At 58.7% G+C, this 54,814-nt stretch carries 57 protein-coding genes and 2 pseudogenes (1 of these 59 cut by a window edge); 33 read left to right on the top strand and 26 right to left on the bottom strand.

The window, feature by feature from the left end:
• Positions 1-494: 494 nt before the first annotated feature.
• Entirely contained in the window at positions 495-620 is a 126-nt protein-coding gene (locus tag J4E42_RS29510; RefSeq protein ID WP_259331697.1) for a hypothetical protein, read from the bottom strand.
• Between the two features lie 175 nt (positions 621-795).
• On the opposite strand from J4E42_RS29510, the gene J4E42_RS19045 reads away from it, so the two are divergent.
• The 3 genes from J4E42_RS19045 to J4E42_RS19055 are packed head-to-tail and all read left to right on the top strand — an operon-like array spanning position 796 to position 2,709.
• Complete coding sequence (locus J4E42_RS19045) at positions 796-1,866, top strand: sterol desaturase family protein (protein ID WP_207285871.1); 1,071 nt, start codon at positions 796-798, stop codon at positions 1,864-1,866.
• Positions 1,856-2,230, top strand: coding sequence for a nuclear transport factor 2 family protein (locus J4E42_RS19050; protein ID WP_207285872.1), 375 nt, complete (start codon positions 1,856-1,858; stop codon positions 2,228-2,230). Before J4E42_RS19045 ends, J4E42_RS19050 begins: the two co-directional genes overlap by 11 nt.
• A gap of 20 nt (positions 2,231-2,250) precedes the next feature.
• Positions 2,251-2,709: a GNAT family N-acetyltransferase gene (locus J4E42_RS19055; protein WP_207285873.1), complete on the top strand. Its 459-nt coding sequence runs from the start codon at positions 2,251-2,253 to the stop codon at positions 2,707-2,709.
• A gap of 4 nt (positions 2,710-2,713) precedes the next feature.
• On the opposite strand, the gene J4E42_RS19060 is transcribed toward J4E42_RS19055, so the two are convergent.
• On the bottom strand, positions 2,714-4,150 hold the full coding sequence (locus tag J4E42_RS19060) for a M15 family metallopeptidase (protein ID WP_207285874.1): 1,437 nt from the start codon (positions 4,148-4,150) through the stop codon (positions 2,714-2,716).
• A gap of 135 nt (positions 4,151-4,285) precedes the next feature.
• On the opposite strand from J4E42_RS19060, the gene J4E42_RS19065 reads away from it, so the two are divergent.
• The 3 genes from J4E42_RS19065 to J4E42_RS19075 all read left to right on the top strand — a co-directional run bounded on the left by J4E42_RS19065 (position 4,286) and on the right by J4E42_RS19075 (position 10,063).
• On the top strand, positions 4,286-7,108 hold the full coding sequence (locus J4E42_RS19065) for an amino acid adenylation domain-containing protein (protein ID WP_207285875.1): 2,823 nt from the start codon (positions 4,286-4,288) through the stop codon (positions 7,106-7,108).
• A gap of 920 nt (positions 7,109-8,028) precedes the next feature.
• Entirely contained in the window at positions 8,029-8,778 is a 750-nt protein-coding gene (locus J4E42_RS19070; RefSeq protein ID WP_207285876.1) for a tetratricopeptide repeat protein, read from the top strand.
• Positions 8,779-9,058: 280 nt separating this feature from the next.
• On the top strand, positions 9,059-10,063 hold the full coding sequence (locus J4E42_RS19075) for an acetoacetate decarboxylase (ADC) (RefSeq protein ID WP_207285877.1): 1,005 nt from the start codon (positions 9,059-9,061) through the stop codon (positions 10,061-10,063).
• Positions 10,064-10,116: 53 nt separating this feature from the next.
• Here J4E42_RS19075 and J4E42_RS19080 read toward each other — a convergent pair whose 3' ends face one another.
• On the bottom strand, positions 10,117-10,566 hold the full coding sequence (locus J4E42_RS19080; RefSeq protein WP_008029448.1) for a MerR family transcriptional regulator: 450 nt from the start codon (positions 10,564-10,566) through the stop codon (positions 10,117-10,119).
• Between the two features lie 234 nt (positions 10,567-10,800).
• On the opposite strand from J4E42_RS19080, the gene J4E42_RS19085 reads away from it, so the two are divergent.
• Positions 10,801-11,631: an alpha/beta fold hydrolase gene (locus J4E42_RS19085; protein WP_207285878.1), complete on the top strand. Its 831-nt coding sequence runs from the start codon at positions 10,801-10,803 to the stop codon at positions 11,629-11,631.
• Between the two features lie 108 nt (positions 11,632-11,739).
• Here the strand turns inward: J4E42_RS19085 and J4E42_RS19090 are convergent, their stop codons facing one another.
• The 6 genes and pseudogenes from J4E42_RS19090 to J4E42_RS29515 all read right to left on the bottom strand — a co-directional run.
• Positions 11,740-11,865 carry a helix-turn-helix domain-containing protein gene (locus J4E42_RS19090; RefSeq protein WP_207285957.1) on the bottom strand — a complete coding sequence of 42 codons (126 nt, stop codon included), beginning with the start codon at positions 11,863-11,865 and terminating at the stop codon, positions 11,740-11,742.
• Positions 11,866-11,999: 134 nt separating this feature from the next.
• The gene (locus J4E42_RS19095) at positions 12,000-13,196 is read right to left on the bottom strand and encodes an ABC transporter permease (RefSeq protein WP_207285879.1); all 1,197 of its coding nucleotides are present in this window, start codon (positions 13,194-13,196) and stop codon (positions 12,000-12,002) included.
• Positions 13,196-14,407 (bottom strand): ABC transporter permease, encoded by a 1,212-nt coding sequence (locus J4E42_RS19100; protein WP_207285880.1) that lies wholly within the window; start codon positions 14,405-14,407, stop codon positions 13,196-13,198. The genes J4E42_RS19095 and J4E42_RS19100 overlap by 1 nt, the downstream gene beginning before the upstream one ends.
• On the bottom strand, positions 14,407-15,093 hold the full coding sequence (locus J4E42_RS19105; RefSeq protein WP_008033381.1) for an ABC transporter ATP-binding protein: 687 nt from the start codon (positions 15,091-15,093) through the stop codon (positions 14,407-14,409). The genes J4E42_RS19100 and J4E42_RS19105 overlap by 1 nt, the downstream gene beginning before the upstream one ends.
• Positions 15,090-16,241 carry an efflux RND transporter periplasmic adaptor subunit gene (locus J4E42_RS19110; RefSeq protein WP_207285881.1) on the bottom strand — a complete coding sequence of 384 codons (1,152 nt, stop codon included), beginning with the start codon at positions 16,239-16,241 and terminating at the stop codon, positions 15,090-15,092. The genes J4E42_RS19105 and J4E42_RS19110 overlap by 4 nt, the downstream gene beginning before the upstream one ends.
• A 637-nt stretch (positions 16,242-16,878) precedes the next feature.
• A pseudogene (locus J4E42_RS29515) lies at positions 16,879-17,055 on the bottom strand (ubiquinol oxidase subunit II); the annotation flags it as partial.
• 816 nt (positions 17,056-17,871) lie between these two features.
• Between J4E42_RS29515 and J4E42_RS19120 the strand changes: the two are divergent.
• Both J4E42_RS19120 and J4E42_RS19125 read left to right on the top strand, forming a co-directional pair.
• A complete protein-coding gene (locus tag J4E42_RS19120; protein WP_207285954.1) occupies positions 17,872-18,846 on the top strand; it encodes a quinone oxidoreductase in 975 nt (324 codons plus the stop codon).
• Positions 18,843-19,769 (top strand): LysR family transcriptional regulator, encoded by a 927-nt coding sequence (locus J4E42_RS19125; RefSeq protein ID WP_207285882.1) that lies wholly within the window; start codon positions 18,843-18,845, stop codon positions 19,767-19,769. Before J4E42_RS19120 ends, J4E42_RS19125 begins: the two co-directional genes overlap by 4 nt.
• Before the next feature lie 115 nt (positions 19,770-19,884).
• Here J4E42_RS19125 and J4E42_RS19130 read toward each other — a convergent pair whose 3' ends face one another.
• Positions 19,885-20,421, bottom strand: a complete 537-nt coding sequence (locus J4E42_RS19130) for a DUF2867 domain-containing protein (RefSeq protein ID WP_207285883.1) — start codon at positions 20,419-20,421, stop codon at positions 19,885-19,887.
• A gap of 23 nt (positions 20,422-20,444) precedes the next feature.
• Complete coding sequence (locus J4E42_RS19135; protein WP_207285884.1) at positions 20,445-21,095, bottom strand: DJ-1/PfpI family protein; 651 nt, start codon at positions 21,093-21,095, stop codon at positions 20,445-20,447.
• Positions 21,096-21,221: 126 nt separating this feature from the next.
• Between J4E42_RS19135 and J4E42_RS19140 the strand changes: the two genes are divergently transcribed.
• Positions 21,222-21,782, top strand: coding sequence for a TetR/AcrR family transcriptional regulator (locus tag J4E42_RS19140; protein ID WP_207285885.1), 561 nt, complete (start codon positions 21,222-21,224; stop codon positions 21,780-21,782).
• A 108-nt stretch (positions 21,783-21,890) separates the two neighbouring features.
• Here the strand turns inward: J4E42_RS19140 and J4E42_RS19145 are convergent, their stop codons facing one another.
• Positions 21,891-23,024: an aminotransferase class V-fold PLP-dependent enzyme gene (locus J4E42_RS19145; RefSeq protein ID WP_207285886.1), complete on the bottom strand. Its 1,134-nt coding sequence runs from the start codon at positions 23,022-23,024 to the stop codon at positions 21,891-21,893.
• A gap of 267 nt (positions 23,025-23,291) precedes the next feature.
• The gene (locus J4E42_RS19150; protein ID WP_008039739.1) at positions 23,292-23,744 is read right to left on the bottom strand and encodes a hypothetical protein; all 453 of its coding nucleotides are present in this window, start codon (positions 23,742-23,744) and stop codon (positions 23,292-23,294) included.
• A gap of 367 nt (positions 23,745-24,111) precedes the next feature.
• Here J4E42_RS19150 and J4E42_RS29740 point away from each other — a divergent pair, with 367 nt between their 5' ends.
• Positions 24,112-24,312 (top strand): MerR family DNA-binding transcriptional regulator, encoded by a 201-nt coding sequence (locus J4E42_RS29740; RefSeq protein WP_207285887.1) that lies wholly within the window; start codon positions 24,112-24,114, stop codon positions 24,310-24,312.
• Here J4E42_RS29740 and J4E42_RS19160 read toward each other — a convergent pair.
• From J4E42_RS19160 to J4E42_RS19175, 4 genes are all read right to left on the bottom strand, one after another.
• The gene (locus J4E42_RS19160) at positions 24,293-24,670 is read right to left on the bottom strand and encodes a c-type cytochrome (RefSeq protein WP_081501768.1); all 378 of its coding nucleotides are present in this window, start codon (positions 24,668-24,670) and stop codon (positions 24,293-24,295) included. The genes J4E42_RS29740 and J4E42_RS19160 overlap by 20 nt on opposite strands.
• A gap of 274 nt (positions 24,671-24,944) precedes the next feature.
• Positions 24,945-25,373 carry a hypothetical protein gene (locus J4E42_RS19165; protein WP_008029431.1) on the bottom strand — a complete coding sequence of 143 codons (429 nt, stop codon included), beginning with the start codon at positions 25,371-25,373 and terminating at the stop codon, positions 24,945-24,947.
• Between the two features lie 251 nt (positions 25,374-25,624).
• On the bottom strand, positions 25,625-25,996 hold the full coding sequence (locus J4E42_RS19170) for a hypothetical protein (RefSeq protein WP_259331699.1): 372 nt from the start codon (positions 25,994-25,996) through the stop codon (positions 25,625-25,627).
• A gap of 129 nt (positions 25,997-26,125) precedes the next feature.
• On the bottom strand, positions 26,126-26,581 hold the full coding sequence (locus J4E42_RS19175) for a hypothetical protein (RefSeq protein ID WP_207285888.1): 456 nt from the start codon (positions 26,579-26,581) through the stop codon (positions 26,126-26,128).
• A 243-nt stretch (positions 26,582-26,824) separates the two neighbouring features.
• On the opposite strand from J4E42_RS19175, the gene J4E42_RS19180 reads away from it, so the two are divergent.
• Positions 26,825-27,121, top strand: coding sequence for a DUF3144 domain-containing protein (locus J4E42_RS19180; RefSeq protein WP_207285889.1), 297 nt, complete (start codon positions 26,825-26,827; stop codon positions 27,119-27,121).
• Positions 27,122-27,250: 129 nt separating this feature from the next.
• Positions 27,251-27,568, top strand: coding sequence for a hypothetical protein (locus J4E42_RS19185; protein WP_207285890.1), 318 nt, complete (start codon positions 27,251-27,253; stop codon positions 27,566-27,568).
• 108 nt (positions 27,569-27,676) lie between these two features.
• On the opposite strand, the gene J4E42_RS19190 is transcribed toward J4E42_RS19185, so the two are convergent.
• Together J4E42_RS19190 and J4E42_RS19195 are read right to left on the bottom strand one after the other, a co-directional pair.
• Complete coding sequence (locus J4E42_RS19190; protein ID WP_207285891.1) at positions 27,677-28,348, bottom strand: bifunctional 2-polyprenyl-6-hydroxyphenol methylase/3-demethylubiquinol 3-O-methyltransferase UbiG; 672 nt, start codon at positions 28,346-28,348, stop codon at positions 27,677-27,679.
• A 77-nt stretch (positions 28,349-28,425) separates the two neighbouring features.
• Positions 28,426-28,725 carry a hypothetical protein gene (locus J4E42_RS19195; protein WP_207285892.1) on the bottom strand — a complete coding sequence of 100 codons (300 nt, stop codon included), beginning with the start codon at positions 28,723-28,725 and terminating at the stop codon, positions 28,426-28,428.
• 346 nt (positions 28,726-29,071) lie between these two features.
• Here J4E42_RS19195 and J4E42_RS19200 point away from each other — a divergent pair, with 346 nt between their 5' ends.
• Entirely contained in the window at positions 29,072-30,226 is a 1,155-nt protein-coding gene (locus tag J4E42_RS19200) for a hypothetical protein (protein ID WP_207285893.1), read from the top strand.
• Between the two features lie 71 nt (positions 30,227-30,297).
• Positions 30,298-31,416: a glycosyltransferase 61 family protein gene (locus tag J4E42_RS19205; protein ID WP_192418656.1), complete on the top strand. Its 1,119-nt coding sequence runs from the start codon at positions 30,298-30,300 to the stop codon at positions 31,414-31,416.
• 40 nt (positions 31,417-31,456) lie between these two features.
• On the opposite strand, the gene J4E42_RS19210 is transcribed toward J4E42_RS19205, so the two are convergent.
• The gene (locus J4E42_RS19210) at positions 31,457-31,771 is read right to left on the bottom strand and encodes an NIPSNAP family protein (protein ID WP_207285894.1); all 315 of its coding nucleotides are present in this window, start codon (positions 31,769-31,771) and stop codon (positions 31,457-31,459) included.
• Positions 31,772-31,962: 191 nt separating this feature from the next.
• Between J4E42_RS19210 and J4E42_RS19215 the strand changes: the two genes are divergently transcribed.
• From J4E42_RS19215 to J4E42_RS19225, 3 genes and pseudogenes are all read left to right on the top strand, one after another.
• On the top strand, positions 31,963-32,292 hold the full coding sequence (locus J4E42_RS19215) for a DHCW motif cupin fold protein (protein WP_008029418.1): 330 nt from the start codon (positions 31,963-31,965) through the stop codon (positions 32,290-32,292).
• Between the two features lie 134 nt (positions 32,293-32,426).
• Positions 32,427-32,603, top strand: a pseudogene (locus tag J4E42_RS19220) (MFS transporter); the annotation flags it as partial.
• Between the two features lie 43 nt (positions 32,604-32,646).
• Positions 32,647-33,894, top strand: coding sequence for an MFS transporter (locus J4E42_RS19225; protein ID WP_207285895.1), 1,248 nt, complete (start codon positions 32,647-32,649; stop codon positions 33,892-33,894).
• Here the strand turns inward: J4E42_RS19225 and J4E42_RS19230 are convergent.
• On the bottom strand, positions 33,811-34,722 hold the full coding sequence (locus J4E42_RS19230) for a LysR family transcriptional regulator (RefSeq protein ID WP_207285896.1): 912 nt from the start codon (positions 34,720-34,722) through the stop codon (positions 33,811-33,813). The two genes, J4E42_RS19225 and J4E42_RS19230, sit on opposite strands and share 84 nt — an antisense overlap.
• 271 nt (positions 34,723-34,993) lie before the next feature.
• On the opposite strand from J4E42_RS19230, the gene J4E42_RS19235 reads away from it, so the two are divergent.
• The 4 genes from J4E42_RS19235 to J4E42_RS19250 all read left to right on the top strand — a co-directional run bounded on the left by J4E42_RS19235 (position 34,994) and on the right by J4E42_RS19250 (position 38,545).
• Positions 34,994-35,308, top strand: a complete 315-nt coding sequence (locus tag J4E42_RS19235; RefSeq protein ID WP_207285897.1) for a DUF485 domain-containing protein — start codon at positions 34,994-34,996, stop codon at positions 35,306-35,308.
• Positions 35,305-36,975 (top strand): cation acetate symporter, encoded by a 1,671-nt coding sequence (locus tag J4E42_RS19240; RefSeq protein ID WP_207285898.1) that lies wholly within the window; start codon positions 35,305-35,307, stop codon positions 36,973-36,975. Before J4E42_RS19235 ends, J4E42_RS19240 begins: the two co-directional genes overlap by 4 nt.
• A gap of 82 nt (positions 36,976-37,057) precedes the next feature.
• On the top strand, positions 37,058-37,612 hold the full coding sequence (locus J4E42_RS19245; protein ID WP_207285899.1) for a cytochrome b: 555 nt from the start codon (positions 37,058-37,060) through the stop codon (positions 37,610-37,612).
• Positions 37,613-37,615: 3 nt separating this feature from the next.
• A complete protein-coding gene (locus tag J4E42_RS19250; protein WP_207285900.1) occupies positions 37,616-38,545 on the top strand; it encodes a nitronate monooxygenase family protein in 930 nt (309 codons plus the stop codon).
• Positions 38,546-38,690: 145 nt separating this feature from the next.
• Here the strand turns inward: J4E42_RS19250 and J4E42_RS19255 are convergent, their stop codons facing one another.
• Complete coding sequence (locus J4E42_RS19255) at positions 38,691-39,575, bottom strand: LysR family transcriptional regulator (protein WP_207285901.1); 885 nt, start codon at positions 39,573-39,575, stop codon at positions 38,691-38,693.
• A gap of 114 nt (positions 39,576-39,689) precedes the next feature.
• Between J4E42_RS19255 and J4E42_RS19260 the strand changes: the two genes are divergently transcribed.
• Positions 39,690-40,361: an MOSC domain-containing protein gene (locus tag J4E42_RS19260; RefSeq protein WP_207285902.1), complete on the top strand. Its 672-nt coding sequence runs from the start codon at positions 39,690-39,692 to the stop codon at positions 40,359-40,361.
• 142 nt (positions 40,362-40,503) lie between these two features.
• On the opposite strand, the gene J4E42_RS19265 is transcribed toward J4E42_RS19260, so the two are convergent.
• Positions 40,504-40,863: a DUF6124 family protein gene (locus tag J4E42_RS19265; protein ID WP_207285903.1), complete on the bottom strand. Its 360-nt coding sequence runs from the start codon at positions 40,861-40,863 to the stop codon at positions 40,504-40,506.
• 526 nt (positions 40,864-41,389) lie between these two features.
• Here J4E42_RS19265 and J4E42_RS19270 point away from each other — a divergent pair.
• The 3 genes from J4E42_RS19270 (at position 41,390) to J4E42_RS19280 (ending at position 44,532) form a co-directional block, all read left to right on the top strand.
• Positions 41,390-42,907 (top strand): CoA-acylating methylmalonate-semialdehyde dehydrogenase, encoded by a 1,518-nt coding sequence (locus J4E42_RS19270; RefSeq protein ID WP_008029395.1) that lies wholly within the window; start codon positions 41,390-41,392, stop codon positions 42,905-42,907.
• A gap of 122 nt (positions 42,908-43,029) precedes the next feature.
• On the top strand, positions 43,030-43,419 hold the full coding sequence (locus J4E42_RS19275; protein WP_207285904.1) for a tautomerase family protein: 390 nt from the start codon (positions 43,030-43,032) through the stop codon (positions 43,417-43,419).
• Positions 43,420-43,482: 63 nt separating this feature from the next.
• The gene (locus J4E42_RS19280; protein ID WP_207285905.1) at positions 43,483-44,532 is read left to right on the top strand and encodes a nitronate monooxygenase family protein; all 1,050 of its coding nucleotides are present in this window, start codon (positions 43,483-43,485) and stop codon (positions 44,530-44,532) included.
• A gap of 9 nt (positions 44,533-44,541) precedes the next feature.
• Here J4E42_RS19280 and J4E42_RS19285 read toward each other — a convergent pair whose 3' ends face one another.
• Entirely contained in the window at positions 44,542-45,300 is a 759-nt protein-coding gene (locus J4E42_RS19285; RefSeq protein WP_207285906.1) for a hypothetical protein, read from the bottom strand.
• 281 nt (positions 45,301-45,581) lie between these two features.
• On the opposite strand from J4E42_RS19285, the gene J4E42_RS19290 reads away from it, so the two are divergent.
• The 4 genes from J4E42_RS19290 to J4E42_RS19305 all read left to right on the top strand — a co-directional run bounded on the left by J4E42_RS19290 (position 45,582) and on the right by J4E42_RS19305 (position 49,439).
• Positions 45,582-46,058 (top strand): hypothetical protein, encoded by a 477-nt coding sequence (locus tag J4E42_RS19290; RefSeq protein ID WP_207285907.1) that lies wholly within the window; start codon positions 45,582-45,584, stop codon positions 46,056-46,058.
• A 58-nt stretch (positions 46,059-46,116) separates the two neighbouring features.
• Positions 46,117-46,362, top strand: coding sequence for a hypothetical protein (locus tag J4E42_RS19295; protein ID WP_207285908.1), 246 nt, complete (start codon positions 46,117-46,119; stop codon positions 46,360-46,362).
• Between the two features lie 259 nt (positions 46,363-46,621).
• Positions 46,622-47,971, top strand: coding sequence for a gluconate:H+ symporter (locus J4E42_RS19300; RefSeq protein WP_207285909.1), 1,350 nt, complete (start codon positions 46,622-46,624; stop codon positions 47,969-47,971).
• A 142-nt stretch (positions 47,972-48,113) separates the two neighbouring features.
• The gene (locus tag J4E42_RS19305) at positions 48,114-49,439 is read left to right on the top strand and encodes an OprD family porin (protein ID WP_207285910.1); all 1,326 of its coding nucleotides are present in this window, start codon (positions 48,114-48,116) and stop codon (positions 49,437-49,439) included.
• A gap of 468 nt (positions 49,440-49,907) precedes the next feature.
• On the opposite strand, the gene J4E42_RS19310 is transcribed toward J4E42_RS19305, so the two are convergent.
• Both J4E42_RS19310 and J4E42_RS19315 read right to left on the bottom strand, forming a co-directional pair.
• The gene (locus tag J4E42_RS19310; RefSeq protein WP_207285911.1) at positions 49,908-50,750 is read right to left on the bottom strand and encodes an NAD-dependent protein deacetylase; all 843 of its coding nucleotides are present in this window, start codon (positions 50,748-50,750) and stop codon (positions 49,908-49,910) included.
• A gap of 139 nt (positions 50,751-50,889) precedes the next feature.
• A complete protein-coding gene (locus J4E42_RS19315; protein WP_207285912.1) occupies positions 50,890-51,936 on the bottom strand; it encodes a class I SAM-dependent methyltransferase in 1,047 nt (348 codons plus the stop codon).
• A 426-nt stretch (positions 51,937-52,362) separates the two neighbouring features.
• Between J4E42_RS19315 and J4E42_RS19320 the strand changes: the two genes are divergently transcribed.
• The 3 genes from J4E42_RS19320 to J4E42_RS19330 form a co-directional block, all read left to right on the top strand.
• A complete protein-coding gene (locus J4E42_RS19320; protein WP_207285913.1) occupies positions 52,363-53,697 on the top strand; it encodes an acetamidase/formamidase family protein in 1,335 nt (444 codons plus the stop codon).
• Positions 53,698-53,841: 144 nt separating this feature from the next.
• Positions 53,842-54,681: a DUF692 domain-containing protein gene (locus J4E42_RS19325; RefSeq protein ID WP_207285914.1), complete on the top strand. Its 840-nt coding sequence runs from the start codon at positions 53,842-53,844 to the stop codon at positions 54,679-54,681.
• A protein-coding gene (locus J4E42_RS19330; protein WP_207285915.1) for a DUF2063 domain-containing protein crosses the window boundary here: on the top strand, positions 54,674-54,814 show its 5' end (the start). Its footprint extends 615 nt past the window's final position; only the first 141 of its 756 coding nucleotides appear in the window; the start codon lies at positions 54,674-54,676; its stop codon lies beyond the right edge, outside the window. Before J4E42_RS19325 ends, J4E42_RS19330 begins: the two co-directional genes overlap by 8 nt.

Raw genomic sequence — 54,814 nt, forward strand, 5'->3', positions numbered from 1 at the left:
AACCTGTAGGAGCCGGCTTGCTGGCGATGGCGATTTCACGGACGCCATCGCCAGCAAGCCGGCTCCTACAAATCGCGAGGGTGTTGGAGATTTAGGGTTCACGCAAACCCTGTAGGAGCCCGGCTTGCCGGCGATGGCGATTTCACGGACGCCATCGCCAGCAAGCCCGGCTCCTACGGATCGCGGGATGTCAGGGATGGCGGGTTCACCCAAAACCTGTAGGAGCCGGCTTGCCGGCGATGGCGATTTCACGGATGCCATCGCCGGCAAGCCTGGCTCCTACAAATCGCGAGGGTGTTGGAGATTGAGGGTTCACGCAAAACCTGTAGGAGTCCGGCTTGCCGGCGATGGCGATTTCATGGGCGCCTTCGCCGGCAAGCCTGGCTTCTACGGATTCGGGGGTGTTGGGGATTGTAGGTTCACGCCACACCTGTAGGAGCCCGGCTTGCCGGCGATGGTGATTTCACGGACGCCTTCGCCGGCAAGCCTGGCTCCTACGGGTTGGGGTGCATACCCATCGATTTTTCCTGATCGAAAACCTGCAATTCATCGGCGATCCGGTCGAACAGCGCCCGGTCGGATGTATCGGACAGGTAGATCGTGGGGGTGGGTTCGGTCATGTTGGCCTCCGGAAAGTCCCGCGACTTTACGTCAGCCGCAAACCCTGTGGTGAGGAAGCAGATCCAATCTCTGAGTAGGGGGATGTGCAGAGGCTTGAACTCAATCTACACTTAAGAACCGTTCTCTGTTGCGGTTAAATTCCAATACCTTTTCTTTGAGGGAGGCAAGCTCCTGGTGGATGCCCTTGTGCTGCTTTTTAACGGCCTGACCGAGTGGGTGATCGAGCCCGTCACTCGCCAGTTCCTGGGCCTTTTCGATCTGAACGGGCGCATGGGTGTACTGTTTCTGTTCTCGTCTTACAGCATCGCTTACGCCCTGTTCCGGTTCAGGAAACATCGAGGTCTCACCGACGCGCAGTCGTTCGGGCAGTTCATCGGCGGGCGTCGGGTGTATTTCCATCGTTCGGCGTTGCTCGATTACCGCTACTACTTCGTGCGGGCGATTCTGAAAGTGGCGTTAGTGTTGCCGATTGTCGGTCTGGTGGACCCGCTTGTCCTGCGCTCCGGAGACTACATCGCCTTTTTCACCAACCTCTGGGGCGCGCGGGTGCAAGTGGAGCAGAATCTTTCACTGTCCTTGCTCTACGGGCTGGGCGTTTTCCTGGTGAAAGACTTCATGGCCTACTGGGCGCACCGCGCCTTTCATTCCCGATGGCTGTGGGCATTCCACAAGGTCCATCATTCGGCGCCGGTGCTGGTTCCAGCGACCGCCAGCCGGGTTCATTTCGTGGAAAAGATTGTCGAAAAGCTCTCGACGATCATCGGCATCGGCGCCTATGCCGGCGTCTTCTGGTACGCCTGCGGCGGCGAGATCAGCCGCTATACTTTGTTCGGCGTGACCTGGCTGGTGTTCATCCTCAACGGGCTGGTGGGAAACCTGCGTCACAGTCATGTCTGGCTGTCGTTCGGCCCGGTGTTCGAACATGTGCTGAACAGCCCGGCCCAGCACCAGATTCATCACAGCGACGCACCGCACCATTTCAACAAGAACTTCAGCATCAACCTGTCATTGTGGGACTGGATGTTTGGCACGCTCTACGTCACCACGTCGAAACCCGAAGCCCTGCGGTTCGGCACCGGTGATCAGGATTCTGAGCGTTACCTGACGGTTTACAGCCTGATCGTCACGCCGTTTGTGGACATTGCCCGCAAGATCCGTTCGACCAAACGACCTGATCGTTCGCGGGCGCCCTTGCGAACAATCCAGAATGCGTTAGCAGAAGTGGAGGTGAGACATGACAACTGATTCCGCGGAAAAAGAGTCTGTCAAAGAAGCCGTCAAACACTATGTCGAGGGTATGGTCTTCGCTGACGAAGCCTCGTTGCGAAAAGCATTTCATCCGTCTTGTCGCATCATCGGTCACTTCCAAAAAGCGCTTGAATGGCTGTCCCTTGATGAGTTTGTCGACGCGATCAAAACCGAAGGCCCGGCGGCAAAAGAGGTGAAGCCTTTTTGGGAAGTGATTGACCTGGACATAACAGGCGACGCCGCCGCCGTAAAAATCATCGATGATTATGCGGGGATGAGGTTTACCGATTACCTGTCGTTACTGAAGATCGATGATCGCTGGGTCATCATCAACAAGCGGTACTACTACCCTGAGACGTGAACCGCACGGAGACCATTGAGATGGATGTTCAGGTACATCGCGCCGACGCAACGCACATCGATCAAGTCGCCAGCCTCTTCGATGCCTATCGGGGGTTCTATGGCCAGCCCTCGAACCTGAATCAGTCCCGCCACTTTATCGCCGAGCGCATTGCCCGGGATGAATCCGTGATCTTCTTCGCCCGGGACGCCGACGGCGGAGCACTGGGTTTCGTCCAGTTGTTCCCGACTTTTTCGTCTATCGACGCGCATCGCACCTGGCTGCTCGGCGACCTGTTCACCGCGCCTGCCGCCCGAGGACGCGGGGTCGCAACGCGGCTGATGAACACCGCGCGCGACTTCGCGGTGTTGAGCGGCGCCAAAGGCCTGGTGCTGGAAACCGCCACGGACAATCACGGTGCGCAGCGGTTGTATGAAGCCTTGGGCTATGTGCGCGATACGGGTTACTACACGTATTGCCTGGATTTGAAGCAGGGCTGATCGATCACCGCGCCGGCAGGTTCCAGCGCTCGCGAACGTGCTCGTATTGCGCCTCGGGCATTTGCACCAGCAGGGGAGACTGCTGCGGATCGAGCCAGTCGAACAATCGGCTGATGTCCGCCTGATCCATGGCTGTGCAACCCGCCGTCGGCGATGTCGGGCTACGCCAGATGTGGAAAAAGATGCACGAGCCCGAGGCGGGGGACGCGGGTGTGTTGTGCTCGATGACAATGCCTTTTCGATAGCCTTCTTCGCTGCGCATGCGTTCTGAGCTGTTCCAGTCCTTGGGCATCGCGGCGCCGTCGACCAGGGTGTTGTAGTGTCCGGAATGGCTGTCGTCCACGCATTCGGTGGTCGCTGTCAGGGCGAGGTAGGGCAGTTTCGTGTCGGCGCTGGTCTCGTAACCGAACGCTGTTCCCAGCGTGAAAATCCCGGCCGGGGCTTTTCCATCGCCTTCGTGTTTGACGGGTTCTGCGCCTGGCCCAACGTTGTCCAACCCTTTGCCCCAGGCCATGCCGTTTTTGCCGACCACCACCGCAAACGCCTCGCCATATTTGCGGAAGGTGTTCCCGTCGCGTTCATAGCGCTGGGCGCTGCCTTGCAGGTCATCCCAGTTTTTTGTGGTGACCACAATCAGTTGATGGCTGGCGTCGAGTGCGGCATTGGCGTCGAGCGGCGTGATGGGGAAATCCATCACGTTGTTCGGTGCCTGTGCGCTGCCATAAGTGAAGTGCCACCATTCTTTCGAGTACCCGGAGAAACCCTCTTTTGCCATGGCGCTGCCGAGCCGCTGGCGATTGTCCTGCGCGGTCGCATTGATCGTCGGGTTGGCGGTATGCGCCCGCTCATCGAAGCAATCGAAGCCGGTGCCCATGTCGAGTGCGCCGTCATGCCAGCGCTGATCGTAGGGGGCGGTGCAATCGACCTGCGTGGCCGAGGGCGTCCAGGCGCTGGCGGGCAACGCCTTGGGCCCGGTGAGTGTCAGGTCCACGGTCGAGCCTCTGGAGTGATTCGACACCCGCGCCACATACCCCAGACGCCAGAAGTCCTGCTTGTCCACGCGCGGGTAGAACTCGGCCTTGCGAGGGTCGCCCGGTTCGGTGGCAAAGCGGCCCATATCGGCCACCGCCCGATTCGGTCGATAACAATCAAACACCTTCAAACCGTAGCCTTGCGCACGCAACGACGCTTGTACCCGGGCGAGCGCCCTGGCAGCGTCCAGCGTCAACAGGCATTCGGCGGCGGCATAACCGTCGAGTGGGTGACCGGTGAAGTTGTGGGGGCTGGCGTAGCGAATGTCTTGCTCGATGCTCGGATCAATCGCGCGCAGATAGACCATGTGCCCCGGCCGCGGCTCGGCACTGGACATGCCCGCCAGGACGCTGCCCAGCAACAGCAGCGATTGCAGCCAGGGGCGGGCGATGGTGCGAAGAGGGCGCATGCGATGTCTCCAGGATGCCGGGTACGCAATGAACGGGGGAAAGGTAGCAGACTGAGGTGAGGGGGACTAACCTCAGTCTGCATTTCCGGATCACGACGTTAACCTCGTACAGATCATGCGGAGCATAAATCCAAGATGCAGGATCATCGCCCAAATCCGACGCTTAATCTGGAGTATTGTGCCGATCGCCCGATATTCATGGACTTCTTGCAACAGGCACAGCGCTCGCCTGACGCCATTGCGGTCGTCTCTCACGACGCGACGTGCAGTTATCGTCAGCTTGAACAGATAAGCCATGGCATTGCGTCCTTCCTGAAGGTCAATGGCGCGACCGAATCCGACCGGGTGGTTATTGTTTCCAATCGCTGTGCGGGGTTGGTCTATGCAATGCTCGGCGCCTTGCGTGCCGGGTCGACGTTCACCGTTGCCGACGTTGCGTATCCACCTGCGCGCATCGGGCAAATCATCCGAATGCTAAAGCCTTCCTTTGTCCTGCTTTGCGGTGGGGCCACCGTCGATCTCGATTCCGAACACCTGGAGGCCGGGCGTCCGGCTCCACGGATCGTCAGCATTGCGGAAAACCCCGCCGATTCATTGCGTGAGTTCGCCTTTCACCAACATGCCTTGCCGCAAGTCGACCCTGCGCAGCCGGCCTATATCACCTTCACTTCGGGCAGCACTGGCGAACCGAAGGGCATCGTGGCCACTCATGCGCCGTTGGTGCATTTCATTGAGTGGCATACCCAGCGCCATTCCTTGTCAAAAGACGATTGCTTTTCGCTGCTGTCCGGGCTGGGGCATGACCCTGTGTACCGGGATGTATTTACCCCGCTGTCGATTGGCGCAAAAGTTATCGTTCCCGCACAGTCGACCGTCATAGACCCTGTGGCATTGGCGGCGTGGATACAAAAAAATGCCATTTCGATTATTCATCTGACGCCGCCGTTGGGAAGGCTGATAGGAACCGGCGCAACACTTCAGGGTGCAAGATTCAACGCGCTTCGATACTTGTTCTGGGGTGGCGATGCATTAGGCATTTCGCTGTTCGAGCAAATGTGCGTGATCGCCCCCAATGCCGTCAGTGTCAATTTTTACGGTACGACGGAAACGCCTCAGGCAATGGCGTACCACCACGTCGACCCTGAAGCCGACAATTCCAGGATTCCACTGGGTAGAGGCATTAAAAACGCGCAATTGCTGGTCGTGAATGACACCCGTCAATTGGTGCATGAAGGTGAGGTCGGAGAAATCCTGATACGCAGCCCTTACTTGGCGCAGGGTTACTGGGAGGACATCGCGCAAACCCGGGAAAAGTTTGTGGTGAATCCGTTTACCAATGTCGAGAACGACATTTGTTATAGAACCGGCGACCTTGGGACTTATCTTTCAGATGGCAGAGTCAGCTTTCTGGGGCGGGGCGATAGTCAGGTCAAGATTCGCGGACATCGCATTGAGCTGGCTGAAATCGAAGGCGCACTTTCGAAACATCCGCTGATCAAGCAGTGCGTTGTGCTTGCCGTCAATGACAACGCGCAGGTCAGGCTGGTGGCCTATTGCGTTTCAATCAACGCTGTTTCAACGGGTGAACTGCGTGAGCACCTCAACACTCGGCTCCCGGAATACATGGTGCCGGCGTTGTTCGTCTTTCTGGATGCGATTCCACTGACGCCGAACGGAAAGATCGATAGGCGGGCGCTGCCGCGGATAGCCGCCAACACAGAGGCGGCGTCCAACCATTCCGATCGGGATCTATCGCCGCTTGCGTTAAAACTGACGCAGGCTTGGGCCGAAATACTCCAGGTCCCGCGCATCGACGCAAACCTGACGTTTGTCGAACTGGGTGGGGATTCGCTGTCGTTCGTTCAGGCCTCAATGGTGCTTGAAGAATTGATCGGCCATCTGCCCGATCAATGGGAAATGACACCGGTACATGAACTGTGTGGGCTGGCCGGTAAAACCAGCAGTTCAAAGTTGTCCATCAGGGCAATGGAAGTCCCTGTCCTTTTACGTGTTATCTCGATAATCCTGATTGTCATTGGGCATCTTCATCTGTTCTCGACCTGGTCAGTGGTCGGGGAGACGACGGTATTGTTTCTGATCTCGGGTATCAGTCTGGCGAGGTTCCAGTTTCAAGCCATCAATGAACGCGGCAATGTGCGTACGCTGGTCAGGTCAGTGGTCTTTATTGCGGTGCCGACCATCCTTTACACACTTTTGAATCAGATACTGTTCGACCAGGTTCATTGGCAAACGATGTTGCTGATCTCCAACTGGTTTCCACCGACGATGATGGGCGGCTTTGCCTACTGGTATGTTGAAGTGCTCCTGCAGATGATTGTCATCATCGGGTTTGTTCTGTCGTTCGAGCGCGTCAGGAACATCATTGTTGCGAACCCGTTTCGCTGCCTTGTTCTGGCGGCATGTGCATTGGCCGTGGCCGACATTGTGATCAGTGCGTTTCTGTTTGACGCGTCACCGCTCTATAACCGCGTGCCACAGCATTATCTTGCAGTCATGGTGCTTGGAATGGCCGTTCACTACGCTCATTCAAGTGCCCAGAAGTGGATCGTCAGTGCGGTTGCTGTGGTTGTGATGGGTGGGGAGGATCTTCTGGCAATCTTCGGGACGGGGGCGCAGGAAGTTGCGAAGGATTATGTTGATATCGCCATCCCTGCAGTTCTCTCTCTGATTTGGGTCAAGTCAATTCCGGTGCCAGGTCTCATCGCCCGGGGGCTTGCGCTAGTTGCATCGTCAACGCTGTTTATTTATCTGACGCATTTTCAATTTCAGTCCCTGGCTCGGCATATTGTTGACCTGCCTGGGGTCGCGGTGGTCTTTGCCGTCGTAGGTGGCATCGGGGTCGCGTATGGGTGGAACAAAGTTGTTCGATTCGTTTTGGTGCGCTGGAGTGGCGCAGGCAAGAAGAGCGGTTCGGATACGGTTGAGCGTGTGGCTTGATGGTGAGCTTTGTCTAATGGATGGGGGGCGAAGCGGCCTACCGGCGTCTGCACACGTTCCCCCTGTAGGAGCCGGCTTGCTGCGGGTGGCGTTCCGACGATGGCGTCCTTTCAGGCGACAGATGTGTCGATTGACCCACCGCTATCGTCGGAACGCCGCCCGCAGCAAGCCGGCTCCTACAGTTGATTGGTGTCATGTCTAAGTAGCCTGCCCGCTTGAGCCTCGCTGTGGCTCGGCATGCCCTCGAGGGGCGCTCAGATCAAAAGCTGAAGGCGAGCTAACGCTCGACCTGATGAGTGGTGGAAATCAAAAGCATACGCGAATCCCTGTAGGAGCCGGCTTGCCGGCGAAAAGCGTCTGGACGACGCGTTCATTCAGACACCCCGCGTTATCGTTGACGTCCATCGCCGGCAAGCCGGCTCCTACAAGGGATTGGTGTCATGTCTAAATAGCCTGTCCGCTTGAGCCTCGCTGTGGCTCGGCATGCCCTCGAGGGGGCGCTCAGATCAAAAGCTGAAGGCGAGCTAACGCTCTACCTGATGAGTGGTGAAAATCAAAAGCACACGCGAATCCCTGTAGGAGCCGGCTTGCTGGCGATAGCGTCCGTTCAGCCAATACATGCGTTGACTGACACATCGCCATCGCCAGCAAGCCGGCTCCTACAGTTGATTGGTGTAGCCAGTCCGTTTTAGGTGCCGCCCCGGCCATGGATCGGTGCGCAGCTCAAGGTCGATATCACCAGCGCTTTTAAGTTGCATCAACCCTCACGCTTAGTGAAGGGGTGGCAAAAAAAACACGGGTTACGCTGGTCGTTGCAGCGGGAACTTCAGGCTGCCGGGCAGGTCAGTTGGAGCCCTGTATCGAGTGCTGTGGTCGGTTGTACGATCGTGCCACGAGAGATCAATCGAGTTCGCCCACTGATGCCAACCAAACGTTTTCTGACAGGTTTCATCCTGGCGTTATGCGCCAGCGCGTCGCTTTATTCGGTGGCTGCTGAGCGAAGAGCGACAGCGCAAAGCAACAGCGCATCAACCACCTTGATCGAAACGGCTTCGCGGCAGTATGAAAATGGCCAGTTGGACCAGGCTGCTGCCACGCTGGAGCGAGCCCTGCATATCCAGCCGAACAATCCCGCGACGCTGCATTACCTCGGTGTGTTGCGTCTTCAGCAGGGGCAGTACCAGCAGGCTGAAAACTTGGCGATGCGCTCTAACATTCGGGTGGGTCGTAACGTCGAGTTACGTAACCGCAACTTGCAATTGATACAGGCTGCGCAGCAGGCCCAGGCTTCCGGTATCCCACCCAGTGCCAACGCAGACAGGGGCGCCGTACTGAACAAGCCGGAAGTGGAAACCCAAAGGCGCAGCGAAGAAGAAATCAGCATTGCTGAACAACCCGCTCAGAATGCTGGGCGCGACGCTGGCAGCTTCGCTCGCGCAGAGGCAGTTCCGGTATTGGGCAGGCCGGGACCCGAAGGAAACATGCAAATGGCTTCCACCGAGCCTGCGGGTACAAACGATGCGGTCGAGATTCCCCGCGGCCATTGGCCGCCGCCGGGCAAATGCCGAATCTGGTTCCCGGATCGCCCGCCGGGGCATCAGCCCGCACCCGGTAAATGCAAGAAGCTGCGACATCGGGTTCCGCCAGGGGCCTATTTGGTCCGCGGTTGAGCTTCTGGGCGTCTGTATATGGACTCATCAGGTTGAGGACAGGCGGGTGAGCCATTCACTCCATTTGCCATCACCGCTGAAGGGCCAAAACCCTCAATCGCGAATCGCTGAATCCTGGTCGATGGCACGTTGAAAACGCTGCTGCGAACAAACTGAAAATCTGCCTTTCCAGCGCTTGACCTTAAAGTTCAGTTTAACGTTAAGGTGATTTCAAGCTGGCCTCAGAAGCCGGCCCTGGCCGACGCCATCAAGCAGATGCAATCACCTGGAGAGAGACAGATTGAAACTCGCAAGCGCCGTTTTAACAGGATTGCTGTTCAACACGTTCGCCAACCATGCGTTGGCGGGAATGCCTGAAATGCCCAGCCCGACCGACACAGCCATGATCGATATCGCCGGTCACCAGGTGCCCGTCGTCAAGGGCGGTTTGTACGATCGCTTTCGCTCCAACCCTCCTTTGTCGGTGATTGCAGCAGAAGTACCGGGCGTTGATTTGAGCTGGTTCAAAGGGTTGGAGAAGAACAAGGTCGACATAGGCTTTGAATCGTTCTCGCCAAACTTTTACTACCAGAACAGTCGCGTAACGGCTGTTTATACGGCAGATCTGGACAAGCTCCGGGCACTGATGCCACCCGAAGTTCTGGCAACCGCCCAGCCTCTGCAAATCTGGCCTGGTCGAGGTCTGATTGCGTTTACCGCGTACACCTATGAGCACTGCGATAACGACGCCTATAACGAAGTCGCGGTGTCGATCATCACCAACAAACCGGGCAAAGCCAATCTGGGGCCGTTCACGCTGGTTGGCCAGTCGATGTCTGGAGACTTCTGGGGTTATGTACTCAAGTTGCCGGTCAATACAGAGCTTGCGAGGGTTCGTGGTGTCGTCGGTTACAACCTGCCGAAATGGCTGACGGGGATTGACCGCAAAGAAGATGCCCAATCGGTGGTCTATGACATTACCGATAGCGAGACCGGCAAAGTGGACGTGTCCTTCAAAGCGCAGAAGCTCGACGACCTGTCCAGTGACGTCGATATCGTCACCAGCAGTTTCACCAATCTCGATCACCAGGGCCGGTTAGCCTATGGATATGCTGTTTCCCGCCAGCTCAGCCATGGCTCCAGCAGAAACGAGGATTCGGCAACTCTCACGCTGGGCGACGGCAGCCTGTCGAACTACATCCGCTCCTTGAAGCTGGGGAAAATGATGAAGTACGAATACGTGCCGGCGTTCCAAAGTGCGCTCTACGCGCCGAAGCCGTTAGCGGTACTGGCGGACACGCACTAACTAAACCCGCCGGCAAAAATCTGTCAGGCCTCAAAAGCCTGACAGGTGACGCCTTACTTGGACGATGCGGTATCACGGCCGCGCGGTGCTGCCGCCACACCTTCCTCGCGCAGGCGATGCAATAACAACTGCGTGTTGTCCACGCAACCCATGCCTTCCGGCTTGCTTTCAATGCCCTCGATAACCAGAAGAAGTTGCGCTTTATTCTGGGCCAGCCGTTGCTGCAGGACTTCGATTTCCTCAACCTTGCGTTTGAGCCCGCTGAGCAACTCTTCATGCTGCCAACCGTTCGCATTCATCGGCAGCAATTGTCGGATTTCTTCCAATGAAAAACCCGCCGCCTGAGCGCCCGTGATGATCTCCAGAACCCACTCCGTGTCCGGTGCGTAGTCCCGATACCCATTGGCTTTGCGCACGACAGATTTAATCAGGCCGCTCGCTTCGTAGAAACGAATACGTGAAGGCGCCAATCCGCTGATTTTCGCCAGTTCGCCTATTCTCATATTCCCCCCAGAAAACCATTGACCTTAAAGTTGACTTTAAACCTAAAGTGATTTGGTGGCCAAGCGGCGCGGATGTCATGCGTTGCTCAAACGCCATGGAATGCAGGGATAGGCGAAAGCCGGACCAGGACCCGTCTCAGAACCGCCTATGGGGTGGGCTGCACTTGTTCAACAAGGGGCACGATCAGTACACGATTCTGGTCATGGCCTCCATTTCATTCGGGAGATGCGAACATGGGTTATGTCACTACGCAGGACGGTGTTGAGATCTTTTATAAAGACTGGGGACCACGCGATGCCCCAGTGGTCTTTTTCCATCACGGATGGCCGCTCAGCGCGGACGACTGGGATGCGCAAATGCTTTTTTTCCTGGCGAACGGCTACCGGGTGGTTGCACACGACCGACGCGGTCATGGGCGATCCAGCCAGGTCTGGGACGGGCACGACATGGATCACTATGCTGATGACGTCGCGGCCGTAGTCGACCATCTTGGCGTGCAGGGCGCAGCCCATGTGGGGCACTCCACCGGCGGTGGTGAAGTCATTCATTACATTGCTCGCCACGGCGAAGACCGAGTGTCCAAGGCCGCCATCATCAGCGCCGTGCCTCCGCTGATGGTGCAGACCCCGGCTAATCCAGGTGGCTTGCCGAAGTCGGTTTTCGATGACTTGCAGGCCCAGCTCAAAGCCAACCGTGCACAGTTCTACCACGACGTTCCAGCGGGACCTTTCTACGGTTACAACCGCCCGGGCGCCAAACCGTCTGAGGGCATCATCCTGAACTGGTGGCGCCAAGGCATGATGGGCTGTGCAAAGGCACATTACGACGGGATCGTAGCCTTTTCCCAGACCGACTTTACCGACGATCTGAAGAGCATCAAGATCCCCGTGCTGGTGATGCATGGTGATGATGATCAGATCGTGCCTTATGAAAACTCCGGGCTCTTGTCAGCCAGACTCTTGCAGAACAGCACGCTGAAAACCTACTCGGGCTACCCACACGGAATGCCTACAACGAACGCCGATACGATCAACGCCGATTTGCTCGCTTTCCTGCGAGGTTAGGCAATCGGGGGGAGGGCGGGTGAAAATCCTGCCCTTATGGCTAGCGCTGAAAGCAACTGGCGCGAAGAAGCGAACCACAAGGCAAACCAATAGGAAATGTCGCTCAGGTTAACTAAAGCCCCGCCAGTCGGGGCCAAAGTTCAACAGACGGACGATCTCGCGCTGGCTCATGTCGTGCAGTTGGCCGATCTGGATCGTGACGCGCTCTTCAACGCTGAGGTCGTGATAAAACATGGCAACACCCAACCGAAGCGGTCAGGTGTTGCACTCAGTTTTTGCCGCTGCCAACCAATTAAAATCACCGGCCCAGCGCCGGCGTTATCGTCACGCAGCGTACAGCTAGCCCGTCAGGCTCATTGGCCTGGCCGCTATTCACTGCGCAGAGCCGCCACCGGATGCAGGCGGGCCGCCCGCAGTGCCGGAGCCATGCCGGCGAGAATGCCGAGCACCGCCGCCAGCAGCAGCGCCAGCAGCAGAAACAGCGGCTGCAGCGCCAAGGGCAGGCTCGGCATGGCCAGATGCAGTAGTCCGAGCAGGAGGCCCATCAACAGCAGACCAAGCAGACCACCGGCCAGGGACAGCAGTGTCGCTTCGGCGAGAAACAGCCCGAGCACCTGCCGCGGACTGGCACCAATCGCCCGCAACAGGCCGATTTCCGCCGTGCGCTCGCCCACAGTGGTCGTCATGATGGTGAGAATGCCGACGGCGCCGACCAACAGGGAAATGCCCCCCAAGGCACCGATGGCCAGGCTCAGGGTGCCGAGAACGCGGTTGAAGCTGCGCAGCATGTCGTCCTGGGTGCTCAGACTGAAGTCTTCCACGCCGTGTCGTTCGCCGAGCACCTGGCGAATCTGCCGACTCAACGCCCGCGAAGTGGTGCCGGCGCCGAACACCACATGGACTTTGACCACCCCGGTGCGGTTGAACAGGCTTTCGGCCCAATCCACCGGGATGTAGGCGATATCGTCGAGGTTGAAACCGAGCAATTGGCCCTTTTCCGCCATCACGCCTATCACCCGGAAACGCACGCCCCCGACGCGGATCAGCTCGCCCAGCGGATTGCGTTCACCGAACAGCTCGACACGCAACTGATGGCCGAGCACCACATAGGGAGGCGAACGACCGTCACGGGCCACGGGCAGGAACTCGCCCAGGCTCAGTTGCATGCGCCAGGCCTGCGCCAGCTGATGGCCGCCACCGAGAATGTCGCTGCGCCGGCTCAGTTGACCGAACTGGATATCCCCGCTGCCCTGAATGATCGGCACCGCCGCCTCGACATGCGGCAAGCGCCGCAGGGCGTCGGTATCACTGATAGTCAGTGGCCGTACGCTGCCGAGCAGACCGCCGAGGCCGCTGGTCTGGGTCTTGCCCGGGCGCACGGTGATGATCCGCGTACCAAACTGCGAGAAGTTCTCCAGCACATAGCCGCGCACGCCTTCGCCTATGGCCGTGAGCAGCGCCACGGCAGCTATCCCGATCGCTACCCCGAGCAGGGTCAGCAGGCTGCGCAAGGGGCGACAGGTCAGCGCCGAGCTGGTCAGCCGGAAACCATCTTGCCAGCGCATCAGTGCGCTCCCGGCGGGCGTAGCGCCGCCACCGGCTCCAGCGCCGAGGCCCGAGCGGCCGGCAGCCAGGCGAACAGCAGCGCCGTGCCGAGTGCCAGCAGCACTGCGCTAGCCCGCGCCCACCAGGGTGCATAGAGCGGCAGATCGAACGCCAGGCGCCCCAGCCAGAGCAAGGTTTCGGCCAGAAGTAGCCCCGCCAGCGCCCCCGTCAGTGCGAGCAACGCCGCCTCGCCGAGGAACAGCAGGCGCAGCTGCGCCGCCGTCACACCTATGGCTTTGAGCAGGCCGATCTCGGCGCTGCGCTGGCTCACCGCAATCCAGGTCACGTTCATGATCAGGATGCCTGCCACCAGCAGGCTGATCGCGGCAATCCCGGCGACCGCCAGGGTCAGCACCCCGAGTATGTCGTCGAAGGCGCTGAGCAGGCTGTCCTGGCTGATCAGGGTGATGTCTTCCTTACCCTCGTGGCGCTCCTTGAGCGCGGCGAGTATCAGCCGCTTGCTACGGTCGAGAAAGCTCGGACCACGCACCTCGACAAACACCCGCAACAACCCCTCGCGATTGAACAAGGCCTGGGCACTGGCCACCGGGATGATCAACATCTCGGCGAAATCCATCCCCAGGGATTCGCCCCGCTCACCGAGGATGCCGACCACCCGGAAGCGCCGGTCGCCGGCGCGCAGCCATTCACCCAGGGCCGGGCGCGCACCGAATAGCTCGCGCCGGAGTTTGCCGCCGATCACGCAGACGGCCTCGGCCTGCTCAGGGTCCAGCGCCGGCAGGGGTTGGCCCTGGACGACCGTCAGTTGGCGAATGGCGAAGAAGTCCCGGGTGGTGCCCAGGGTCAGCACCTCACGATTGCGGTTGCCGACTATCACCTCCATCTGCCCGGCCTGCAGCGGCGCGACCCGGCGGATGCCCGGCAACTGGGTGATGGCCTGGACGTCCTGCAAGGTCAATTCGTGCGGCGTCAGGCCGGTGAGCGGCGGCATGCGCCCCGTGGTTTCCTTGCGGCCCGGGAAAACGATCAGGATGTCGCGCCCGAGCAGCGAGAACTCGTTCAGGACGAAGGCCTGTGCCCCCGCGCCGAGACCGGTGAGCAGATTGACCGCAACCACTCCGATAGAGATGGCCAGCAGCAGCATCAAGCTACGCGAGCGATGCCCACGCAAGGCGCCGAGCCAGAAGCCCAGGGCATCGGCAGCGCGCATCAGGTCAGCGCCCGCTGCGGCGCAGCAGTGTGGATCCGCCCGTCACGCATGTGTAATTGGCGCTGCGCGCGGGCGCCCAGGCTGGCGTCGTGGGTCACCACTATCAGGGTCAGGCCCTCGCCGTTGAGCTCCTCCAGCAGGCTGAAGACCTCGGCGCCGGCCTGGCTATCGAGATTGCCGGTGGGCTCGTCGGCCAACAACAGCGCCGGTTGCATGACCATCGCCCGGGCGATGGCGACGCGCTGGCGCTGACCACCGGACAGCTCGGCAGGGCGGTGGGCAATGCGCTCGCCCAGCCCCAGGCGCGCCACCAATTGGCTGCTGCGCTTGTGCCGTTGCGCCGCGCCGATGCCAGCGAGGACCATCGGCAGCTCGATGTTTTCCAGCACCGTCAGCCGTGCGATCAGGTGGTAGGACTGGAACACGAAACCTATCAGTTGGCTGCGCAATTGGGCGCGCCGCGCCTCGCTCAGCGTCGCCGTGGCCTCGCCCTGCAGCCAGTATTCGCCGGCGCTCGGCGCATCGAGCAAACCGAGGATGTTCAGCAGGGTCGACTTGCCCGAGCCCGACGGGCCCATCACCGCCATGTAGTCACCGGCGGCGATGTCCAGATCCAGGCCGTCCAGCCCCATCACCTGCTGCTCGCCCAACTGGAAACTGCGGCTACCGCCGCGCAGACGGATCATTGCTCAGTCTCCGCCGCATCCACCGGGATCACCGCCACGTTGTCCTTGAGCCCTTCCTGCTCGAGGCTGGCGACTATACGCGCGTCCTCGTCCAGCCCTGCGAGCACCTCGGTCCAGCGCCAGTTGCTCAACCCGGTTTGCACCTCCACCTCGCGTAACACCCGGGTGGTCGGGTCATATCGCAGCACGTGCTGCCCCTCCAGCAGGGTCTCGGTGGGGATGCGCAAAGCACGTGCGCGCTGCTCCAAGAGGATCTCGACATCGGCGCTATAGCCGGTGAGCAGGACCAGATCGGCCGGCGGCTGGTCGAAGCGCACCTCGACATCGACGGTGCGCGCCTGCTTCTCCAGTTCACGCACATAGGGCGCGATGCGGCTGACGCGGCCGGCGAAATGCTGGCCACGGAAGGCATCCAGGCTGATCCGCACGGCGGTTCCGGGGCGAACCCGGGCAGCGTCCACCTCATCGATCGGCGCCTCGACATACAGGCAGCTGTCGTCGATCAGGTCGATCGCCGGCGGCGTGGGAATACCCGGCGGCGAAGGGGTGACGAACTCGCCGAGTTCGCCGTTGATTTCTGCGACTATGCCGGCGAATGGCGCACGCAGGGTCGTCTGCTCCAGCAGTGAACGCTGCAACTGCAGGCTGGCGTCGGCCTCGCGGATCAGCACGGCAGTGGCACTGCACATCAGCTTCGCCAGGTGAGCCTTGGTCTCGGCCTGATCGAGGCGATCGGCGGCAATCAACTTGCGGTCGGCCAGAAGGCCCAGGCGATCTAGGTCGCGCCGGTCCAGATTAGCCTGCTGGCAGCGCTGTTCGCGGGCGTTGCGTTGGGCCTCCAGCCGCGCCTCGGCCTCCTGCAGCCGGGCCTGTTGCTCGTCCTGTCGCAGGCGCATGAGCACCTGACCCGGCTGAACCCGCTGGCCCTCGCCGATCAGCAACTCGGCAACCTGGCCGCCGACATTGAAGGACAGATGCGAGCGTCGACAGGACTTCAGCGTACCCGCGCGAGTGTTGGCCACCAGCGTCTCCACCGGCCCCCGCTCAACCTCTAGCAGCCTGACCGGCAACGGCTGTGGTCGACTCAACCAGCCGCCAAGCACCATCAGACAGGCCAGCATCGACGAGCCAATCAATAATTTGCGCATGGACTGCACCTCCTCCCACATGGCTTGAGCCTAGGTCAGGAAGGTAAAAGCTCAACGCGAAGCGCCATTTATCCGACGATTTTCAGACGAGCGTCATAAAAATGGCGAATGAGATTTATTTCTCTCGCAACTGCTATCCCCCAGCCATGCCAACTCACTAAAACTCCTTGCCGCGGCGACGCTACGACGTCGAAATATCCCCGGAAACTGTGCCACGCTTTGCTCATACCCGAATGTCTTCAAGCAGCCCAGGCTGTCGGTCAGCATTGGCTCAAATTGGCCGATAGCTGCGTGTTGGACTCAAGGTCTCAAACTAGTGACGCAGGTCTAGGTAGACCGGGTAGGCGCGACTGGTTTTCGTGCTCGAAGAAAAGCCCCCACACTCGGCTCAAGTGTGGGGGCTTTCTGGTTGAGCGGAGGGGGATTTTCTCACTTCGGTTCGGGTCGTTACGGGTAACACTGTGGTTCAGTCCGGAGGGCGATCGGCCTCATCCACCGTCAGAGCGTTCCGAGGGGCAACTCCATCGCCACGAAAGTGCTCAACGCCAACATAATCAGCAACGCTATAAACATTAGGCTCAAATGAGCGACCTGCTTATAACGGGGTATCGGCCTATTCGTGATTCGAGCAATTGATTTAACAGTGGAAGACATCACCAATCCTCACTTTTGCGCAGAACACCCAATAGTTCCTGAAGGTGTACATCAGAATCACCGGCAGGATGAACAGCGTGCCAATCAAGGCGAACAGCTAACTGGTGGCCGGTGATGTCGCCGCCCACAGGCTGACGGATGGCGGGATGATGTCCGGCCAGCAAGGTCAGCAAGGCATCCGGCGCGGCCTTGGGGGCGGCCGGCGGGTTAGTAGATGCCGAAGGGGCCGTCGGTGGTGGCGGACCGAAATCATCCAGCGGCATGGCGTTGGCGGTGGTCAGGGTAAGGCGCATCGGACAGCGCAGCCTTGACCCGAGCAGCAAGGCGACGGAGCGGCATGGTGGTGTCGCGCGTTTCATTTTTCACCCCTCCTGTCATGCCGAATCTGCCAAGCCCTGTCGTCTGCATGATGTCCGGGACGACAGCTATTGCGGGTACGAGGGGGCGGTGCAACTAATGAGCCATTTCAATAGAGCGAAAAAAGTTCAACTTAATTAATAAACTGCTTCCGGGCGTTTCGAGTTAGAGAAAAGGTGAGTGGGGAATAATCCTCAAATCAGGTGGTAAACGCCCGGTTGCGTGGGTGTAATTCCCCATTTATGGAGATCGTAGCGACCCTGTTTCACCGACCGCTTCTGGCCGATTTCTGCCTGTCCCCACAGTCACCTTTGAGTCGATCCAAATCATACAGCCGCCAATCATGCGCCCCGTGGGGAAACCGGGGCCAGACCACCATTATCCTAAATATGGTCTGACCACGTTTTTCCGAAGCAGACGCTCTGCAATGACCTTTGGCGTCTCTACAACCGCTACACCCCCCCATCGATCTACGCGAAAAGCGCATGGTGTTATCGATTTTATTGCTGCAATCTGTGCATTAATGATCTGCAATAAACCAGTCTTGTTCATCGCTGGGGCAGTTCTCACACTAGAGGCATCAATGTGAAGGCAGCTTCTGGATGAAGAGGAAATGACCATGGTATCTGCGATCCGGTTTAACCAGTTTGGCAATCCTGTAGTACTGAACCTGGAGACCCTGAGCGAACAATTGCCAGGGCAAGGCGACGTTTGGCTTGAGCAAGAAGCGATTGGTGTCAATTTTCTCGACGTAACCCAACGTAAGGGCGCAGTGCCCATCGCGTTGCCATCTGGACTCGGGTTGGAAGGCTCCGGGCGTGTCGCCGCTGTGGGTGCCGGTGTCAGCAATGTGCAAGTTGGGGATCGCGTCGCTTATGCGACCGGGCCTATTGGTTCGTATGCTTCGGCCCGCCTTTATCCGGCGGCGCGACTGGTCAAAATTCCGGATGCCCTGTCGTTTGATGATGCCGCAGCCGTCATGTTCAAGGGCCTCACAGCACAGTACCTTTTGAAGACCACCTATCCCGTAGGGCATGGCACAACCATCCTTCTCTATGGTGTGGCTGGAGGACTGGGGGAAATTATGGTGCCGTGGGCAAAGCATTTAGGTGCGACCGTAATCGGCGTAGTTTCAAAGTCGGCCAGTGTCGAAAAAGCCAAGGCGTTGGGCTGTGATGAAGTCTTGGTGTTTGACGCTGACAGCCTGGCATCGGACGTCGCTCGTATCACCGAGGGTAGAAAGGTCGACGTGGTCTATGACCCCATAGGGCGAGCTTCCTTCCAGGCGTCATTGGATAGTCTGCGGCCACGGGGTTTGATGGTCTCGTTTGGAGCTTCATCCGGTGCACCGTCTGCCGTGGAGCTATCAACACTCAATTCCAAAGGCTCGCTGTACCTGACGCGTCCTTCGTTGGCAGCCCATACGGCAAGTGCCGCTGAGTACCAGGAACGAGCAAAGGATGTCTTGGCCGCCATAGCTGCGGGTATTATCAAACCCCGGATCTGGGCGAGCTATTCATTGGCTGACGCAGCATTGGCGCATGCCGACCTGGAGTCGGGGCGTTCATCCGGGGCGATCATTCTAAAACCATGAATCTTGATGTTCTGAATAATCAATACAGTGACGAAATCGCTGCGTTTCTGGCCGTTGCCTCGCAAGGCTCATTTGTCGCGGCTGGTCGGCTATTGCAGCGACACCCTACGGTCGTCTCGAAACGACTCGCCTCAATGGAAAAGCGCCTTGGTGTTCGGCTGGTGGAGCGTTCAACCCGGCAGGTTCGAATTACTGAAGTAGGTGCCAAGCTGGAGCAGCGTCTTCGCTCCGCCATCGAACTGATGAATGAAGCGCAGCAGCAAGCAGCGGAGGGGGCCAGCGAAATTCGAGGAACTTTGCGGCTTGCGCTGCCCGCAGCCATGGGACGGCGTTGGCTTGGCCCGATGCTGCCGGAATTTCTCAAGGCTTACCCTCACGTCTCAATCCTTGCAGACTATAGCGAGCGGCTGGTCGATATCATTGATGAAGGTTTTGACGCTGCCATCCGAATTGGAGAGTTGGAAGACAACAGGTTGATCGCCAGGAAACTGAGCGATCATCGCCGCATATTGTGTGCGTCGCCTGTTTACATCAGAGAGCATGGCATGCCTGAAACGCCTCAGGATCTGGTCAAGCACAATTGCCTTCGCTTCAGCGGCCTTGCGTCTTTTCCTCAGTGGCGACTTCATCGAGGTAATGAGCTTCAGACGGTTTCACCCAAAGGAAACCTGACGGCCAATGATAGCGAGTCGTTACTTGCGGCGGCCCGAGCGGATGCGGGAATACTGGGCGCCGGTGACTGGTTGATGAGTAGTGATATTGCAGCCGGAAAACTGCTGCATGTTCTTCCTGACTGGCAATTGGATACCGCTGGTGGAGTCTACTTGGTCAGGCCATCGGCCAAATTTCCCAGCGCCGTGGTCGTCGCCTTCAAACAATGGATCGAGTCAAAGTTCATCCCAGTGCCCCCCTGGGCCATTTGACTGGCTGATCTTCAATTCTCCCTTAATAAGTGGAGGCCCCTTGTTCAAAGGTGTCGTTCTTTCTATAGCGTCGTCCTGCCTTTTTGCCACCCTGTACTACTACGCGACCTTGCTCTCAGCCTTCGGAGCCGGTAGCCAGAGGCCAACCGATGCGCGCTGCACGGAGGAGGCTGGCCTTAACAACCAAGCGGTGAAACGGGGCAATAACGAATATGTAGGCCCGGCCTAGACGATTGTGGCAATGGACCACGGTTGAAAAAACGAGTTGGCGACTGCCTTCTGGCTCTGCCTCTCCAGAACACAGGATCGATATCCGGAAGTCGAGGTGCTTATCGTCCTCTCCCAACACGATTTCAGTCTGGTTCGAGCTGTAGACCTTGAAGATTTGAATCCGATCAGCAAGCGTTGCCAAATGTCTGGCTGTCTTGATACCAAAACAGGCAACGATAGTGTCTCGGACTTTCATGAGCCATCCGATCCAGGATGGCTGGTGGGAAAGGATAAATCGAGCCAGCGCATCTGGATTGCTGGAGGTGCCCGCCGGGAGCCGAATCGCAAAAGCGTCCGCCAGGTTCATCGACTCGTAAAGGTGGGTGATGCCGGACCTCGAGGGTACTGGCACGGACAAAATGAGTTCAAATTCTCGGGGCATCGGGGATCTCTCCTGAGTTCCAACTACCAATTAGATGACATGCCATGTCGCGTTTCTTGTTGCGATGGTTTGTCGTATAACGCTCCTTGTCGGATGCTGAGCCCGATCAACGCATCATAGAGCTCTTGCTGCCCAGCTGGCAAAACAGGGAGCAACGTTGCACGGCGCTTGCCGACATCGAACCAGGATTCAACCAGCCATCCCACCAGATAGAGCGCCGAAAGGCATCCGCCAGCAGTTGCAACGTTCCCCTGGCAAACAAGTGGCTGGTCCACGGGTTCAAGTCCCAGAGCTTGCAAGCTCGATCGTGCATCCGGATGTGTAGTTGCTTGGCCGCTGAGCAGCCCAAGCCGTTCGAGAATGAACGCTCCGGCGCATATCGAACCGATTCGCTGGCGTCTGGAGTCAAGTTCAAACGACGGCAGGAAATCCGGGGCGGCAAGTGCAGCGGGTATCCCTTCCTTGCCGCTGACGAACAATACCGCGTCGGCACTATTGGCCTCGGAAAGCGGGCCGTGCACCGAAACAGGCAGGCCATGCGCCGATCGCACGATAGCGCTGGATCCCAATATCCGGACGTTCCAGTCCTCAGTGTTGCGACCCAAAATGTCCCACATCAGGAACAGGTCGATATCAGTGAATTGGTCGAAAGCAACCAGAACGATTTTCTTCAAGGCGAGCTCCATGAAAAGTGCTAGCGTGCAAAACGCGACGGCTATCTTTGCTGGTGTTCGCAGCGTATCAATCGGTTGCGCGCCATACACAGTCTGTATGGCGCTAAAAATGGAGCGAAATAACGGGTGGGAAAATTAACTCGCAACCATTGGATCGCGGCTGGTTTTGAGGCCCTCGACCAAATAGGACATAGTGGTGTTTCGGCCGAGAGTCTATCGCGCCGATTGAATGTGACCCGCGGATCGTTCTATCACCATTTCCGTAATCGCGAAGACTTTGTCCGCACCTTGCTGGCCGCTTGGGAAGAAGACTACACGGAGCGCATGCTCACTTATGCGGCGCAGGGTCGTAGCGCGGGCGAAATCCTGAAACGCTACTTGAGTATTGCCGCTGAGAAACAACCTGGGCGGGAAGTTTCCATCCGCGCCTGGTCGCTGCACGATCCGTTGGTAGGCGAGTTTCAGCAGCGTGTTGACACAAGACGACTGGACTTCGCGATACGCACGTGCCGCCGCGTGGTCCCTATGCCAGGCGAAGCAGAAGTGATTGGAAGGGTGGCCCATCTGTGCCTGATTGGTGGTCAACAGGCAGGGCTGCGGCGTGATGCCGCTCGCTTCAACAGTTTTCTGAGTCGAGCCTTTTCACTTTTCGAAGGGGTTCTTCCACCGTGGCACACGCGTCAGTAAGACGCGTGCACGGGCTTTCCCTTGTGGTTCTGACATGACGTCCGGACGACCCGCGTCATATTCGAAGATCAGCGCCGTGGGCCGGCAGTGCCCAGGCAAGATGCCGGCTTAGTTCTCCATCACCTCATCCAGTGCCTGCTCAAGAGTGCTGACCGTGCGCTCGATATTTTGCAGCTTCTCGAGTCCGAACAGACCGATGCGGAAGGTCTGGAAGTCGGCCGGCTCGTCGCATTGCAACGGCACTCCGGCGGCGATCTGTAGGCCGTGGCTGGCAAATTTCTTGCCGTTCTTGATGTCGGCATCATCGGTATAGCTCACCACGACGCCAGGGGCCTGAAAGCCGGCTGCGGCCACGCTTTTGATGCCTTTGCCGGTCAACATGGCGCGCACCCGATCGCCCAGCGCCTGTTGTTCGTCGCGGACCTTGTCGAAACCGTAGGCTTGCGTCTCTTTCATCACATCGTTGAATCGCGCGAGGGAATCGCTGGGCATGGTCGCATGGTAGGCATGTCCGCCCTGTTCGTAGGCCTGCATGATCTGAAGCCACTTTTTCAGGTCGCAGGCGAAGCTGCTGCTCTGCGTCTGCTCGATGCGTTCGAGGGCCAAGGAACTGAACATCACCAGGGCGCAGCAAGGGGAGGCGCTCCAGCCTTTCTGCGGTGCGCTGATCAGCAGGTCGACGGCGCATTTGTGCATATCAACCCAAATCGTGCCTGAGGCGATGCAGTCCAGCACGAACAGGCCACCCACCGCATGCACGGCATCGCCGACGGCCCGCAGGTAGTCGTCGGGCAGGATAATCCCTGATGAGGTTTCAACGTGAGGGGCGAAGACAATCTGCGGCTTCTGCGCCTCAATGGCTGCCAGCACTTCGTCCAGAGGAGGTGGGGCGTAGGCCGCCTGGCGACCCGTGTCGACCGGTCGGGCTTTCAGCACCGTGGTGGCCGCCGGGATGTTGCCCATCTCAAGGATCTGGCTCCAGCGATAACTGAACCAGCCGTTGCGTATTACCAGGCATTGCTGGCCGGTGGCAAACTGTCGCGCCACCGCTTCCATGCCGAATGTGCCGCTGCCCGGGACCACCGCAATAGCCTGGGCGTTGTAGACCTGTTTCAGGGTCTTGGAAATGTTCTTCATCACGCCTTGAAATGACTGCGACATGTGGTTGAGCGAGCGGTCGGTGTAGACCACTGAGTACTCGACCAGTCCCTCAGGATCGATACTGGGATATAGCTTTGACATGGAGTGACTCCTTTGGCAGAGATGTCCGTGGTATCGACCCTGCCTTAAGCCTTGGCAAATGACAAGATTGCTCGGGATGGAATTGCGACTTCTGTTGAGCGGCTGGCATCGTCAGGTCGATAACGACCAGTTACGAAGGGCAGCAGCCGACCCATTGCTGCCCTTCATGCAGGGCAGCAATGGGTCATCAGTTGAAAAAGTCGGATTTTCAGCCCGCCAGAACTCAGGCATGACTTCCACGAGTAGCGTGAGAACGATCAACCTCAATCAAAACTGCTTTGATGCGCTGGCAATGCGCTGGTACTTACGCAGCTGTCGGTTAATGTTGCGGATATCCAGAAAAAATATCTCTGCGCTACGCCAGAGCAGCATCCACGCGGTGACGGTAACGACTCCCACGGGGATGGTGCCTTCAATGCCCAGAGCCGTGCCTGCCAGCACCAAGGCTAGTGCCAAGCCCAGGAGTGTCAGCGCTACCAGCCGGTGGGTGCGAATATCCCCTCTGAGTTGTTCGCTCTTTTCCGCAAAGGTATTGCTGATGGCTTGCTGCAGGCGTTCTCGCTCATCTTCCGGGCAGCGAATGTGCAGACACAGTTCGGAGTGGTACCAGGCGCTATCTGACAGGTAGTCCACCAGCTCGGGGCTTAGCTTGGGGTTGTCCGGCGAGGCAAACGGATTGAGGTAATCGTGGGTAATCGTCAGATCGATTTTTTTTGTCATAACGAACCTTCACCTGATTGAGCTGTGGACTGAGATTTTAGTGTTCGAGGTAAAGCTAGTCGCAAGACAGCTGCTCTGCCTGATCGGCAGTTGCACGCGCTGTTGCAAGAGCGGATTTATCCGCGATGCGTTGGCTGAATGTGCGCCGCGACCGTCTGCATCAGCGCTGATTGTTATCACTCTCTCCGTGAGTGACATCAGTCAGCGGGCGGCGCATGCGCGGATAAGGGCTAGAGGCAGCTTTTGGCCGCTTTCTGCCTGTCGCGGTGTCGCTGACCGACTCTGCATGAACACCGTGAGCACCAGGACAGCATCCGGCCACAGCCAGTAAACTGCGGGCCGGAGCTGGATCGGGGAGGAGCGTCATATGTGCATAGGTGAACTTGCCAGGTTGTCGGGGTGCACTCCCAAAGCCATTCGTTTGTATGAGCAACTGGGCCTGCTGGGCCCTCAGCGCCACGGCAGTTACGGGTTGCCCCAAGGGACAGAGTCAAGCGCTGGCGTCATGTCAATCGAAGGTGAAGGCACAGGACCAGGCACTTCAAAGGTCATTGGTTTTGTGAAATAACACCACCCATGTATTGATTTAAATCGCGAAAATCCTTAACGCTCCATGAGTGCGGCGATAGCTTTACTCCATTCTCACGCAAGGTTCTTGGAATTAAGTCGCCATTTGGGCGAAGTATTATCGAAGATACAATCACGCCCGGATAATCATTTAATCGTTTTTTGAAAGCGGACGTTGTTAGATCAGGTGTAGGCGGATTGCTTTTATTGGCCAGCGGTCCTGTTGCCTTGAGATCCATTCCGTGGCACATGCTGCATCGCTGTAGATAGAGATTTTTTCCATTAGCATTATCCGCGAAGGATAGTGATGTTTGAGTCAGCGATAAAATTCCTAGCGAAGCGATGAATAATATTTTCATTGTTTTTATCTTCCTTGATGGGATCGGCGTCGATTGGACGCGATTTGGAGCGCGGGAAAGATATCAGCCATCGCGTCGGCACACAGTCATTTCTGCATTTCTGATGCCCATTAAACCAACACGTTTTCCCGGCGCATCCCGGTGACCATTCTTGGCCGATTTCTTCCTGTCACGATGGGCAGAAATCGACCCATTACGGACGCTGACCAACGACTAAGCTAAGGGGCGGCGGCGCGCCGTCCCAGCGAATGAAATGAGCGATTTCAGCGCCTTGTTAGGCGTAGCTGATATACGGCTCACCGAATACATCCTTGAATCTAAAAATATCTTTACCCACTATAAATATCCGAAATCTTGGGTCATTTTGTGCTTGATATGCAGGTATGTCATTGCGCACAAATCGGATTCCAAGGTTAGAAAGCTTAGATTCCATTGCTTCTGCCAAGTTGTTGTCTTTGTAAAAGCCTACGATGTGCCAATGCTCCATTTTCATAATGTGGTCATAGAAGAATTTACAAGCGACTTCTTCGGATGTCGAACTAAATATTGGGGGGTGATCTACCCCGCGCTCCGTATAAAAAACTGACCAAAAACCATTTGTATTGCATAGGCAATACACGTCACTTCCATTGCTGTTGATTGCGAAGTTTTGAGTGCTGCAGCCTTCGGCAATTAACTTTTCATGCGTTTCGAAGGTGTCCATGGCTATGCCTGACTATAAGTAGACGACACAAGTGGCATAATATTTTCCGCCGTTTGTGTCTGATAACGTTCCTTGTCCATGCGTAACTCCTTGTTCGGCTTGAGTGTCGCGCCAAAAACGCAATATGAGGTGAGGAGGTAAAGCGACATGACTTGGGCGCACATTACTGGCGCATTAGCAGCGTGTCCATGGTCTGTTTTTTGGCCGAATGCAGCCAATTGCAACTGCAGCTTTCGACCAATCGCGCACGCTCAATCTCGATTCTCAGACTCTCCTGATGCCACTGTCAGGATCGCCCCATATGCTTCTTCCTCAGGGACATAGGAAACAAATTTGTCACTGGCATCCTTTTGCACCCAAAGGCGTCCACAGTTCTGGCATTCGTAGGCAGTCGACATTCGGTGATTGTAGATGCTGGATATCCGGCCTTGCAGTTCGTCAGTAGCGCTGATCCAGGGTGCGAACTTGCCAAATGCCTCAGCTATCGCAGCCTTGTCCCCGGACTCCGCAGCCTCTACCAGAGGTTTCAGCTCACAGTGCACCTCATCCCAAAATTCATTTTCTACCTCGTCGCGAAGCAGGCTCGCCTTATAGGGTAAGCTGTCGGTCTGATCGGTAATCACATGGCCACACTTGTGCAACCCAGTTTGCTCATTTGCGGTTCATCACCCTGGCGTTCGATCATTTCGTTAAATGGCGGACAACTCTTTGGCAAAACTTTCGACTTGGGCAGGAGTAATTCACTCAGCCCTTCAGGCTTTCATTAGCCTGTAAAATTCCTCCAGCGCCTCGCGAAATTCCGCCAGGGAAAAACTGATCGGGCGATTCTCGGCGTCCCATCGAGTGGTAATACCGACTTCCAGGCCGCTGGACACGCTCAACCCAAAACGGCGCCAGTGCAGAGTCTCTCCGTCAATCACCTGTTCGGTCATCAGCACAAAGCAATCGAAGTCCATGTCATCGCCGCAGACCAGCAGCGGAACCGGCGTCGATGTGCCGTCTTCTGCAGGCGCGAAACGCCGTTGGGCAAGCGCGTCTTCTTCCTCGTCCAGCAACCACATCAATGAAAGACCGTACAGGTCGAGATCGGGATATTCGAGCTGACTGTTTAGCCACTCCTCAATAGGTACATCGTTGATAAACAGCCAGGCACAGGCGCTACGGCTACATTTCGCTTGATGGTAAGCGGCATGGATACGGTGATACATAGGAAGTCCATTCAACGATAGAGGGCCAAGGGATCATTCGGTGGGCAATCGCTCGAGTCCGCGTGAGTCGCCGAACAGGTTATCGCCAGATTCAACGCTTGCTGAAGGGCAACCGGGCGGTAAACGGCTCGTGCCAATAGCGGGCGTCAGACCTTGGTATTTTTCGTTTACATGTCGTAGCTAGCCGATGCGGGAAGTGTTCCAATTACGGAATCTCCGATAGTGATGGAAAGGTACCCAGCAATGCCAGATGCCACCGATGAAGCATTCTATGATCGTGCAGACGCGCATATAGACCTGTCGAACGAGCAGCTTAGGGAGTTCGGAGACCTGGGCAAGGTAAGCGCGTCGATGATGTTTGGCACCACTCGATTCAATGCTTGGGTGAGCACTCGCAACTTCAAATCAGGCGAGGAAATGGCGCAGGCTCGCGAAGCGATGTTGAAGTATTTTTGTGAGCAGTACCGGATGATGCTTGAGGATAATCTTGACGACCATATCAACAACTTCAGTAAGCACATGACTGAGAAAGACGCTTGATTGATCTTGATTGATCTTGATTGCTCTCGGTGATTGACTGTTTTTGGTCGTTGGCAGTCGATCTCGATGGGCCGCTATCGACCAGAGGCATGCTGACCGCAAGTTATCTTAATCGAAGGAGCGTTTTTAGTGAGCGGCCATAACCACAACTTGAGAACCGACTTCATAGAGGCGCTCAAGGAAATCACCGCGCTGATGTCCATTGCATACGAACAAACCGGCCCAGTACCGGATGACCATGCGTTAGCTCAGGCAGGTTTAGAGAATGGTGGTGAAATCGTTCTGGATTATGTCGATCACAACGAGGCTGGAATAGCGTTCGAACACCTGCTTTACATGATTAATGAGCCACCGCTCATTGTTTCTGAAGAATGCACAAAGATATTGGCCCGAATCGCGAAGACCCTGGAGATGCCGTTTACAGGGGACGAAAGCAGCCGCCTATGAGGGGCAGCTATTGGCCGATTGCCGCCTTTCGTAAAGGGCAGCAATCGCCTGAGTCCCGCTAGTGAGTCTTCAACCAAACACCCCCCCGCCGACATCCATCAAACGAACTCACCGCCGCACTTCAGCCACCAACAACAACGACTGCGGCACAGGGCTTTGCGGGTGCTGTGGCTCCTGCAGGCCCGTCAGTTGAAAGCCGGCCATGTCCAGCGCATTGAGCCAGCTGGACAAGGTGCGGAAGTACCACGGCATGGGTTGCCACTGCCCCTTGAACCCGGTGAACGTTTCTTGTCGCCAGCCATCCTGGTAGTCGCCTGCCGCTGCGCTCCACGGATGCAGCGTCTGGATCACCAGCGCGCCGCCGGGGGCGAGCAGGGCGTTCATGGCGGTGAGCAGGGGGATGATGTCCTGGTGCAGCAGGGCGAAGTTGGCGCAGATCAGGTCGTAGTTGCTGCCGATGTCCACTTCGGCTTGCGCCAACTGTTCATAGTTCGCCAGATGCACCGTCGAAGAGCCTGCCGCCCGCGCCGCCTCGACCAGCGTCGCATCGCCGTCCACACCGACCCCATTGATCGCCCGTTCAGCCAGCGCCCGCAACAGCCAGCCCTCGCCGCAGCCCAGGTCGAGCACGCGTTCGGGCTGACGGCTTGCCACTGCCAGCAGGATCGCCTGGTCGGTGACCTTGAGGCGGCTTTCGATGGCGCCGGTGCGGATCGCGTCGATCCAGGATTGGGCGTTGTGGTGCCAGCTATCGAGAAGGGTCGATTCGGGGGCGGGCATGTCGATGTCCGGAGTTGTGGGTTGGAGAGAAGGATAGGGCAAGTGCGCGTGGTGCGGACCCTGTCAGTGACGCTGCATTATTTTCTGCACTCTGCCAACACCACCTGGCAGGTATCCGGCGCGCCACCGGAGCGTCCGGCGTAGCGAATGCAATTGTCCATGGATTTTTGGCGGGCCATGCCTAGGGTGGAACCCCAGGCCAGGCCACCCTCGCCGACAGTGGGCAGCGCTTTGGCGTAGCAAGGTGAGCCTTCGTTTGAGGCCCAAGTGCGAGGCGTGGCGGTGTTACGTGCGCAGCCCGCTGTCAGCGCCAGGTTGATGGCGAGCAGGGCGGGCAAGACCCATGACCCGCATGGGCGCGCGGTTTTTCCGGTCATCCCGTTTTCCCTGTATCAAGAGGCTGGAGGCGTGTCTGTATCCTGCAGTTTAGACGCTGTTGCGTCTGTCCTTTGCCCGGTTTGGCGCATTTGGGGGCAGTTGCCGGGAGGGCACTTTTGAACCCGTGCCTGTCCAGAAGAGTAGAAATTTTGGCGTCATGAAATATACGGTTACGCTGCCGATACGCCGCTTGCAAAGTCCCTGCCTTGATCTTTAATAGTTACTGATGGAGGACGCGTAATCCCATCAAATATGTCTTAAATATCAATGGTTAAGCGAAAGTATCAAGTCCCGCCCGGATCTTTCTCTGATTTCACGACAGATAGCTCAAAGGATGACGAAGAAATGAAAGAGAAGCTGGCGGCCGTTATCCGAAAACTGATTTCTCCTTCATTACGTTATGAAGTCAGGAACGCGGCAACCTGGCTGCGGGACATCCTGGGGCGTGCGTGTTTCTGGAAGTGGGAGATTGCCCGCTTCAAGCTGCAGAACGACAGTCCTTACGAATTCCTCTACATCGGCAGGAAAAAACAGCGGGAAATGGCCAAGCTGCTCATCGGCGGGAAGTCCCAGGGGCCGCCCGATACGGTCGACGACGAATCGGCACCTGCTGCGTCGAATCATGTGGTGGTGGTCAGTGAAGCACCGTCCCCGGGGGCCTTGAATGTGCCCCTCTACCTGAGTGCCGTCGTACCGCTGGGGCGTCCCATCGAAGACATCACCGCCAAATACGATAGCGAGTTGCGCCGAAACATCCGCAAGAACCGACCGCGCTACCGGATGGTCCAGACACTGCTGGATGACGAAATCGAAAAGGCCGACAGGGAAATGCTTCGACCTTATGCCGAAGCACGGCAAGGCATCCACGCTGCGCAGTTTCCCTCTCAGGAAGTCTTGAGAATTGCCAAGACCGTCGGCCGGCTCGACCTGATCATGCTGGAAGACGAGGTGGTTGCCTGCCACCTGGGTTGCGTCGTCACTCGGGGCGGCAAGCGCTACTGGAGCACGCTGCGTTTCGGATACATCGAGGCAATTTTTTCAGATGCGAAAAAACTGCGCGAGGTCAACTCGATTACCACCTTCATGGCACTTGAATGGGCCATCGACAATGGCTTCGATTATTACGACATCGGTCTTTGCGTGGCCCGTCCGGATGACGGGCTGCTGAAATGGAAAAGACGGCGCGGCGGTGATATCGATTCCCTGGGAAACCACGCGTACATGTTCGTCCGGCTGCCCAAGACCGGGAGAGCCAGATTCCTCTGGGACACGCCGCTGTTTGCTGTCGAAGGCAAGGAAATAACCTTGCACCTTGGCCTGCCGGACGGGCCAAGCGATGAGGAAGTCGCCAGCCGTTATCACGAAATGGTGTTTGGCGGGCTGCACAAAATTTACCTGTATTGCGCCAAGAGCTCGGGCGAACAGTTTCTCGACACCTTGCGCAGTCGCTATGCCAATTTGCAGACACAACCCGTCATGGAACGGATTCCATCCAGCTGAGCCATTTCCAGGACTGAATAATGACAGCGCTCGCACCTGACTTTTGACCCTGCCCGCAGGGAGGACTCTTCATGGAAAGCGATCTCTCGCCAATCAGCACATCGACCGCTGGCAATCAAAAAAAATGGACCCTGGCCGCCTACAAAAACATGGCGAGAAAAAGACTCGCACGCAAAGCCGATATCAACTTGAAAAGCATCGCGCTGAAAAGTTGGGATATTGCGCCGGGCGAGACGACCCATTCTCCGTCGGCGTTCTTCCTGCCCGGTCAAATGGACCGCGTGACAGGGTGGGAGGCGAAGCGTTTTTATCCTTTCGAGCATCCCGCCCGCACCATGCAGGGGCTGGGCGACGTAGAACAAGGGCCGACCCGTGGCTACTTGCTCAAGGACGTCTGGATGATCGATGGCGCGCTCTACAAGGACAACGCCAGTCTGTGGCTGTCGCTCAAGCCAAGTATGTTCCCGCGCATTACCGTGGACACCGAGATCGATCGCGCCGCCGTCTACTGCACGCAAAACGGCAATACCTGGTTTGGAACCTGGTTGATGGAAGACTGCCCGACCTATTCCCTGGCCTGCGATGAAGGTGTGCCGGTGACCACCGCACCCTCCGCCAGGTTTCCGTTGTTTACCCAGGCTCCCGCTTACGAAGACTGGTTTGGCATGAAACCGGTGCGCCTGCACAGTGCGTTTTTTCGTGAGCTCGTGCTGTTCGACGACTTGAGCAACAATCGAAACAGGCATCTGCGTTACCGGGCCATGGGGGAAAAACTGCTGTCGCACGTCAAGCATGAGGCTCACCCCGGCGTGTTCATTCTGCGCGGTGGCGACGGTGACTTGCGCTTTTTGCGCAATGAGCTCGAAGTCGCCGAACACCTGCGCAAGAGCAGGGGGTTCCGCGTTCTCGATCCTTTGAAAACCGATGTGCCGACCATCGTGGCGACCTGTGCCGGGGCGCGGACGGTGGTGGGGGTCGAAGGCAGTCAGCTGGTGCACGGCGTCAATGTGCTCCAGCCGGGCGGTTCGTTGCTGGCACTGCAGCCACCGAACCGTTTCGTCAGCTACTACAAGTTCCTGACGGATCGCGACAGGCAGAATTTCGGCTTCGTGGTCGGAACGCCAGAGGGCGACGGCTTCAAAATCGACATTCAAGAGGTCGAGCGCACACTGGATCTGTTCCCGTCATGACGGCCTGAGGGAACCCCGGCAAAAGACTTTCCGAACGGGTTTACGCCTGATCCCCAAACACCGGCCGGAAAAAACTCCGCTCATAGCTGAGGATGAATTTTTTATCCTCGGCATACTTGAACGCCGCGATGCAGTCCGCATCGTTCATGGAGTCCTGCCGATAGCGCTCGTACTCGGCAAGGCTCGCAAAAGTGAACATCGCCAACGCAATGTTGTTGGCACCCTCGGACGGCAGGAAATAGCCGTGGTGCTGGCCGCCGAATTTTTCCACCAGTGGAATCCACAACTTTGCGTAGTGTTCGAATGCGCCGATCTGGTACGGGTCCAGCACGTACTTCAGGTAACAAGTGACCATGTTTTCGCTCTCTTCTACGGGAGGGTTAAACCATTCAAAGGCTGTTCAGCCATTCGGCAGTTTCGCAGATCACCTGGCTGCATGGGAGTCTTCACTGGACCCTGTATCCCGTAAATGCGGGCCATCTGTGTCTATCGGCTACATTGCGAGGTTGTTACGTTTGCGCCTCCACCGTATTCGATGAGGTAAAAATGGATCTCACCGCCATCCCGTTCGGGACGACCGACTGGTCGACGATCGAACCTGTCACCCATGCCGGCCAGACCGGAAACGCCTATTGGCGAACCTGTCAGTTTGGTTCGACGCGTGTGCGAATGGTTGAATACAGCCCCGGATACCTCGCCGATCATTGGTGCTGGAGAGGTCATATCCTGTTGTGCCTGGAAGGCGAGTTGCACACGGAACTGGAGGACGGTCGACAATTCACGCTGACGGCCGGCATGAGTTATCAGGTGGGCAACAATGCTGAAGGGCATCGGTCGTTCACCACCAGTGGCGCAAAATTGTTCATTGTGGATTAAGGCGTCGGATTGAATTTCGCCACTGGCCGTAGCGCTGGGTATCTCTATGGGAGATAACCCGATCAGATTAATTCGCTTCTTGAGATATATCCCGCGCGCGTAATGTCTGCCCTGTCTGAAGTAGAGAAGGGCGGATGATGAACAGGTTGAACACAACGATCGCCAATGCGCAGCCCGCGTTGCAGCCAGCCAGCGCAGGCTGGGCAACGGTGGCAGGTTTTGCTGCAAGCCTGGTCGGCATCGGCCTTGCGCGGTTCGCTTATACGCCGTTGCTTCCAGCGATTATCGGCGCTTACTGGTTTGATCCGTCCATGGCGGCGAAAAGCTCCAGCGATTCCCGGAGCCTCTGACACCGTGAATTACTCCGATCGAAACCTGATGTATTGGCGCCGCAACCTGACCGTTTGTGTGTTCGGCTCGTTCACGACACTGGTCAGCCTGAGCATGTTGTTGCCCTTTTTACCGTTGTACGTTCAACAACTGGGCGTGACGTCGCAGGCGGACGTGGTGCAATGGTCGGCCGTGGCATTCGGCGCGACTTTTTTCGGCACGGCGATCACCGCGCCGTTGTGGGGGCGACTGGCTGACCGCTATGGCCGAAAGCCCATGCTGGTCAGGGCGGCAATCGGGATGGCCATTGTGATGTCGTTGATCGGGATGGCCCGGGACGTTACCGACCTGGTTGCACTGCGCCTCATCGCCGGGCTCATTGGTGGCTACGCATCGGCGTCCATCGTCATGATCGGGTCGCAGGTCCCGCGCGAAAGGGCGGGTTGGGCACTCGGTGTCTTGTCCACGGGGGCCTTGTCCGGCAACCTGATCGGGCCACTGGTTGGCGGTTTTTTACCTGAGCTTGTCGGCATTCGCGGCACTTTTTTCGTCGGTGGAGCAATGATTGCGGTCGCCGCCATGACCACCATCCTGTTCGTTCGTGAGGATTTCGACCGAGCGTCGGACGCCAGACAACGGGACAGGAAAAACCGGCCTGAGGGGGGCGGTTCGAAATGGCCGGTCATCGCTGCACTGCTCATGACTGCGATGATGGTGCTGTTGGCCAACATGTCGATCGAGCCGATCATCACCGTCTACATCGGCGATCTCGGCGTACCGGTTGATCATCAGGCGCGGATAGCCGGCGTGGTTATGGCCTGTTCCGCGTTGGGCAGTATCTTGACCGCCGCCAGACTGGGGGCGCTGGCCGACCGGGTGGGCGGCTGGAGCGTGATTGTCGGTTGCCTGTTGCTGACGGCCGTGGTCATGGTGCCCCAGGCGTTCGTCACGCAATGGTGGCAACTGGCGGTATTGCGCGGCGTCATGGGCATGACCATTGCCGGGCTCCTGCCCGCGATTGCCAAGCTGATCCGGCATTCGGTCGAAGAGCACAACACCGGCAAAATCCTCGGTTACTTGCAATCGGCGCAGTTCTCAGGGCAGGTGATAGGTCCCTTGATTGGCGGCCAGATTGGCGCCCATCTCGGCTTGCATCATGTGTTCCTGGTGACGGCGGCGTTGCTGGTGTTATGCGCCTTGATGAACGGCTGGGTGAGGAATCGCTACCTGGGCGACACCGTCCAGGCGAACGCTGTCCAGAAAAGTGGATAACGCGCTGGAAAAATAGCCATCAAGGCGCCTGACGAACACCGTCTCTACGTCGGCGATGTCTGGCGCGAGCTCATGCACGTTGACCAACCCTTCGCGCAAAGCGTTCGCCACAACGCCTCGGGGCAACAGCGTGACCCCGACGCCCGCCGACACACAGGCAATGATCGCTTCAATCGAGCCAAACTCCAGTGGCTCAGGCGCCAGGATGCCCAGATTGGCCAGCAGGGAATCCAGGCGCTGGCGGTAGGAGCAACCGATTCGAAAAACCACCGTCTTCAGATTGTCGACCGCGGCGACCGCGTCCAGCGTGTCAATGGCACAGGATGTGACCAGCACGAGCTCTTCGCGGAAGGCTTGCTCACTGAGCAATTCCGGGTGATTGACCGGGCCTACGACAAACGCCCCTTCGAGCTTACAGTCGATGACGCCCTGGATCAGGCTGCAGGTGGTGCCGGTGCGAATCACCGGGCGAACCTCCGGGTAAGCCTTGGCAAACTTTGCGATCAGCCTTGGAAGGCGCAGCGCCAGCGTCGTCTCGAGCGTACCGATCTCGAAGACTCCTTTTGGATGCCCATCGTCTCGCGCAGCGCAGGATGCATCGGACAGGAGCCGGGAAAGGCGGGCGGCGAAGGGCAGGATCCGCCGTCCAGCCGGCGTGACCTGAACCCCTCTGGCGCTGCGTTGAAACAGCGCCACCCCGAGTTCGTCCTCCAGCGACCGAATCCTCGCGGACACGTTGGACTGCACGGTGTTCAGCTCGCTCGCAGCCTTGTTCATGCTGCCGTGGCGCGCAACCGCATCGACGACCTTCAGATCCGTGACATCCATCGAATTCACCTATCTCTAAAACCAATAACCAACCGCAATTAAACAGTGTTCAGCAGATTAGTTTTGGTGTGCGGCAAAGGCAAGCAATGGCCGACATAGGGAGCGATTGAATTCATCAAAAAAGATCATACGCATCATTAATGATCGTTTTACATGATCTTTGACCGGGCATAGGTTGAGGGTGCAAATACACCGCAGCCAGTGGCAAATCGAGTCTTCGAATTTGAGGCTGTGGAACAACAATAACTGTCCACTGCTACACGGAGTCAACGTGAACCATGCATCCGAGTCAGCCAGAATTCGCAACCATCCCCGGTACCAGGATTTGGTATCACGGCAGCGAAGATTCGTCGCTTGTCTTACTGCCGCCACCCTTGTCCCGTACTTCACGTTCATCCTCGTCGCGGCGTTCGCGCCCCAGCTTCTAGCGCAGAAACTCTCCGCAACCAGCATCATCAATATCGGTTGGCCGCTGGGCGTCGCCTTCATCGTCGGGGCCTGGTTGTTTACCGGCCTGTACATCCTGCGCGCCAACGGTGAGTTCGATGACCTCACCGCAGAAATTCGCGAGGGGGCCCTCGTATGAAACCCATTCTTCGGTACCTCATTCCTTCTCTGTTGGGCGCGGTCGCGACGTGCGCCTCGGCCGCCGATGTCTTGCAGGCGGTGGAAAAACAGCCGCTGAACATCACCGCTATCGCGATGTTTCTGGTCTTCGTGCTGACCACCCTGGGCATCACTTACTGGGCTGCCTCCAAGACCAAATCGATGGACGATTTCTACAACGCCGGCGGCGGCATCACCGGTTTCCAGAACGGTTTGGCACTGGCGGGGGACTACATGTCGGCGGCGGCGTTACTGGGCGTCACCAGCATGATTTTCTTCAACGGTTTTGATGGCGTGCTCTACTCGATCAGCTTCTTCGTCGCCTGGCCGTTGCTGTTGTTCCTGTTCGCCGAGCGCATCCGCAATCTGGGGCGCATCACCATCTCGGACATCGCCTCGTTCCGGCTCGATCAAAACCGGATTCGCACCATGACCGCGTTCGGGTCGTTGACCGTGGTCTGCTTTTACCTGGTGGTGCAGATGGTCGGGGCAGGGCAGTTGATCCAGCTGCTGTTCGGTCTTCCCTACAACTACGCGGTGATCGCTGTCGGTCTGTTGATGGCGATCTACGTGACGTTTGGCGGGATGGTCGCCACCACCTGGGTGCAGATCATCAAGGCCGGCTTGCTGCTGGTGGGCGGGACATTGCTCGCCGTGTTGGCGTTGAGCAAGTTCGGTTTTTCGTTTGAGCTGCTGTTCGAAAAAGCGGTAGCCGCCCATCACGATGGCGAGCGGATCCTGCTGCCCAGCAAGCTGGTGGCCGACCCATTGGCGCTCATCTCGCTGTCGCTGGGGCTGGTCTTCGGTACCGCAGGATTGCCCCATATCCTCATGCGCTTTTTTACCGTGCCGGACGCCAAGCAAGCGCGCAAATCGGTATTCGTCGCGACGGGTTTCATCGGCTTCTTCTACCTGATCGTTGCGGTGTTGGGGTTGGCAGCCATCGTGATCGTCGGGCAAGACCCGGCCTTCTACGAGTCCGGCATTGTCGGTGGAAAGCTCATCGGCGGCGGGAACATGCCGGTGATGCATCTGGCAAAAGCCGTCGGCGGCGACCTGCTATTGGGCTTCATCTCCGCCGTCGCGTTTGCCACGATCCTGGCCGTGGTTTCGGGGCTCACCATGGCGGGGACCTCGGCGATTTCACATGACCTCTATGTCCGGGTCTTCCGCAAAAACCGTGCGGATGCGAAAGACGAGCGGCGTGTGTCGAAGATCGCCTCGGTCGGCATCGGCATCGTTGCGGTGGTGCTGGGCATTTTGTTCAAGGACCAGAACATCGCCTTCCTGGTCGCGCTGACTTTTGGCGTGGCGGCCTCGGTCAACTTCCCGATCCTCGTGCTCTCGATGTACTGGAAAGGATTGACCACACGCGGGGCGTTGATCGGTGGCATCGCCGGGCTGGTGAGCTCGGTAAGCCTGGTGATTCTCTCGCCGGCGGTGTGGGTCAAAGTGCTGGGCAATGCCGACGCCATCTTCCCCTTCGACTACCCGGCCATCATCTCGATGAACGTAGCGTTCCTGTTTACCTGGCTCGGCTCGGTCACCGACCGCAGTCGCGGGGCAGCGCTTGAACGCGAGCGTTTCGATGATCAGCTCATTCGCGCCCGCACGGGCCTTGGCGCATCGCAAGCGGTCAGCCACTGAGACGCGGCACACCTTCATCGCGATGAAGGTGTGCCGGTCATTTCCATACCCTGATTTGTGCTCTCTGCAAAAGGAGTCAGCCATGCAACTTCGAGACAATGGCTTAAGGTTTTCACCCATCACGGTCGTGCTGCACTGGGTCGTGGCGTTGTCGCTGCTCGCCATCCTCGGCTTGCAGGTGATGATCGGCCAGGCGTCCAGTGAGGACGGGCGGATGTCGTTGGTACACCTGCAAAACCTCATGGGGCTGATCCTGTTTCTCGTATCAATCTATCGGTTCTGGGCCAGGATCACCGCTTACCACCCGCTGCCGGTGGGCACGCCCAATCCTATTGAAGTGATCATCAGCCGTTCCGTTGCGGTGGCGCTCGCCCTGGCGATGGTGCTGCTGCCGGTCGCGGTGTGGGCCTCGCGGGCTGCGGCCGGCGAGGGGGTGGGGTTGCCCGGAGGCTTTTCGATTCCGGCGCTGTTGCCCACCAATGCAGCGCTGAAACAGGTGGTCGATGTGCTCTTCGATATCGGGGCGTCGGCGTTCCTGGCCGGCCTGGCCTTGCATGTCTTCGGTGCGCTCAAGAATCACTTTCTCCTGAAGAACAACACGCTCAAGCGGATGCTTGGAAAACATGTGGAGCTGTGAGCCATGAACGAAGCCAGATTCGATTTTGCAGGTAACGCCATCACTCAATTGTGTGGCGTGAAATACCCGATTTTTCTCGGCGGGATGGCGGCGATTTCCGGCCCGCCGCTCGTTGCGGCAGTCGCCAACGCCGGAGGCTTGGGCGTGGTGGGCGGTTTGCGCCTGCCACCCTTGGCCTTGCGCCGATGGATACGGGAAACCCGAGCGCTGACCGACAAACCCTTTGGTGTGAACCTGGTGCCGCAGTTCGGCGGCCCTGATGTGTTTGAAGCGCAATTCCAGGTCGTGCTCGAAGAAAAACCACGACTGCTCTCCTTGTTTTACGCCGAGGCCTATTCCGCCGACATGATTCCCCGGGCGAAAGACGCGGGGCTGGTGGTCATGGTGCAAACGGGCTCGGTGGAGCTGGCGAGAATCGCCATCGCACAAGGCGCTGACATCATCGTGGCGCAAGGCAGTGAAAGTGGCGGACATTTGAATCGAGGCACCATCGGCATCATGCCGTTGCTGACGTCCATCCTTGCGGTATCCGAGGGGCGGCCGGTGCTGGCGGCCGGTGGCATCACCAACGGTGACGATGTTCGGGCGCTGATGTCGCTCGGCGCGTCTGGGGTGGTGGTGGGCACCGCGTTTATTGCCACCGATGAGTCGAATGCGCACCCGCTCTACAAGCAAAAAATTGTCGAGGCGACGACGGATGACACCGAGTACCGGACCGGGTATTCGTTCGGTTGGACCTACGGCACGCCGCACCGAGTGATCCCCAATCGTGACAAGTGGAACCTGCTGCGCTTCATCGGCGGTGGCGCCCGCGCAATCGACAAACCGCGCATGGCCAAGAAGCTGTCGCTGTACGCGGGGCAGGGCGTTGGCAAAATCCACAGCGTCGTCCCCGCAGCAGAGCGTGTGGCGGAGCTTGCCCTTGGCTTGTAGTAAGCCTCTCCTCGATTAACCTGTAGGAGCGAAGCTTGCTCGCGAAGGCGGTGGTGCATTCAGTTTCAATAGTGAATGTCCTGACGCTTTCGCAGGCAAACCGGAACGCCGCCCCGCTCGCAACTACAGTGTCGGTCTGTGTGTTTTAAGCCGCCGGCCGGGCAATCTGCTCCTGCGCCAGACCGATAAACGCGCTCATCGCTGAGGTGATCATCGAGTCGTTCCTGCGGATGAACACGGTCGAAACCTTGGCGAATTCGGCCGGTAGCGTGTGGCAGCGAATCGCATGCCGCACGCTGCAATTCTCTGCGATGGCCTTGGGCAACAAGGTCACGCCCATGCCCGCCGCGACGCATGACAGGATGCCATCGAGGGTGCCCAGTTCCATGATCTGGTTGGGCACCAGCCCGACCTGGTAGAACCAGTTTTCCAGGGTGGAGCGATAGAAGCACCCGGTCCGGAAGACCAGCACGGTTTGCTGGGGGATTTTCTCGATGAGCGCCGGCAATGACTCGAAGCGGTTGCTGCTGACCAGCACCAGTTCCTCTTGAAACACCTCTTCCTGCGCCAACGCCGGGTTCTGGTGAAACCCACCGACAAACGCGCCATCGAGTCGATGGGCTTCAATCGCCTTGATCAGCTCGACCGTCGTTCCGGTCAGCAGCGACAGTTGCACTTCGGGGTATTGCTCGCGGTACTTCGTCAGCACCTGCGGCAAGCGAATGGCCGCCGTGGTTTCCATTGAGCCCAGCCGCAGCAGGCCGGTCGGAACACCGGTGTCCGTCAACGCATTGCGACTCTCTTCTGTCAGCTGCAGGATGCGCCGCGCATAACCGAGGAAGGTCTCGCCCGCCGACGTGAGCACCACCCCGGATTTCTTGCGGATGAACAGCTCCCGATTCAGTTCGGCTTCCAGCTCCTTCACCCGCATGGTGACGTTGGACTGCACCGTGTTCACGTTGACGGCGGCTGCGGTGAAGCTGCCGAGTTCGGCAACCGCGCAGAAAATCTTCAGTTGGCGCATTTCCATGATCGTCACCATCCATCATAAAAAGTGATTATGGACATATTTAACGATCACTTTACGGTCATTGTCGGTGGTTAGTAAAGTGGCCGAAACCCGGTAAAAGATGCGGATCGACCCATGACACTCACTTCGAAAATTGATCACGTCTTCGCCGGCGGCCTGGGGCTGTTGAAGCCCGAAGGGCAGCGTACGGGCATCTTCAAACAGCGCCGTTCAGGTCCCGTTCGTGTCGAGCTTCACGGGATTGTCGGTGACCAGCACGGCGACACCAGGGTTCACGGCGGTCCGGAAAAGGCTGTTCATCACTATGCGGCCGAAAATTATCAGCACCTGGCGCAGGCCTTTGCGCACTGCGCCCATGAGCTGCTTCCGGGCAGCCTGGGGGAGAACATTTCTGCGCTCGAACTCTCGGAGCGCAACGTGCACATCGGCGATGTATTCCAGATGGGCAGTGCGGTGTTGCAGGTCTCTCAACCGCGCAGCCCGTGCTGGAAAATCAATCATCGCTTCGACGCCGAGCACATGTCGATGCATGTCGCCAAGGAGCGAATCACCGGTTGGTATTACCGGGTGCTTCAACCGGGCTTCATTGAAGCGGGTGACAGGATCGAGCTGCTGGAAAGGCAAACCGAGCGCTTTTCCATCGATGAATTCTGGCAGGTGCAGTTGTCGCACCGGCCGGTGATCGACGATCTGCTGGCGCTGGCGGCAAGCCGTGGGTTGGCCGATGATTGGAAGCGGCGACTGTCGGAGCGGGCGAAGTGGCTGCAAAAAGCGCTTCAGGTCTGAAGCTGCAAACACACACTTGTGTAGGAGCGAGCCTGCTCGCGAAAAACCCATAGACACCGCGTATTTCCAGGCTTCACGCGTTATCGTTAACGTTCTTCGCGAGCAGGCTCGCTCCTACAATGGTTTACCCGCTTAGCGGTGTTCAGTCTCGCGGATCAATCTGATCCAGCACCCGGTTCGCCGTGATCTCCGCCAGCATGATGCTGTTGGAAATGCCCAGCAGCGCGTTACGCGACCCACCGTCCAGAAGATCCACCAAGTGATGGACCATCACATCGACTGAGGCCAGCGTCTCGACCAGATAAACCATCAGGGTTTCGGTCGTGAGCTCTGGGTCCACAGTAAACAGGGTGCTGGGTGTGCGCGGCTTGGCTTTGATGTCGGCAGTCGACGGGAAGTGGTAGTCGAGGGCACGCTCGGCGGCCTCGTTGAGTTTGTTTGAGTCGGGTTCGTATGGGGATGCCGGATCAGTATCCGGTGGGTTCGGTGAAGGCTTGATCATATGCTGAGTTACCTAATGGAGTGCCACCCCTCTTGCGACTAAACGAAAGGGGAGGCAGCTGTACGCAGGTTAGTCGACCGGGTAACTCAGCAATCCGGCGCGCCCGAGGGCGCCCCACGTACAGCCACCATCAAGTACAGGCAATGTATGACCTGCATGACAGATGCACGCACAACTGGGTTACCACGAGCGACTAAACCCGACCACTGATGAGCAGTGGCACGAATCAAGTTACCGGGCACCCCCAAAGCGCACAAGCCGGCGGATTCTGGCGTACCCGTAGGCAACGGCGCAAGGTTTTGTAGCTTTCATCTCGTAACCACGAGCGCGCTTAAACAAGCATTCAGCAACGCTGTTTAACACCTCAAACACCTTCACCATTTCTGATCCATAAGATCATTAATCATCATTTTACATGATCCTTCGGCTGGCCTACTTTGACCCTGGCAGGCGAGCCACCGGCCGCCTGGCGCTCTCCCGACAACAACAAGAGATGGCTCTTATCCACCACCAGGGGACACCCGCCATGAGCAACCAGCCAGCAGACATCGCACACTACATTCACGGCCGCGTGACGCACGGTACTTCCGGTCGCACGCAGAACGTCACCAACCCTGCCATCGGCTCCGTCATCGGCAAAGTGGCCCTCGCCAATGCCGCTGAAGTCGACGCGGCAGTGAAGTCGGCAGCGGCCGCGTTTCCCGCCTGGTCGGCGCTGCCGCCGCTGCGTCGCGCCCGCATCCTGTTCAAGTTCCTGGCGTTGCTCAATGAACACCGCGACACACTGGCGCGCATGATCACCGCCGAGCACGGCAAAGTTTTCACCGACGCCCAGGGCGAAGTAACGCGCGGCATCGAGGTCGTCGAGTTCGCCTGCGGCATCCCGCAACTGCTCAAGGGTGACTACACCGAACAGGTCTCCACCAACATCGACAACTGGACCATGCGCCAGCCGCTGGGCGTGGTGGCCGGCATCACCCCGTTCAATTTCCCGGTGATGGTGCCGATGTGGATGTTCCCGGTGGCCATCGCCTGCGGCAACACCTTCGTGCTGAAGCCGAGCCCCATCGACCCGTCGCCTTCGCTGCTGATCGCCGAATTGTTCAAGGAAGCCGGGCTGCCGGATGGCGTGTTCAACGTGGTGCAGGGGGATAAAGAAGCGGTGGACGCGCTGATCGATCACCCGGACGTCAAAGCCGTGAGCTTTGTCGGGTCGACGCCGATTGCCAACTACATCTACGAGACCGGTGCCCGCCACGGCAAGCGCGTCCAGGCGTTGGGCGGCGCGAAGAATCACATGGTGGTGATGCCCGATGCCGACATCGACCAGGTGGTCGACGCGCTGATTGGCGCGGCGTTCGGCTCTGCCGGCGAGCGCTGCATGGCGATCTCGGTGGCGGTGTTTGTCGGCGATGTCGCCGATAAGGTGATGCCGAAACTGGTGGAACGCACCCGCACGCTCAAAGTCCTCGAAGGCATGAACCTGGCCGCCGAGATGGGCCCAATCGTGTCGCAAGTCGCACTGCAACGCATCACTGGCTACATCGAACAAGGCATTGAGGAGGGCGCAGAACTGCTGGTCGACGGCCGTGGTTTTGACGGCGCCCAGGCTGGCGCGAATTGCGCTGAAGGGTTCTGGCTTGGCGGCACGGTGTTCGACCATGTCACCCCCGAGATGAAAATCTACAAAGAGGAAATCTTCGGCCCGGTGTTGGCGTGCATGCGCGTGAAGGACTTCGCCGAGGCGGTCGATCTGGTCAACTCACACGAGTTCGGCAACGGCACCGCTTGCTATACCCGCGACGGTCACATCGCACGTGAATTCGCCAGCCGCATTCAGGTGGGGATGGTCGGCATCAACGTGCCGATTCCGGTGCCGATGGCGTGGCACGGTTTCGGCGGCTGGAAGCGCTCGCTGTTCGGTGACACACACGCCTACGGCGAAGAGGGCGTGCGCTTCTACACCAAGCAAAAGTCGATCATGCAGCGCTGGCCGAACAGCATCGCCAAGGGCGCGGAATTCGCCATGCCGACCTCCAAGTAAGCACCGCTTTCTGCTCCACGGGTTTGGGGTGGATGACGTGTTGGCGCGGGCTTGCACGGCATCGTTTTTCCCAGGGGGAGCGAACACCTCGCTCCCGGTTTTTTCCGCACAGGTGAACCGCTATGCCGCTGCTCAAGTTCGACCTCATTCAGGGGCGCAATGACCAACAACTCAAGACCCTGCTGGACGTGACCCATCAGGCGATGGTCGAGGCCTTTGAAGTGCCCGCCAGTGATCGTTACCAAAGCGTCACGCAACATCGTCCGGGGGAGTTGGTGCTGCACGACACGGGATTGGGTTACACGCGCACGACCAGCGTGGTGTTGCTGACGGTGATTTCGCGACCACGTTTACAGACGCAGAAAACCGCGTTCTACCGCTTGCTGGCCGAGAGGCTGCAAGCCGAGTGTGGCCTGTCACCCGACGACCTGATTGTTTCGCTGGTGGAGAACACCGATGCGGACTGGTCCTTCGGCCGTGGAAGGGCGCAATTTCTGACCGGTGAACTTTAGGGTTTGCCGCGTGGGCCAAAGGGTCCGTTTTTACCTCTGTGCAACTCTCTTTCAGGTGATGCCATGTCCACTCAACTGCTGTCCCTTTTGAACATTCGACTGCCCGTCCTTCAATCGCCGATGGTGGGGGTTTCCACGCCCCGACTGGCGGCAGCGGTGTCCAGCGCCGGCGGCCTCGGCGCGATTGGCATCGGGGCGAGCAACGTCGAGCAGGCGCGGAAGATGATCCGCGAGACGGCCGCGCTGACAGACAAGCCGTTCAATGTGAATGTTTTTTGCCACCAGCCTGCCGTCCACGACAGCGCTCGCGAGACGCAGTGGCTGACATTTCTGGCGCCGTTCTTTGCGCAGTTCGGGGCCGCGGCACCGACGGCGCTGCGTGAGATCTACACCTCTTTCGTCGAAGACCCGGACATGTTGCAGATGCTGCTGGAAGAACGGCCGGCGGTGGTCAGCTTCCATTTCGGGCTGCCGCCACAACCGGCAATCGATGCGCTTAAAGCCGCCGGCATCATCCTGTTGTGTTCCGTGACCAACCTGGCCGAAGCGCAGAGCGCGGAACGCGCCGGCGTGCATGCGCTGGTCGCTCAAGGTTACGAAGCCGGGGGGCATCGCGGGGTATTCGATCCGCAGCAGGACTCGCAGATGGGGACGTTTGCGCTGGTGCGTGTGCTGGTGGCGGCTTGCCGACTGCCGGTGATCGCGGCGGGCGGCATCATGGACGGCGCGGGGATCAAGGCCGTCATGCAGTTGGGCGCCAGTGCCGCGCAGTTGGGAACGGCGTTTATCCTCTGCCCCGAATCCTCCGCCAACAGCGCCTATCGCGAGGCCTTGAAGGGGCCGCGTGCGCACCAGACTGCCGTCACCAGCGTCATCTCCGGGCGTCCTGCCCGAGGCATGGTCAACCGCAACTTCACCTGCCTCGAAAAGGCTGGCGCGGCGCTGCCAGACTATCCGCGCGCCTATGACGCCAACAAAGCGCTCAACGCCGCGGCCACCGCCCAGGCAAACACGGAGTTTGCCGTGCAGTGGGCGGGGCAGGGGGCGCCCCTGATTCGTGAGATGCCGGCCGCTGCGCTGGTGAACGTGCTCGCTGCGGAAATGAACGACTGAGCCAGACCTTTAGTGCAGTGCAACCTCACTGAACTTGAGTAGCAGCGGATCATTGTTCCCGTCACGAAACGCGAGCTTGATCGCTGGCGTTTTACTCAACTTGCTATTGCTCTGCTGGAACGTCAGCGTGACCCGGGTCGGTACGTTGCGGATCAGCTGAAACGTCAGCCAGATATTGTCCTCGACCTGGCCCACCCGGGCCGATTGGCCTTTGAGCGGACCGCCAGATTCGTCGAACAGCACCGTGTCATCGTTGAAGCGGAAGCTGCGGTCGACGTTCAGGTTGGTCAGTTCAAAGGTGCAGGTCGGCAAGCGACCGATGTTTTCGCAACCTTCCAATTCAATGCGCACGTTATCCAGCACTTCCATGCGTTTGCCGAGCAAATTACTGCCTTCGTTTTCGACGACCTTGGATTGCAGTTTGGCGAATTCGAACGAGGGCTTGGCGTACTCGGTGCCCAAAATGAAAAAGCCGAAAGACAGGCCCGCGACCATGAAAAACTGCAGCGCACCCCTGAGCATCGGCGTGAGGTTACGGATCTGCCAACCGATGGAAACCACACCCAGGAAAAGGAAGGTGCTGACCAGCAACACCACATTTTTCCAACTGATGAAACTGAAGCCGAACACGCTGGGATCCGGCACGGCATAAGTGATCAACGCCCACATGGCACCCAGCAAGACACCGAGGCCTGCCATGCCACGGGTGATCATTGAGGCGATTTTCTGGGTGCGGGTAGGTGCTGTAAGGGAATCTTGTTGTGGCATCAATGCTGCCAACTCCTTGTCGTGTAGCCGTCCGTGCTTGAAGGCAAATGTCGGGCTGTTGCAAAAGAAAACCGCGGGAGGCCGAGGAAAGGTTGCCAGTTATGGCAGGTTGCCATTATCCAGTAACGGTGTGGCAGGTAAAGCGTGGTATCGACTGATGGACAGGGACGACCCCACGCCAGCGCCCTGAAAACAAATACTACTTGTTGCTTGTTGTAGGTGTTGACGCCTAGTAGTTGGTTCTGTATCTTACGAAAACACACACAGAAAGGGCTGATTTCATGAGCAAACTAATAGACACCTACAACTCGCTCGAAGTCGTTTCCCAGGGTGAATTCAATCGCCGCTTTCCAGGGAAAAACACGATTGGTGACGTCGTGTTGGGGATGGGGGATCTCGTTGAGTCCTTGAAAGAAGACTGCGGTCTGTCGCTGCGCAAGATCGCTGATATCGCGGGGGTTTCCGTGGCCGGTCTTGATCGCTGGCGGAACAACGGCTACGGCAGCAAGAAACATTGTGAAAAGCTCATGAGTTATTGCGAGCAACGCGTGCAAGGGACCGACACAAAAAACGAGACGGCGATTCTTCCGAGTGCCAGCGTGGCTGAAAGCCTACGTCTGTGCAGCCCCGCGCAGTTGGAGAAGGTTATTCAAGAGGCGCTGCAGGCTCGCCTCGGCTTCCCCGATTCGCTTGTTTGCACCTTGATCAAGATGGAGGCCGGCACCGATGGCCACCGGCTGGAAATAGTGGTGCGATGATCCGCAAGAAATGCCTTTGCCTTAGCGCTTGAACATCAATATTTCAGGGAAGCAAAAAATGAACGTCACGCAAATTTCGGCTTCGCATAAGGCACTTGAAGTGCTCATGGTCAATGCGGCAAAGCTGCCGGCAGGTGAGGAACGAAAAATACGTCAAATCATTGGTGAAACGGATTGGGAACCTTTGATACGCCAGACTCGCCACTACCTCGGCAAACAGGTTCGCGCCAATCCTGAGCGGTTCGGATTGGTATTCGTTCGCCGCGCAGGGAGCATCGCGGTCTATAAGAAGTTTTGCATTTAATACACCTTCTGAATGTGTTTGATCGGCCCCAGCCACGTTCACCCGACTCACACATTTCCTGCCTCAAAACCGCACACAAACAGGCCAGGCGCGATGAAAATCCGCCTGGCCCAGTTTCAAAAAACACGACCCCCCATACCTCTGTACGACAACCCTTATCCCTCTACGAAAATTACTTTCGCCTCGTTTGAAAATCACCTCTCGAAATGTTTTATGAGTTTCACAACCCATTCGACGTGACCCTTTCGAGGAGTACCGCATGACCCTGTCCTTCGGCTATTGGCTGCTGGTGTATGCCGCCATCGCCATCATCGCGCTGATCGTTCTGATCGCCCGTTACCGGCTCAATCCCTTCATCGTCATCACCCTGGTCTCCATCGGCCTGGCATTGCTGGCCGGCATGCCGCCGTCCGGGGTGGTCGGCGCCTACGAGGCCGGTGTCGGCAAGACCCTGGGGCACATTGCGCTGGTGGTGGCGCTGGGCACGATGCTCGGCAAGATGATGGCCGAGTCCGGCGGTGCCGAGCAGGTGGCGCGCACCTTGATCGACCGTTTCGGCGAGAAGAACGCGCATTGGGCGATGGTGTGCATCGCGTTTTTGGTCGGGCTGCCATTGTTCTTCGAAGTCGGTTTTGTGTTGCTGGTGCCGATCGCCTTTACCGTGGCGCGCCGGGTCGGCGTGTCGATCCTGATGGTCGGTTTGCCGATGGTCGCCGGGCTGTCGGTGGTCCATGCGCTGGTGCCGCCGCACCCGGCGGCGATGCTCGCGGTGCAGGTGTATCAGGCGTCGGTGGGGCAGACGTTGATGTATGCGATTTTGATCGGCATTCCAACCGCGATCATCGCCGGCCCGCTGTACGCCAAATTCATCGTGCCGCGTATTCAACTGCCGGCGGAAAACCCGTTGGAACGGCAGTTCCTCGAGCGCGAACCGCGCGACAGCCTGCCGGGTTTCGGCATCACCATGGCGACCATTCTGTTGCCGGTGCTGCTGATGCTGATCGGCGGCTGGGCCAACCTGATTTCCACACCGGGCAGCGGTTTCAACCAGTTCTTGCTGTTCATCGGCAACTCGGTGATCGCGCTGCTGCTGGCGACCTTGCTGAGCTTCTGGACCCTCGGCCTCGCCCAGGGCTTCAACCGCGAATCGATCCTCAAGTTCACCAACGAATGCCTGGCACCGACCGCCAGCATCACCTTGCTGGTGGGCGCCGGCGGCGGCTTGAACCGGATCCTGGTGGACGCCGGGGTCACCGACCAGATCGTCAGTCTGGCCCATGAATTTCACCTGTCGCCATTGCTGATGGGCTGGCTGTTCGCCGCGCTGATGCGCATCGCCACCGGATCCGCCACGGTGGCTATGACCACCGCGTCGGGCATTGTGGCGCCGGTGGCCATTGGTCTGGGGTATCCGCATCCGGAGTTGCTGGTGCTGGCGACCGGCGCCGGGTCGGTGATCTTTTCCCACGTCAACGACGGCGGCTTCTGGTTGATCAAGGAATACTTCAACATGACCGTCACCCAGACGTTCAAGACCTGGACCGTGCTGGAGACCATTATTTCAGTGGTCGCCTTCGCGTTGACCGTGGGTCTTTCTTACCTGATCTAGCTCGAACACTCCGATCGCTTTCCTCAAGGCTCATGGTCACTCATCGAGCGCGGCATTGTGCGCGCCGCGGTTGAGTGCCCGTGGCGGACAGCGGTCGGCAAAAACTCAAAAAAAACATAAAAAAATGACCCAGGAGCACCGTATGTTCAAGCGAGCAATCCCCACCGCACTTTTGCTGGCCACCGGTTCGATGTGCGCACAGGCAGCCGATACTGCCGCGCACGGTTTTCTGGAGGACAGCAAAGCCACGCTGTCGATGCGCACTTTGTATTTCAACAGCGATAACCGCGATGGCACGGCAGACCCGTCGAAAACCGAGGAGGCCGCGCAGGGTTTTGTGCTGCGCTATGAGTCCGGTTTTACTCAGGGCACGGTCGGGTTCGGGGTGGATGCGCAAGCGTTGCTCGGTGTGACGCTGGACAGCGGCGCGGGTCGCCACGTGGGCAGCGGCATGATCCCGACTGACGGCGACGGTGCTGCCGACACCTGGAGCAGCTTCGGCCCTACGGCAAAGATGCGCATCTCAAAAACAGAGTTCCGCTACGGCACCTTGCTGCCGAAACTGCCGATCCTGTTGTCGAACGATGCCCGCGTATTGCCGCAGTCGTTCACCGGTGCGCAGGTCACCTCGAATGACATCGATGGCTTGATGCTGACCAGTGGCGTGCTTGAGCACGCGGTGGGCCGCGCCTCGACGGACCGGACTGGTTTGTCGGTGCCGGGCGCCACCCAGGACAGCAACAAGTTCTACTTCGCCGGCGGTGACTACTTCATCACCAAGGAACTGAAGGCGCAGTACTACTTCGCGCAGATGGAAGACTTCTACAACCAGAACTTCTTCGGTCTGACCCATGTGCTGCCGATCGACAGCAAAAGCTCGTTCACCACCGATCTGCGTTACTTCAACACCACATCGACGGGCGCCAACAGTTCCGCCGCCGGCCGCGCACAAGGCTACCGCACCTCGGGTTATACCGAGGACAACAACGGTGAAATCGACAACAACACCTGGGTGGCGATGATCACCTATGTGAACGGTGGCCACTCGGTGTCGCTGGGGCATCAACAGGTGGGTGACGGCAGCAACTTCGTGCAGCCCAACCAAGGCAGCCTGGTCGATAAAGGGGCGGGTGGTGGCAGTGTTTACCTGCCGACGGACCGCATGATCCAGAGCTTTACACGTGCGGGCGAGCAGACGAACTTCGGTCAGTATTCCTATGACTTCGCGCCTTTGGGCGTGCCGGGCCTGAGAGCTTCGATTGCGTATCTGAAAGGGACTGACATCAAGGTTCGCAACGCGGGCGATCAGTCCGAGTGGGAGCGCGATATGACCCTGGACTACGTGCTGCAATCGGGGTCGCTCAAGGGGCTTGGTTTCAGCGTGCGCAACGGCAAGTCGAATACCGATGCGGGCCGTAACGTTGATCAGAATCGCTTTATCATCAACTACACATTGTCGCTGCTGTAATCGCCCACGGGTTTCAGGCGAACACGGCCCTTGTAGGAGCCGGCTTGCCGGCGATTGGGCCTTGAGGTTTGTGTTGTTTTCGCGGACGCCATCGCCGGCAAGCCGGCTCCTACAGGGTATGTGTTGTGTCCGTTGGTGTCAGGCAAGCACGGTCTTTGTAGGAGCCGGCTTGCCGGCGATTGGGCCTTGAGGTTTGTGGTGCTTTTGCGGACGCCATCGCCGGCAAGCCGGCTCCTACAGGTTTGGTGGGGTGTCAGGTGAATACGGACCCTTGTAGGAGCCGGCTTGCTGGCGATTGGGCTTTGAGGTTTGTGGTGTTTGTGCGGACGCCATCGCCAGCAAGCCAGCTCCTACAGGTTTGGTGGAGTGTCAGGTGAATACAGACCCTTGTAGGAGCCGGCTTGCTGGCGATTCAGGCGGCGCGGTGTATCCGTTACGCCGCCATCGCCGGCAAGGTATGCATTGTTGTTACGGTGTCAGGCGCTGGGTCAGCAACGGCAATAGTTGTTCACACGAAGCCTCGATTTTCAGATCGAGGATGTCATCCGCCCGCGTCTTGCCCAGGTTAATCGCTATCAGTGGCTTGCCCTGATCCGCCACCGCCCGGCATAACCGAAACGCCGAATACGCCATCAACGAAGACCCCACCACCAGCAATCCCGCCGCTTTTTCCACCGCAGCCATTGCCTTGGCTGCCGTCACCTGCGCCACGTTCTCGCCAAAAAACACCACGTCCGGTTTCATTCGCTCGCCCGCGCAATGCGGGCAATGCGGTACCTGAAACCGCGCTTCGAATGCCGCGTCGAGCAGCGTGTCGCCGTCCGGCGCCTGCACCGCATCCACGCCGGCCAGGTACGGGTTCTGGGTTTCCATCAACTGCTGGATCGAATCCCGCTCACTGCGCTGCCCGCAATCCAGGCACAGCACCCGGTGCAGGCTGCCATGCAGTTCGATCACGTCGTGGCTGCCGGCCTGGTCGTGCAAGGTGTCGACGTTCTGGGTGATCAGCCCGCTGATCTGTCGGGTGCTTTGCAGGTTGGCGAGGGCTTCATGCGCCACATTTGGCTGAGCCTGACGCACCCGCGGCCAGCCGAGCATCGCTCGCGCCCAATAGCGGCGTCGGGATTCCGGGGCGCTGAGGAATTCCTGATACATCATCGGTTGCCGGCCACGGCGCACGCCCTGGTGGTCGCGGTAGTCCGGAATGCCCGACGGGGTGCTGATGCCGGCACCGGTCAGGACCACGAACGGCTGGTCGGTCATGAACTGCTGGAGCCGGTCGAGTTGTTCGCGGGTGCGGCTGTCGAGCATGTTCAACACTCCGATGGGGCTGGGGTGTTTGAAGGGTAGCATTTAACCTGTAGGAGCCGGCTTGCTGCGGGCGGCGTTCCGACGATGGCGATCTTACGGACGCCATCGCCGGCAAGCCGGCTCCTACAAAGGGCAACGTTTACTTGCGCGCTTCGAGTATCAGGTTGAACGGTGTTTCCGTCGCCCGACGGAATGTGCTGAATCCCGCTTCCGTAAACACCTTGCGCAACCGCGCCTCACCGGCCTGGGCGCCGAGCCCGAGGCCGACTTCCTGGGACAGCGAGTTCGGGGTGCAAATGAACGTCGAGGCGGCGTAGAACAACCGGCCAACCGGGGTAACGTTGTCGTCTAGCTTGTCGTTGGCGAACGGTTCCACCAGCAGCACCGTGCCGTCCGGCTTCAGCGACTCATAGGCGTGCCGCGCCGCGCCCACCGGGTCGCCCATGTCATGCAGGCAGTCGAAATAGCAGATCAGGTCGTAGTCGTCGCCGGGGTAGCTTTTTGCCGTGCCCTGGAAGAACCGCGCCCGCCCGGACACACCGCCTTCCTCGGCGCGCTGGTTGGCGACGGTGACGGACGGCGCGTGGTAGTCGAAACCGACGAACCGCGAGTCCGGGAACGCCTGGGCCATGATCACCGTCGATGCGCCATGCCCGCATCCGATGTCCGCGACCTTGGCGCCAGCCTCCAGTTTGGCGACGACACCTTCAAGGGATGGTAGCCATTTGGCGACCAGGTGCGCCTTGTAGCCGGGCCGGAAGAACCGTTCCGTGCCGCTGAACATGCACGGATGGTGTTCGCCCCAGGGCAGGGCACCGTTGCCGCGCATGGCTTTGACCAGTTTGTCCTTGTCATGGAAAAACGACGCGACCACCCCGATACCGCCCGCCACGTAGACCGGTGAGTCTTCGATCGCCAGCGCCAGGGCTTGTTCTTCGGGCAGGCGGAACTGGCCGTCGCGGTGTTCCATGTAACCGGACGCGGCGTGGGCGCTGAGCCATTCGCGCAGCAGGCGGGGGTTGCAGCCGGTTTTCTCGGCGAGTGTTTCGGGGCTGATCAACTGACTGTCGGCCATCGCCCGGTACAGCCCGAGCTCTTCGCCGAGGATGACGTTGGCGAGCATCGCCGCGCCGCCCATGTCGTTCACCAGTTTGCCCATGAAATCGTTGAGTCTGGCCTCGTCCATCACGTGTGCTCCTTCAGCTGGATCACGGTCCAGGGGCATTCTTTGTCGAGGCATTCGCCTCTGGGCAGTGGTCGTGGAAATGATCAGGACGGTGAGTGCGTCCTGCGTGCAGTAAGTTTAGTCCGCAGGCCGTGGGCTGCCGGGCGGAGCGACGAAAGCCCGCATTTGCCTGATTCACACACGTACCCCTGTAGGAGCGAGGCTTGCCCGCGAAGGCGGAGTGTCAGGCAACGAGGATTTGTCTGAAATATCGCCTTCGCGGGCAAGCCTCGCTCCTACAGGGGGACGTGTGTATCGGAGTGTATCTAACGTCCTGCTCGATACATTTCCCGCAAAACCGGCTCACTGCCGAACACAGCCCAGATACAAACCTGCGATGAACTGCACAGGCCGCTTGGCACCCTATACACCGTGAAGGGGACAACAATGACCACGCTCCAGCCTGAAACCGACCTGACATCCACCCCCGTCGATCGCCTGCGCGTCGACCAATACACCAGCGGCCTCATCGGCCCGAGCCAGCCGATGCTCGGCCCCTTGGCCGACGGCGGCACCCTGATCACCGGCACACCGCCGGGCTGCTGGGGGCCGATGATTACGCCGGCCTTCGAGGGCGGCCATGAAGTGACCCAACCGGTGGCCATTGCCGGTGCCGAAATCGGCGACGCCGTGGCGATCAAGATCAAAAGCATGCGCGTCACCTCGCTGGCCACGTCGTCCGGCGTGATGAGCTTCGTTGAAGGTCGCTACAACGGCGATCCGTTCGTCGCGAAATTCTGTAGCAAATGCGGCACCGAGCACCCGGCCAGCTATGTCGAAGGCATCGGCGAAGATTCGATTCGTTGCAGCAATTGCGGCGCCGAAGTCAGCGCTTTCCGCTTCAGCCACGGGTACGTGATCGTGTTCGATGCGCAGAATCAGGTCAGCCTGACCGTCAATCAGGACATCGCCAACCAACTGGCGGGTAACGCCTCCGAGATGTCGGCGCTGCCGGAGTTCGCCGCCCAGCATTCGATCCTGTCCCTGGCTCGCGCCGACATCCCCGGCGTTGCGGCGCATATGCGGCCGTTCCTCGGCAACATCGGCACCACGCCGTCGCGGGACTTGCCGGACTCGCACAACTGCGCCGATTTCGGCCAATACCTGATCGGCGCCCCGCACCGTTTCGGCATGACGCGTGAGGAACTGCACGCGGCCAAGACTGACGGTCACATGGACACCAACTCGATCCGCGAAGGCTGCGTATTGATCTGCCCGGTGAAAGTCCCGGGTGCCGGTGTGTACATGGGCGACATGCACGCCCAGCAGGGCAACGGCGAGATCGCCGGGCATGCCACCGACTGCTCCGGGGAAACCGAAGTGCAGGTCGAAGTGATCAAGCACCTGACACTGGAAGGCCCGATCCTCCTGCAAAACCTCGACGATCTGCCGCCAATGGCGCGGCCGATGAATGCCCTGCAACGGCAGAAAGTCCGCGAACTGGGCGAGCGTTGGGGCCAGACCGAGATCGAGCAGAGCGGCCCGATCACCTTCATCGGCAGTGGCGAAAACCTCAACGTGGCGGTGGAAAACGGCCTGAAACGTGCCGCTTCAGTCACGGGCCTGCCGTATGACGAAGTGCTCAACCGCGCGACCATCACCGGTTCCATCGACATCAGCCGCTTGCCCGGCACCGTGCGCGTGACCTTCCTGTGCCCGATGAACGTGCTCGATCGCATTGGCATCGGCCATCTGGTGCGCGAGAAATACGACCTGGCGTGACGCCCAACGGCGGCTCTGTACCGAAGTGTGTACAGACCCGCCGGCGATACAACCGCCGCGATTTTCTGCCGGAACGCAACACAGGCCCGATACACCGTTTCGGTTAACTGTGATTACGTTCTGACAACCTTTGAGATCGACATCATGCAGACTTCCAACACATCAACGAAGGCCACCGTCGGACTTGGCCTGCGCCGCGGTTTGATGAAAGACCTTCAAGCCGCCCGCGTGGGCGATTTCGACTTTCTGGAAGTCGCGCCGGAGAACTGGATCGGCATCGGCGGCGCCCATGGCGCGGCACTGCGGGGCCTGGCCGAGCGCTATCCGCTGTCCTGCCATGGTTTGTCCCTGTCATTGGGCGGGCCGGCGCCGCTGGACGTCGGGTTCCTGCAAGAAGTGCGGGTGTTTCTCGATCAGTACAACGTGCCGCTGTACAGCGAACACCTGAGCTACTGCAGCGATGACGGTCACCTGTACGACCTGTTGCCGCTGCCCTTTACCGAAGAAGCGGTGCACCACGTCGCCGCGCGCATTCGTCAGTCCCAGGACATTCTCGGTCGGCGCCTGGCGGTGGAAAACGTCTCGTATTACGCCGCGCCGCAGCAGGACATGGACGAGCTGACGTTCACCAACGCGGTGCTGCGCGAAGCCGATTGCGACCTGTTGCTGGACGTCAACAATGTGTATGTCAACTCAATCAACCACGATTTTGATCCGCAGGTTTTTCTGGCCGGCATCGATTCGGACCGGGTGGTGGCGATGCACGTGGCCGGGCATTTCGATGAGTCCGACACGTTGAAAATCGACACCCACGGTGCCTCGGTGAAACCGGTGGTGTGGTCGTTGCTGGCCCAGGCTTATGCGCGGTTCGGCGCGCAACCGACGTTGCTTGAACGGGATTTCAATTTCCCGGCGTTCTCTGAACTGGTGGCTGAATTGCAGACCATCCGCCGCTTGCAGGCCAAGGGGGTGAACCATGGTTGATTCAGGCCTGTTTCAGCAGCAAAACACCTTGGGGCTTTACCTGCGTGACCCCGATCACTGCGCGCCACCGGCCGGAATGGACGTGGCGCGGGCACAGGTTTATCGCGACCTTGTTTTCAATAACCTCTCGATC

The organism is Pseudomonas sp. FW300-N2A2 (assembly GCF_017351735.1).
Taxonomy (GTDB): domain Bacteria; phylum Pseudomonadota; class Gammaproteobacteria; order Pseudomonadales; family Pseudomonadaceae; genus Aquipseudomonas; species Aquipseudomonas migulae.

Coding starts and splice junctions, on each gene's coding strand:
- J4E42_RS19110 (WP_207285881.1), bottom strand. CDS start 16,241: ATGCGCAAATTATTGATTGGCTCGTCGATGCTGGCCTGTCTGATGGTG.
- J4E42_RS19160 (WP_081501768.1), bottom strand. CDS start 24,670: ATGAAAATATTATTCATCGCTTCGCTAGGAATTTTATCGCTGACTCAA.
- J4E42_RS19210 (WP_207285894.1), bottom strand. CDS start 31,771: ATGGTCACTTGTTACCTGAAGTACGTGCTGGACCCGTACCAGATCGGC.
- J4E42_RS19195 (WP_207285892.1), bottom strand. CDS start 28,725: ATGACCGGAAAAACCGCGCGCCCATGCGGGTCATGGGTCTTGCCCGCC.
- J4E42_RS19165 (WP_008029431.1), bottom strand. CDS start 25,373: ATGGACACCTTCGAAACGCATGAAAAGTTAATTGCCGAAGGCTGCAGC.
- J4E42_RS19245 (WP_207285899.1), top strand. CDS start 37,058: ATGCAACTTCGAGACAATGGCTTAAGGTTTTCACCCATCACGGTCGTG.
- J4E42_RS19275 (WP_207285904.1), top strand. CDS start 43,030: ATGCCGCTGCTCAAGTTCGACCTCATTCAGGGGCGCAATGACCAACAA.
- J4E42_RS19215 (WP_008029418.1), top strand. CDS start 31,963: ATGGATCTCACCGCCATCCCGTTCGGGACGACCGACTGGTCGACGATC.
- J4E42_RS19070 (WP_207285876.1), top strand. CDS start 8,029: ATGCCAACCAAACGTTTTCTGACAGGTTTCATCCTGGCGTTATGCGCC.
- J4E42_RS19085 (WP_207285878.1), top strand. CDS start 10,801: ATGGGTTATGTCACTACGCAGGACGGTGTTGAGATCTTTTATAAAGAC.
- J4E42_RS19205 (WP_192418656.1), top strand. CDS start 30,298: ATGGAAAGCGATCTCTCGCCAATCAGCACATCGACCGCTGGCAATCAA.
- J4E42_RS19250 (WP_207285900.1), top strand. CDS start 37,616: ATGAACGAAGCCAGATTCGATTTTGCAGGTAACGCCATCACTCAATTG.
- J4E42_RS19320 (WP_207285913.1), top strand. CDS start 52,363: ATGACCACGCTCCAGCCTGAAACCGACCTGACATCCACCCCCGTCGAT.
- J4E42_RS19200 (WP_207285893.1), top strand. CDS start 29,072: ATGAAAGAGAAGCTGGCGGCCGTTATCCGAAAACTGATTTCTCCTTCA.
- J4E42_RS19300 (WP_207285909.1), top strand. CDS start 46,622: ATGACCCTGTCCTTCGGCTATTGGCTGCTGGTGTATGCCGCCATCGCC.
- J4E42_RS19105 (WP_008033381.1), bottom strand. CDS start 15,093: ATGATCCGTCTGCGCGGCGGTAGCCGCAGTTTCCAGTTGGGCGAGCAG.
- J4E42_RS19270 (WP_008029395.1), top strand. CDS start 41,390: ATGAGCAACCAGCCAGCAGACATCGCACACTACATTCACGGCCGCGTG.
- J4E42_RS19240 (WP_207285898.1), top strand. CDS start 35,305: ATGAAACCCATTCTTCGGTACCTCATTCCTTCTCTGTTGGGCGCGGTC.
- J4E42_RS19080 (WP_008029448.1), bottom strand. CDS start 10,566: ATGAGAATAGGCGAACTGGCGAAAATCAGCGGATTGGCGCCTTCACGT.
- J4E42_RS19060 (WP_207285874.1), bottom strand. CDS start 4,150: ATGCGCCCTCTTCGCACCATCGCCCGCCCCTGGCTGCAATCGCTGCTG.
- J4E42_RS19310 (WP_207285911.1), bottom strand. CDS start 50,750: ATGCTCGACAGCCGCACCCGCGAACAACTCGACCGGCTCCAGCAGTTC.
- J4E42_RS19315 (WP_207285912.1), bottom strand. CDS start 51,936: ATGGACGAGGCCAGACTCAACGATTTCATGGGCAAACTGGTGAACGAC.
- J4E42_RS19050 (WP_207285872.1), top strand. CDS start 1,856: ATGACAACTGATTCCGCGGAAAAAGAGTCTGTCAAAGAAGCCGTCAAA.
- J4E42_RS19055 (WP_207285873.1), top strand. CDS start 2,251: ATGGATGTTCAGGTACATCGCGCCGACGCAACGCACATCGATCAAGTC.
- J4E42_RS19125 (WP_207285882.1), top strand. CDS start 18,843: ATGAATCTTGATGTTCTGAATAATCAATACAGTGACGAAATCGCTGCG.
- J4E42_RS19280 (WP_207285905.1), top strand. CDS start 43,483: ATGTCCACTCAACTGCTGTCCCTTTTGAACATTCGACTGCCCGTCCTT.
- J4E42_RS19180 (WP_207285889.1), top strand. CDS start 26,825: ATGCCAGATGCCACCGATGAAGCATTCTATGATCGTGCAGACGCGCAT.
- J4E42_RS19230 (WP_207285896.1), bottom strand. CDS start 34,722: ATGGATGTCACGGATCTGAAGGTCGTCGATGCGGTTGCGCGCCACGGC.
- J4E42_RS19150 (WP_008039739.1), bottom strand. CDS start 23,744: ATGACAAAAAAAATCGATCTGACGATTACCCACGATTACCTCAATCCG.
- J4E42_RS19090 (WP_207285957.1), bottom strand. CDS start 11,865: ATGTTTTATCACGACCTCAGCGTTGAAGAGCGCGTCACGATCCAGATC.
- J4E42_RS29510 (WP_259331697.1), bottom strand. CDS start 620: ATGACCGAACCCACCCCCACGATCTACCTGTCCGATACATCCGACCGG.
- J4E42_RS19120 (WP_207285954.1), top strand. CDS start 17,872: ATGGTATCTGCGATCCGGTTTAACCAGTTTGGCAATCCTGTAGTACTG.
- J4E42_RS19175 (WP_207285888.1), bottom strand. CDS start 26,581: ATGTATCACCGTATCCATGCCGCTTACCATCAAGCGAAATGTAGCCGT.
- J4E42_RS29740 (WP_207285887.1), top strand. CDS start 24,112: ATGTGCATAGGTGAACTTGCCAGGTTGTCGGGGTGCACTCCCAAAGCC.
- J4E42_RS19190 (WP_207285891.1), bottom strand. CDS start 28,348: ATGCCCGCCCCCGAATCGACCCTTCTCGATAGCTGGCACCACAACGCC.
- J4E42_RS19285 (WP_207285906.1), bottom strand. CDS start 45,300: ATGCCACAACAAGATTCCCTTACAGCACCTACCCGCACCCAGAAAATC.
- J4E42_RS19130 (WP_207285883.1), bottom strand. CDS start 20,421: ATGCCCCGAGAATTTGAACTCATTTTGTCCGTGCCAGTACCCTCGAGG.
- J4E42_RS19065 (WP_207285875.1), top strand. CDS start 4,286: ATGCAGGATCATCGCCCAAATCCGACGCTTAATCTGGAGTATTGTGCC.
- J4E42_RS19305 (WP_207285910.1), top strand. CDS start 48,114: ATGTTCAAGCGAGCAATCCCCACCGCACTTTTGCTGGCCACCGGTTCG.
- J4E42_RS19290 (WP_207285907.1), top strand. CDS start 45,582: ATGAGCAAACTAATAGACACCTACAACTCGCTCGAAGTCGTTTCCCAG.
- J4E42_RS19255 (WP_207285901.1), bottom strand. CDS start 39,575: ATGGAAATGCGCCAACTGAAGATTTTCTGCGCGGTTGCCGAACTCGGC.
- J4E42_RS19325 (WP_207285914.1), top strand. CDS start 53,842: ATGCAGACTTCCAACACATCAACGAAGGCCACCGTCGGACTTGGCCTG.
- J4E42_RS19265 (WP_207285903.1), bottom strand. CDS start 40,863: ATGATCAAGCCTTCACCGAACCCACCGGATACTGATCCGGCATCCCCA.
- J4E42_RS19100 (WP_207285880.1), bottom strand. CDS start 14,407: ATGCGCGCTGCCGATGCCCTGGGCTTCTGGCTCGGCGCCTTGCGTGGG.
- J4E42_RS19095 (WP_207285879.1), bottom strand. CDS start 13,196: ATGCGCTGGCAAGATGGTTTCCGGCTGACCAGCTCGGCGCTGACCTGT.
- J4E42_RS19260 (WP_207285902.1), top strand. CDS start 39,690: ATGACACTCACTTCGAAAATTGATCACGTCTTCGCCGGCGGCCTGGGG.
- J4E42_RS19295 (WP_207285908.1), top strand. CDS start 46,117: ATGAACGTCACGCAAATTTCGGCTTCGCATAAGGCACTTGAAGTGCTC.
- J4E42_RS19145 (WP_207285886.1), bottom strand. CDS start 23,024: ATGTCAAAGCTATATCCCAGTATCGATCCTGAGGGACTGGTCGAGTAC.